Annotated in this window: 49 protein-coding genes (1 of these 49 cut by a window edge); 31 read left to right on the plus strand and 18 right to left on the minus strand. The window is 38.8% G+C overall.

Going from position 1 to position 57671, the window contains the following annotated elements; genetic code table 11:
* Positions 1-780 precede the first annotated feature (780 nt).
* Positions 781-1594, plus strand: a protein-coding gene (locus F955_RS16400) for an IS5 family transposase (protein WP_100222412.1) whose coding sequence is annotated in 2 segments (ribosomal slippage) — positions 781-1167 and positions 1169-1594 — 813 coding nt in all. Because the reading frame shifts where the segments join, the coding sequence is not laid out codon by codon here.
* A gap of 688 nt (positions 1595-2282) precedes the next feature.
* A complete protein-coding gene (locus F955_RS11300; protein WP_026056809.1) occupies positions 2283-3449 on the plus strand; it encodes an MFS transporter in 1167 nt (388 codons plus the stop codon).
* Positions 3450-3468: 19 nt separating this feature from the next.
* On the opposite strand, the gene F955_RS11305 is transcribed toward F955_RS11300, so the two are convergent.
* A complete protein-coding gene (locus F955_RS11305) occupies positions 3469-4959 on the minus strand; it encodes an amidase (protein ID WP_004894571.1) in 1491 nt (496 codons plus the stop codon).
* A gap of 36 nt (positions 4960-4995) precedes the next feature.
* Positions 4996-6423 carry a sensor domain-containing diguanylate cyclase gene (locus F955_RS11310; RefSeq protein ID WP_004894573.1) on the minus strand — a complete coding sequence of 476 codons (1428 nt, stop codon included), beginning with the start codon at positions 6421-6423 and terminating at the stop codon, positions 4996-4998.
* Between the two features lie 329 nt (positions 6424-6752).
* Between F955_RS11310 and F955_RS11315 the strand changes: the two genes are divergently transcribed.
* Positions 6753-7178 (plus strand): hypothetical protein, encoded by a 426-nt coding sequence (locus F955_RS11315; RefSeq protein ID WP_171056660.1) that lies wholly within the window; start codon positions 6753-6755, stop codon positions 7176-7178.
* Positions 7179-7246: 68 nt separating this feature from the next.
* On the opposite strand, the gene accC is transcribed toward F955_RS11315, so the two are convergent.
* From accC to aroQ, 3 genes are read right to left on the minus strand one after another with little or no spacing between them, the layout of a single operon-like run.
* Positions 7247-8611 carry an acetyl-CoA carboxylase biotin carboxylase subunit gene (gene accC / locus F955_RS11320; protein ID WP_004894576.1) on the minus strand — a complete coding sequence of 455 codons (1365 nt, stop codon included), beginning with the start codon at positions 8609-8611 and terminating at the stop codon, positions 7247-7249.
* A 21-nt stretch (positions 8612-8632) separates the two neighbouring features.
* Positions 8633-9049 carry an acetyl-CoA carboxylase biotin carboxyl carrier protein gene (gene accB, locus F955_RS11325; protein ID WP_004894578.1) on the minus strand — a complete coding sequence of 139 codons (417 nt, stop codon included), beginning with the start codon at positions 9047-9049 and terminating at the stop codon, positions 8633-8635.
* Between the two features lie 16 nt (positions 9050-9065).
* The gene (gene aroQ, locus F955_RS11330; RefSeq protein WP_004809215.1) at positions 9066-9521 is read right to left on the minus strand and encodes a type II 3-dehydroquinate dehydratase; all 456 of its coding nucleotides are present in this window, start codon (positions 9519-9521) and stop codon (positions 9066-9068) included.
* An 871-nt stretch (positions 9522-10392) separates the two neighbouring features.
* On the opposite strand from aroQ, the gene ybaK reads away from it, so the two are divergent.
* Entirely contained in the window at positions 10393-10860 is a 468-nt protein-coding gene (gene ybaK / locus F955_RS11335; RefSeq protein ID WP_004894581.1) for a Cys-tRNA(Pro) deacylase, read from the plus strand.
* A 273-nt stretch (positions 10861-11133) separates the two neighbouring features.
* Entirely contained in the window at positions 11134-11658 is a 525-nt protein-coding gene (locus F955_RS11340; RefSeq protein WP_004894583.1) for a hypothetical protein, read from the plus strand.
* 180 nt (positions 11659-11838) lie between these two features.
* On the opposite strand, the gene F955_RS11345 is transcribed toward F955_RS11340, so the two are convergent.
* From F955_RS11345 to tusD, 4 genes are read right to left on the minus strand one after another with little or no spacing between them, the layout of a single operon-like run.
* Positions 11839-12150, minus strand: coding sequence for a TusE/DsrC/DsvC family sulfur relay protein (locus F955_RS11345; RefSeq protein ID WP_004894586.1), 312 nt, complete (start codon positions 12148-12150; stop codon positions 11839-11841).
* A 16-nt stretch (positions 12151-12166) separates the two neighbouring features.
* The gene (locus F955_RS11350; RefSeq protein ID WP_004894589.1) at positions 12167-12451 is read right to left on the minus strand and encodes a hypothetical protein; all 285 of its coding nucleotides are present in this window, start codon (positions 12449-12451) and stop codon (positions 12167-12169) included.
* Positions 12452-12462: 11 nt separating this feature from the next.
* Positions 12463-12813: a hypothetical protein gene (locus F955_RS11355; RefSeq protein ID WP_004894591.1), complete on the minus strand. Its 351-nt coding sequence runs from the start codon at positions 12811-12813 to the stop codon at positions 12463-12465.
* A gap of 44 nt (positions 12814-12857) precedes the next feature.
* Positions 12858-13226, minus strand: a complete 369-nt coding sequence (gene tusD / locus F955_RS11360) for a sulfurtransferase complex subunit TusD (protein ID WP_004894594.1) — start codon at positions 13224-13226, stop codon at positions 12858-12860.
* Positions 13227-13293: 67 nt separating this feature from the next.
* Here tusD and F955_RS11365 point away from each other — a divergent pair, with 67 nt between their 5' ends.
* From F955_RS11365 to F955_RS11395, 7 genes are all read left to right on the plus strand, one after another.
* Entirely contained in the window at positions 13294-14301 is a 1008-nt protein-coding gene (locus tag F955_RS11365; protein ID WP_004894596.1) for an SDR family NAD(P)-dependent oxidoreductase, read from the plus strand.
* Positions 14302-14409: 108 nt separating this feature from the next.
* Complete coding sequence (gene fumC / locus F955_RS11370; protein WP_004894599.1) at positions 14410-15804, plus strand: class II fumarate hydratase; 1395 nt, start codon at positions 14410-14412, stop codon at positions 15802-15804.
* A 126-nt stretch (positions 15805-15930) separates the two neighbouring features.
* On the plus strand, positions 15931-16422 hold the full coding sequence (locus tag F955_RS11375; protein ID WP_004894600.1) for a hypothetical protein: 492 nt from the start codon (positions 15931-15933) through the stop codon (positions 16420-16422).
* A gap of 418 nt (positions 16423-16840) precedes the next feature.
* Positions 16841-17443 (plus strand): nitroreductase family protein, encoded by a 603-nt coding sequence (locus F955_RS11380; protein WP_004809233.1) that lies wholly within the window; start codon positions 16841-16843, stop codon positions 17441-17443.
* Positions 17444-17570: 127 nt separating this feature from the next.
* Positions 17571-17939: an immunity protein Imm33 domain-containing protein gene (locus F955_RS11385; protein ID WP_004894602.1), complete on the plus strand. Its 369-nt coding sequence runs from the start codon at positions 17571-17573 to the stop codon at positions 17937-17939.
* Positions 17936-18349: a hypothetical protein gene (locus tag F955_RS11390; protein WP_004894605.1), complete on the plus strand. Its 414-nt coding sequence runs from the start codon at positions 17936-17938 to the stop codon at positions 18347-18349. Before F955_RS11385 ends, F955_RS11390 begins: the two co-directional genes overlap by 4 nt.
* A gap of 529 nt (positions 18350-18878) precedes the next feature.
* Entirely contained in the window at positions 18879-19649 is a 771-nt protein-coding gene (locus tag F955_RS11395; RefSeq protein ID WP_004894607.1) for an alpha/beta fold hydrolase, read from the plus strand.
* A gap of 20 nt (positions 19650-19669) precedes the next feature.
* Here F955_RS11395 and F955_RS11400 read toward each other — a convergent pair whose 3' ends face one another.
* The 6 genes from F955_RS11400 to tssH are packed head-to-tail and all read right to left on the minus strand — an operon-like array spanning position 19670 to position 27300.
* A complete protein-coding gene (locus F955_RS11400) occupies positions 19670-20629 on the minus strand; it encodes a M15 family metallopeptidase (RefSeq protein WP_008304806.1) in 960 nt (319 codons plus the stop codon).
* Positions 20630-20632: 3 nt separating this feature from the next.
* The gene (locus F955_RS11405; RefSeq protein ID WP_004894610.1) at positions 20633-21280 is read right to left on the minus strand and encodes a hypothetical protein; all 648 of its coding nucleotides are present in this window, start codon (positions 21278-21280) and stop codon (positions 20633-20635) included.
* A gap of 14 nt (positions 21281-21294) precedes the next feature.
* On the minus strand, positions 21295-22104 hold the full coding sequence (gene icmH, locus F955_RS11410) for a type IVB secretion system protein IcmH/DotU (RefSeq protein WP_004894615.1): 810 nt from the start codon (positions 22102-22104) through the stop codon (positions 21295-21297).
* A gap of 5 nt (positions 22105-22109) precedes the next feature.
* Positions 22110-23474: a type VI secretion system baseplate subunit TssK gene (tssK, locus tag F955_RS11415; RefSeq protein ID WP_004894617.1), complete on the minus strand. Its 1365-nt coding sequence runs from the start codon at positions 23472-23474 to the stop codon at positions 22110-22112.
* A 6-nt stretch (positions 23475-23480) separates the two neighbouring features.
* Positions 23481-24587 carry a type VI secretion system protein TssA gene (tssA, locus tag F955_RS11420; protein ID WP_004894619.1) on the minus strand — a complete coding sequence of 369 codons (1107 nt, stop codon included), beginning with the start codon at positions 24585-24587 and terminating at the stop codon, positions 23481-23483.
* A gap of 46 nt (positions 24588-24633) precedes the next feature.
* Entirely contained in the window at positions 24634-27300 is a 2667-nt protein-coding gene (gene tssH / locus F955_RS11425; protein WP_004894622.1) for a type VI secretion system ATPase TssH, read from the minus strand.
* Between the two features lie 351 nt (positions 27301-27651).
* Between tssH and F955_RS11430 the strand changes: the two genes are divergently transcribed.
* From F955_RS11430 to F955_RS11500, 15 genes are all read left to right on the plus strand, one after another.
* Complete coding sequence (locus F955_RS11430; protein ID WP_228127685.1) at positions 27652-28317, plus strand: hypothetical protein; 666 nt, start codon at positions 27652-27654, stop codon at positions 28315-28317.
* Positions 28318-28345: 28 nt separating this feature from the next.
* Positions 28346-28849: a type VI secretion system contractile sheath small subunit gene (tssB, locus tag F955_RS11435; RefSeq protein ID WP_004894629.1), complete on the plus strand. Its 504-nt coding sequence runs from the start codon at positions 28346-28348 to the stop codon at positions 28847-28849.
* A complete protein-coding gene (gene tssC, locus F955_RS11440; RefSeq protein WP_004894632.1) occupies positions 28842-30323 on the plus strand; it encodes a type VI secretion system contractile sheath large subunit in 1482 nt (493 codons plus the stop codon). The genes tssB and tssC overlap by 8 nt, the downstream gene beginning before the upstream one ends.
* A 48-nt stretch (positions 30324-30371) precedes the next feature.
* Entirely contained in the window at positions 30372-30875 is a 504-nt protein-coding gene (locus tag F955_RS11445) for an Hcp family type VI secretion system effector (RefSeq protein ID WP_004894635.1), read from the plus strand.
* A 75-nt stretch (positions 30876-30950) separates the two neighbouring features.
* Complete coding sequence (tssE, locus tag F955_RS11450) at positions 30951-31427, plus strand: type VI secretion system baseplate subunit TssE (RefSeq protein ID WP_004894639.1); 477 nt, start codon at positions 30951-30953, stop codon at positions 31425-31427.
* Between the two features lie 5 nt (positions 31428-31432).
* Complete coding sequence (gene tssF, locus F955_RS11455; protein WP_004894641.1) at positions 31433-33247, plus strand: type VI secretion system baseplate subunit TssF; 1815 nt, start codon at positions 31433-31435, stop codon at positions 33245-33247.
* Positions 33211-34203: a type VI secretion system baseplate subunit TssG gene (gene tssG / locus F955_RS11460; protein WP_004894643.1), complete on the plus strand. Its 993-nt coding sequence runs from the start codon at positions 33211-33213 to the stop codon at positions 34201-34203. Before tssF ends, tssG begins: the two co-directional genes overlap by 37 nt.
* Positions 34200-35630 carry a hypothetical protein gene (locus tag F955_RS11465; protein WP_004894645.1) on the plus strand — a complete coding sequence of 477 codons (1431 nt, stop codon included), beginning with the start codon at positions 34200-34202 and terminating at the stop codon, positions 35628-35630. The genes tssG and F955_RS11465 overlap by 4 nt, the downstream gene beginning before the upstream one ends.
* Positions 35631-35677: 47 nt before the next feature.
* Positions 35678-39505, plus strand: a complete 3828-nt coding sequence (gene tssM / locus F955_RS11470) for a type VI secretion system membrane subunit TssM (RefSeq protein ID WP_004894646.1) — start codon at positions 35678-35680, stop codon at positions 39503-39505.
* A 42-nt stretch (positions 39506-39547) separates the two neighbouring features.
* On the plus strand, positions 39548-40507 hold the full coding sequence (tagF, locus tag F955_RS11475; protein WP_004894649.1) for a type VI secretion system-associated protein TagF: 960 nt from the start codon (positions 39548-39550) through the stop codon (positions 40505-40507).
* A 1-nt stretch (position 40508) separates the two neighbouring features.
* Positions 40509-41285, plus strand: coding sequence for an OmpA family protein (locus F955_RS11480; RefSeq protein ID WP_026056703.1), 777 nt, complete (start codon positions 40509-40511; stop codon positions 41283-41285).
* A 201-nt stretch (positions 41286-41486) separates the two neighbouring features.
* Positions 41487-42836 carry a site-specific integrase gene (locus tag F955_RS11485; protein WP_004894654.1) on the plus strand — a complete coding sequence of 450 codons (1350 nt, stop codon included), beginning with the start codon at positions 41487-41489 and terminating at the stop codon, positions 42834-42836.
* A gap of 7 nt (positions 42837-42843) precedes the next feature.
* Positions 42844-44424: a site-specific integrase gene (locus F955_RS11490; RefSeq protein WP_004894656.1), complete on the plus strand. Its 1581-nt coding sequence runs from the start codon at positions 42844-42846 to the stop codon at positions 44422-44424.
* Positions 44414-46738, plus strand: coding sequence for a hypothetical protein (locus tag F955_RS11495; protein ID WP_004894660.1), 2325 nt, complete (start codon positions 44414-44416; stop codon positions 46736-46738). The genes F955_RS11490 and F955_RS11495 overlap by 11 nt, the downstream gene beginning before the upstream one ends.
* A gap of 1 nt (position 46739) precedes the next feature.
* Entirely contained in the window at positions 46740-47177 is a 438-nt protein-coding gene (locus tag F955_RS11500; RefSeq protein WP_004894662.1) for a hypothetical protein, read from the plus strand.
* Here the strand turns inward: F955_RS11500 and F955_RS16405 are convergent.
* Positions 47166-47375, minus strand: a complete 210-nt coding sequence (locus tag F955_RS16405; RefSeq protein WP_004894668.1) for a helix-turn-helix domain-containing protein — start codon at positions 47373-47375, stop codon at positions 47166-47168. The two genes, F955_RS11500 and F955_RS16405, sit on opposite strands and share 12 nt — an antisense overlap.
* Before the next feature lie 186 nt (positions 47376-47561).
* Between F955_RS16405 and F955_RS11510 the strand changes: the two genes are divergently transcribed.
* The 4 genes from F955_RS11510 (at position 47562) to F955_RS11525 (ending at position 55984) form a co-directional block, all read left to right on the plus strand.
* Positions 47562-48637, plus strand: a protein-coding gene (locus F955_RS11510) for an IS3 family transposase (protein ID WP_087835735.1) whose coding sequence is annotated in 2 segments (ribosomal slippage) — positions 47562-47814 and positions 47814-48637 — 1077 coding nt in all. Because the reading frame shifts where the segments join, the coding sequence is not laid out codon by codon here.
* A 25-nt stretch (positions 48638-48662) separates the two neighbouring features.
* Positions 48663-49145 (plus strand): hypothetical protein, encoded by a 483-nt coding sequence (locus F955_RS11515; protein ID WP_004894671.1) that lies wholly within the window; start codon positions 48663-48665, stop codon positions 49143-49145.
* Between the two features lie 103 nt (positions 49146-49248).
* On the plus strand, positions 49249-53856 hold the full coding sequence (locus tag F955_RS11520) for an NACHT domain-containing protein (protein WP_004894678.1): 4608 nt from the start codon (positions 49249-49251) through the stop codon (positions 53854-53856).
* Positions 53840-55984, plus strand: coding sequence for a hypothetical protein (locus F955_RS11525; RefSeq protein ID WP_373853567.1), 2145 nt, complete (start codon positions 53840-53842; stop codon positions 55982-55984). Before F955_RS11520 ends, F955_RS11525 begins: the two co-directional genes overlap by 17 nt.
* Before the next feature lie 43 nt (positions 55985-56027).
* Here the strand turns inward: F955_RS11525 and F955_RS11530 are convergent.
* A protein-coding gene (locus tag F955_RS11530) for an IS3 family transposase (RefSeq protein ID WP_373853566.1) occupies positions 56028-57174 on the minus strand; the annotation gives its coding sequence in 2 pieces (ribosomal slippage) (positions 56028-56924 and positions 56926-57174; 1146 coding nt in all).
* 330 nt (positions 57175-57504) lie between these two features.
* On the minus strand, positions 57505-57671 hold the end of the coding sequence (locus F955_RS11540; protein WP_004994718.1) for an IS30-like element ISAba125 family transposase. Its footprint extends 859 nt past the window's final position; the window shows 167 of its 1026 coding nt (coding positions 860-1026); its start codon lies off the right edge, out of view — the gene reads right to left on this strand; its stop codon occupies positions 57505-57507.

Genomic DNA, 57671 nt, shown 5'->3' on the forward strand with positions numbered 1-57671 from the left:
TTACGGAATTAGGTCGCCCACTTACCCAAGTTACGCCTTAAATTTGGCTCAATTAGGGGCGCTTTGCATTTCAAATCTTTGTGCAACAAAGCCAAGGAAAAATAACAATCAAATGCAAATATTGGCTAAATTAATCCTTGGCCTTGTTTAACTGAAGAAACGACTAGGCTGAGTATTTGTTGATTTTGCAATTAGTAGCTTTCTAATTAATTTATATATTTATGAGAAGTCCTCAATTAGTTTAACAAGTACTTAAAGAAACATAAAACTAACGGGTAAGAACTATTAATATATATTTCCTATACTTACATAAATCTATTCATAAGTTATCTTTAAATAGTTTAAAGAGAAAATATTTGGCTAAGGACTATAAAATGGTAATTAGAGATTGATCGGTTTAATTTTTTATTAATTTTCTATTAATTTTCTATAGTTAGATGAGATGTTTAAATTCTAAGGATCATTCTCCTTATATCTTGAATAGGGGAACACTAAAGCAAGGAGATCGATATGTTCCAGTTCGTGCTTTGCTTATTTGGCCTACATAGTACCATTGAGTTTGAATGTACGGCTGATAGCGAAGAAATTAAGTTATGTCGCGATTGCTTGAAAGAAATTAAATAGGTTTAGTACAGTAGGGCTAGATACATTTGGATATAAAGTTACCCTGTTTCTTAAGGTGAAGTCAGGGCTGGTCTATTAGAAGCTAAAAAAATATTATTAAATATTCAATAGAAATTAGATCTCTTGCGAAAGTAAAAAATTGTTTATACTAGCCCCATGAAATATGAAAATTTAACTCGATTTAATGATGGGGAATTTAAACGACTCGTTGGAGTTCCTCGTCCATTATTCTTAAAAATGGTATCGGTGTTACAACACGCTGAACTTGCCAAGAAAAAATCTGGAAGACCTCATTCGTTGTGTTTAGAGGATCAATTGTTGTTAACTTTAAATTACTTACGCTGTTATAGAACTCAAATTGAGTTATCCGCTGACTATAACCTAGCTGAAAGCAATGTGAATCGTACTATTCATAAAGTTGAAAATGCTCTGATTCAATCACGGATTTTCGCATTGCCTAAAAGGAATCAAAAGTTTAGTGAGGGGGATTATGTGATCGTTGATGTCACTGAGTCACAGATTGAGCATCCCAAAAAAACAAAGAAAATTCTATAGTGGTAAAAAGAAGAAACATACGCTAAAAACACAGGTCATTTTTAACCCAAGACTAAAGCAAATTGTAAGTATACAGGTCGAAAGTGGCAGAAAACATGATCTGACGATTGCGCGTAAGTATTTTAAGGAGATGATCATTTATCCTTGTATTATGGCAGATTTAGCCTATAAAGGATTTCATCAGATTAAGAGTAAGTTACTCATTCCAATCAAGAAACCTAAGAATTTATCATTACCCAAAATAGCAAAACAGATCAACCAAGAAATCAGTCGGCGTAGGATCACAATTGAACATATCAACGGCAAACTTAAATATTTTCGGATATTAACAGAACGCTATAGAAATAGACGGAAACGATTTGGTCTAAGAATGAATTTAATTGCTGGAATGGTGAACTGGACGCTCTTAAATTAACTTTCGCAAGAGATCTATTAATAATGATAAATCTTTGTACGTGGTTCAATGATTTTGATGAAAATGATCATGGTGAATAATGAAAGTCAAATTTTTAAAGCCGTGTGTCGATTTAATAATAGAAAAGACAATTAACTTGAGTCATGAGATTTAATCTGAATTAATAAAGTGCAAATATTTTAAAATTTCTAGTAACCCTTTATATTTAGGATTGAATGTTAAGATAAGCTACAATATAAGCAACAAGAAGTCAGAGTGCACTTTAATGACTAAACTTGAAATATTGATAACTTTATTGGCTATCATAATTATTAGTACAGTGATCTACGTATTGGCCCATACTTTGTAATTAAACCTCCTTTGGGAGGTTTTTTTATGAAGTGTTATTTTTGGGTACTTGTTAATATAAAGCTGTAATGAACCAAAAGCTCATAAAAATATACCAAGGATCAAATGTTAATGAAATAGGATGAATATTCTTATTGATAATTAGAAGCTTCTGACATTATTCGAGGTATGACAATGATTTAATTAACAAAAAATTGGATAAAATTTTGGAAAAGTAATTTCGTAAAATTTACAAAAAATAAACTTTATAGATTGTTGAGTCGAGATGAAGACAAACGAATACAATGTGATTCATTCTTAAATCTTTTAAGTTTATAAATCATTAGGTAAGCCTATTTTAATGCTCAATCTTCCCATCCAGTCGCGACTTGGCGGATTCTATTTCTGTTATTACGCCATTGTAGGCGCATTCATGCCATTCTGGAGTTTGTATCTTGAAGATCAAGGTTTCAGCTATTCAGAGATCGGGATTCTATCTTCAATTGCCATTGTCACTCGCTTTTTTGCACCCCTCATTTGGGGCTGGATTGCTGACAAATCTGGCAAACGCATGTTGCTGGTGCGCATTGCTACTTGGATGGAAGCCTGTATCTGGTTCATGATTTTTATCGTTCCTAACAGCTTTCAGTCTGTGGCATTGCTGATGCTAATTTTTAGCTTTTTCCAAAATGCGATTCTGGCGCAATTTGAAGGTGTGACGCTTTTCTGGCTCGGAGAAAAACGTGCCGAGCTATATGGCAAAGTGCGTAAATGGGGATCGGTGGGTTTTATTGTTGGTGTTTTTGCTGTTGGAGCAATATTTGAAATTATCCCGGTCAGTATGCTGCCAGTATTATTACTGTGTATTTCATTTCTTGCTTTTATCTGGTCCTTTAGCATTAAGGAACCTTCGACGGCGCCATTTGCACAAAAACAGCTTGAACCGTTATGGCCAATCTTGAAACGGCCAGTGGTTTACAGTTTTTTCATCATTGAGCTGATTATGCTGTTTTCCCATGCGCCATTTTATAGCTTCTATAGCAATTTTCTCAGTCAGCATGGATATACTACCAGTCAGATTGGACTGCTATGGTCGGTTGGTGTGATTGCGGAAATCATCATGTTTGCTTATGCGACTTTATTTTTTAATCGCTGGTCGTGGCGAACACTGGTAATAATCTGTTTGTTGCTAACAGGATTGCGTTGGCTGATTGTAGGTCTGCTGCCTTCGTTATTTATAGTGCAGTTTATGGCACAATGTATTCATGCTTTTAGTTTTGGCCTGTTTCATATGATTGCGATGCGGGTGATTTTCCAGAATTTCTCGGCAGGACAGCAGGGGCGAGGTCAAGCACTCTATAGCACCATGTGGGGGATTGGCGTCGCTAGTGGCAGTATTCTTGCTGGTCAGTACTGGGATCAATTTGGCGGTGCGACTATCTTTATATATGCCGCTGTGGCTACGCTAATGGGTTTACTATTTTTATCTGGTTTACCCAATCAGGTGGAACCCACAAAGTCCACCTGAAATAATGATTCTTGAATTATTAGATCTGAATATCTTTATAACGATCGAACCATGGTTGCGCTTCTTCTAGTTGCGCAGCCAGTTGTAATAACAGATCTTCACGAGCAAACGGCGCGATAAATTGAGATCCTAATGGTAGATTCTGCTCGTTCCAGTATAGTGGTACTGACATGGCGGGTAGGCCAGTGATATTGGATAACTGGGTAAATGGCACCCATTTCAGGTTTTCCTTGACGATCTGATCAATCAGTTTACCCTGCGCCAATAGATGTGCCCTTCCCATACCCAGTAATGCTTTCATAATCGGTTTTTGCCAAGCGGGTGTTTTTACTTCACCATTGCGTGGAGCCACCGATGCCGTTGCTGGTGTCAGGTATAAATCATAGCAATCAAAGAAATGATTCATCTGGGAAACATAGACACCCCAGTTGTTCAGATTCTGGATGTATTCAATCGCCGTGGTCTTGGCACCAAAAGCACATAACACCAGAGAATCTAGCTCAAAATCAGTTGATTTAGACGGATATTGCCTACGGATTTCCTCAAGCATATAAGAGAACTGACTGAACCAGGTGGTAATAAAATCCTTAGCCAATTGCATCCCGTCAATCGCTGGATGATCTTCAATTACCTCATGACCTAATGATTCCAAAATTTTCACTGTCTGTTCGATGGCCTGAACTGCATCTTTGGAGATTTTGGTGCCAATAGGAGATTTGGTATTGAATGCAATTTTCAGTTTTTTCGGTGGTTGCTGAATAATATCTAGATAATGCGCATGTGGCCGTTCGATCTTGAACATGGAATGATGATCTTCACCATGCGTAGCATCCAGCATCGCAGCGCTGTCACGAACGGTTTTGGTCAGAACGTGCTGAATTGCTGCCCCATGCATGGCTTCACTCATTTGTGGTCCCCAAGGTGTACGTCCCCGGCTTGGTTTCAAACCAAACAGACCGCAATAAGAAGCAGGAATTCGAATCGAACCACCGCCATCTCCCGCACCCGCAATCGGCACGATCCCCCCGGCAACAGCAGAAGCAGAACCACCCGATGAACCGCCACTGTTATGGGCTAAGTTCCAGGGATTTTTACAGCTACCCCAGGCATCTGGCTCGGTAATGCCTTTGATTCCAAATTCAGGTGCATTGGTACGGCCAAAAGTTACAATGCCGGATTTTTCCCAGCGATTCACAATTTCCGCATTGGTATCCGGAATATAGCCAATACGTTTAAAGCCAGTACAGCCATAAGAAGTCGGATAACCGGCATACTCTTGAAACAGGTCTTTAACCAGGAAGGGCACACCTGCAAAAGGACCTGATAAATTTGTCTCAGTACGTTTTAAGGCATAATCATGCATCGGGATAACGATGGCATTTAATTCAGGATTGACCTGATTACTGCGTTCTAAAGCAATATTCAGCAACTCGGAAGCATGGATTTCTTTTTTTGCGACCAGCTCGGCCAGTCCCAGACCATCATAGCTAAGATATTCCTGATAATTCATGACATTCCCTGTTTGAATAAATAAAAGTTAAAAATTTTAAGATGCAAGTACGACCTGATTACGACCCATATGCTTGGCCTGATAAAGCGCCTGATCTGCAATATTGATCAGATCCTGCAATTCGGTCTGTTGTGGTGCTTCCTGATGGGTAATACCCAAACTTACCGTGATATGCACCGATTTGCCATGTTCCAGATAAATTGGTGTTTGCTGTACCAGCTCACGGATACGTTCAGCCACCCAATGCGCTTCATCGTGCTCTATATCCCACATTAAGACGACAAACTCTTCACCACCAATCCGGGCAAACAGATCGCAGCTACGCAGATTGGTACGCACCAATTCAGAGAATTGCTGTAAAACTGCATCACCAACATGATGGCCGTATTGATCATTTAAGCGTTTAAAGTAATCAATATCCAGCATAATAAGAGAGAACGACAATTTTCTAGACTGTTTCAGTAAACTTTCACCTTCTTTAAAGAAGTAATGGCGGTTCATGGTACGGGTTAAACTGTCATAATTGGCGAGATAAAGCACATGTTTATACAGCTCATTCCGGTTTTGGCTGATAATGCACAGAATCAGTGGTGCCAGTGCCAGCATAAACAGGCCGATGCGTAAGGACACAAAAGTCGTAGAATCTGCCAGGGTTTGATCAGCCAGATAGATCTGTGTCAGGCTGCTATAAGTGGTGATCAGAACCAGTGTATTAATAATCGAGATTGTAAAAATACGATAAGTGAGTGCTGCCCAGATTAAGGCGGCCAGAGGATAGATTAATGCGCCAGGCCCGGCAAAAATATGAGTTAAGACCACACAGACCGCGACAGTGATCATCGGAAAAAAATAACTGAAAGAATAAGATTTTTTCCTGCGATTTTTCGCAAAATAACGAATTTGCTTGGCCGTAGGGAATGCCAGTACCAAGGGCAGGATGATAATATAGTTAACCATTTCCCCAGTCCACCACAGGAAAAAGTCAATTTTCATGTTTTCCGGAGTGATAAAGGAACCGGGGATATTCACCAGAGTAATCACTGCAAATGCTGCGCTGGCAAGACATCCTGCGAAGGCACAGATACCGAATAGATGAATAAAGGTAAACCCGCTGTTGTAGTACTTATAATTAATTTTGAAATAGCGAATACAGAATAGGGAAACGATAGTGCTTAACAGATTTGAAAGTGTCAGAAAAAAGCTTTGTAGAAAAAAGTCACCTGTGAGCAGGTCTGCAAACATATAAGCACTGAACGCACCTAGCCAGCCACCTTTATTGTTGAGCTGTGGAAAGCGTAAAAAGAAGGCGAGTAGGGCTGCATTGGCTGGCCATAAAAATGCTAAATAGCCGGTTGGTCGCGTTGCAATGCCAATAAAGCTACAGATAAGAATTAACAGCGCAATAATGAGATATGCAGAGCTATCCGGATCCAGTTGTTTTTCTTTAAAATCAGCAAATCGCAAAATGAAGCTACCTTAGTATATTTACAATGAAAAATCACATGCTGTTTTTTTAGTTAAATAAGCTTTGAGATCTTTCTTTTTGTTTTTGATTGTTTGTAATTTAATCAATACTTAAAATCGCATAAGTACAAAATATAAACAAAATAATGTGGAAAAGAAATGGCTATTATGTATCTAGCTGATATTTTTATTTAAGTAGATGAAATGATTTTTCGCCATACTCCCCACTGTCAAAAATATGCTAAGTTAGGGACAATCCAAGGAATACTATTTTTAATATGAAAAAAACATGTCTAAGCCTTATGCTGCTTACCTTAACCACCTGGGCGATGGCTGCAGATATAAATAAAAATACCCAAACAGCAGCACAAGCTTCAGCTGTTGCCAATACCTTCCGTATCGTAACACGTCCTGAAATCATGGGCTTATGGGGAATGGAAATCCCGACTAACCGCAAGTGTGTTGAATATTATAATTTTAAAAGTGATAACAATGTGATTATTAAAAGTGGTGATGAATGGTCATCAGGCATCTATGACTATCAGTTGCCGCAAGATACCACCGCTCAGGTTCCGGCCTTAATTCTTCAGGTGAAATATGACAATAACCAGAAAGACTGTTCTGGCAATCAAGAAGATCAGTCCGGTGAAGTCTCACAGTATTTTGTGAAATGGCAGAATCCACATACGATTAATTTCTGTGCCACTGAAAAGGCAGAGCAGTGTTTTGCAACTTTAAGACGTATTCTTCCTTAGGGTCGTATTACAGACAATAAAAAACCGCTGAATGATCAGCGGTTTTTTTTAAGGATACTGAAAGAGGATTAAGCCTTTTCTTCAGCACCTTCAAGTTGTTTAAGCAGATGTTTTTCGAGATAGTGAATATCCATTGCCTGCTCACAGAAGTTCACATCCTGAAGGATCAGATCTTTATGCAGCGGGATATTGGTCTTGATGCCAGTCAGAATCATTTCATCAAGTGCCTGCTTCATACGGGCAATGGCTGTTTCACGATCTTTACCATGTGCAATCAGCTTGGCAATCATTGAGTCATAATATGGTGGAATGCTATAACCTGGGTAGATATGCGAATCTAAACGGATACCTGCGCCACCTGGGGTGTAAAATGTCTCAATCATGCCCGGAGACGGCATAAAGGTAGATGGATCTTCCGCATTAATACGGCATTCGATCGCATGACCTTTAACAACGACATCTTCTTGCTGAATATCCAGACCCAGACCGGCTGCGACACGAAGCTGTTGTTCAATGATGTCAACACCAGTTACCATTTCAGTGACAGGATGTTCTACCTGAACACGGGTATTCATTTCAATAAAGAAGAATTCGCCGTCTTCAAACAGGAATTCAAATGTACCCGCACCGCGGTATTGCATTAACTTACATGCATTCACGCAAGCTTCCAGAATGTCAGCACGTGCCTGTTCAGGCAGATTTGGTGCAGGAGCTTCTTCTAGTACTTTCTGGTGACGGCGCTGTAAAGAACAGTCACGGTCATACAAATGGATCGCATGGCCATTACCATCGCCCAAGATCTGTACTTCAACATGACGTGGCTTTTGCAGGAAGCGTTCCATATAAACCGTATCATCGCCGAACCACATTTCTGCATCACGTTGTGCCGCTTGTACAGACTCAAGCAGGGTATCCACGCGTTCAACGATACGCATACCACGTCCGCCACCACCCGCAGCAGCTTTTACGATCAGCGGGAAGCCGATTTCTTTGGCTTCAGCAAGGGCATTGTGGATGGTTACTGCATGATCACAGCCTGGTACTGTTGGTACGCCGGCTTTTTTCATGGCAATAATGGCAGAAACCTTATTACCCATCAGGCGAATGTGTTCAGGACGTGGGCCAATAAAAATAAAGCCAGAACTTTCAATAATTTCAGCAAATTCAGCATTTTCAGACAGGAAACCATAACCTGGGTGGATCGCATCCGCACCAGTAATCTCAGCTGCTGTGATAATTGCTGGAATATTTAGGTAACTGTCACTGCTTGCGCCAGGACCGATACATACTGCTTCATCGCAGAAACGTAGATGCATCAAGTCCTTGTCAGCATCTGAATAGACACCGACAGTTTTAATTCCTAAAGTTTTGCAAGCTCGGGTGATGCGCAGGGCAATTTCACCACGGTTTGCAATTAAAACTTTTTGCAACATTATTATGAATCCCCGAGGTGATTAAGCGCGGTAACGGAAAAGTGGCTGACCGAACTGAATCACTTCACCATTTTTCACCAGAATTTCTTCAATCACACCGCTTTGAGTTGCTTCAATCGGGTTCATGATTTTCATGGCTTCAATAATGCCAAGTGTTTCACCCGCAGAGACAGTTTGACCCACTTTCACAAATGGTGCTTCGCCTGGACTTGGTGCTGCATAGAACACACCAACCATCGGAGATTTTTCCACAGCACCACGTGGAGATTTTGCAGCAGATACATCAGCTGCAGGTGCAGGCATTGCAGGAACAGCTGCTGCAACCACTGGATTGCGACGAGTCAGGGCAATGGATTGATCTCCTTCCTTAACTTCGATCGCCTGTAAGTCAGACTCAATCATCAGGTCGATGAGTTTCTTGATTTTACGGATATCCATGAGACAGTATTCCTAATTAAGATTGCTTAGAAGATTGAATTTTTTCAATGATGTAATCGAGGGCAGCGGCATAGCCTTTTGCACCCAGACCACAGATCACGCCGATCGCCTTATCGGACAGATATGAATGATGTCGAAATGCCTCACGTGCATGAACGTTAGACAAATGGACTTCAATAAATGGAATGGCAACGCCAAGAAGTGCATCACGCACTGCAACAGAGGTATGCGTTAAAGCTGCAGGATTAATAATGATGTATTGCACGCCGTCTTGTTGTGCTTGATGAATTCGGTCGACAATGGCACCTTCCCAGTTGCTTTGGAAAGAGTCTAATTCTAAAGTGGCATTTTTAGCCTGAGCGCTGAGCTGCTGATTGATGTCATCAAGAGTCAAGTGACCATATACTTCTGGTTCACGCTTTCCCAGCAAATTAAGATTCGGTCCATGAATGACCAAAATGGTCGAACTCATTCAGCTTGCTCCAATTCAAAAGTTTCAAAAGAAGTTTGCAAGATGTCAGCAAACTTCCTTCATTATGGCATGAAATTCTACATTTTATAAAAATTTTGTCTGAATTGGTGTAGAAATTGCCTGCCTAATAGTGGGCTATATAATGAGAACTTTGCAAGGAATTGGCAATGTTAAAAAATGACATTTATGGGAGTTATGTCGGATTCTTACATTGTAAGCCTAATTGGCTAAAACAGTTAATAATGTTTATATAACATTGCCGACAGATAATAAAGAAGTCAACTATTTTTGATCAGATCCTACTAGATGTTTGCAGTATTTAAGGTTTAAAGCTTATTCATCTTAAATTTTAGTGACAAAAAAGTCTGTTTAAAAAGTGCCCATGAATGGTTTTTATATAATAATTCTAATTATATGAGATTTTATTAAATAAGTTATTGAATTTAATTTATTTTAAATTAAAAAATCTATCAGTTAGCTATTATTTTAAGGTCCCTTAGAGTTGTGAGTATGCATAGAAAAAGAGGCAACTCCTGAGCTTAACAGTGGAATCAGGTAGTGAGTTAAACTTACTGATTCGCCCTATTTTTAATTCCTGTATCGCAAAATGGTGAGATTGACTGAAATGTTCATAGAATTGTATTCAATGCTGAATATTCAGCCAAAAGATAAAGCATTTAAATTGGCAAAAGGTCGTCTACTAAGTCGGTGAATGGTCGTAGGAGGTCAACTCAACGATACTCACCCTCTTGCAATAAGGCTTTTCGTAGAAACTTTATCGAATAATATGGTTTATAAATAGTCTAGACATGTTCGAGAAAGGTGTGAATTTTATATAATGCAGCTATCTAAAACAAAATAGTCAAATATCATGACTCCAGCTTGCAAACTTTTAAAAGCCAATAAAATCGAATATAGCATTCACGAATATGAACATGATGCCAATGCTAAAAGCTTTGGTTTAGAAGCAGCAGAGAAACTGGGCCTAGCTGTTGAAGAGGTTTTTAAAACGCTATTAGTCACGGATGAAAAGCAATATTTTGTGGCAGTATTACCTGTTCATCATCAGCTTAATCTTAAAAAAGTAGCTGCTACATTCGGTTGTAAAAAATTGCAGATGGCAGATCCTAAACAGGCAGAACGATTAACCGGATATCTGGTGGGTGGAATCAGCCCAGTGGGACAAAAGAAACGCCTGAAAACTGTGATTGATGTATCAGCAGAAAGGCTGAATAAAATTTATGTCAGTGGTGGCAAGCGTGGTTTGGACATTGGTCTAAACCCAGCAGATTTAGCCAAGGTTTTAAATGCACCTTTTATTGATATAGTTGATGAATAATTTAATGTATTAAAAAGACATTAATTAGTATTTTAATTAAACCCGGAGAGTAAAATTCGGGTTTTCTTTTGGTCGGAAAACGCTACACATTTTTTTTGCATTTGTATATTGTTTTAATGCAAAAGCAACCATGGGTTGCTTACAACAATAAGAAATTAAAAGAAAAATAAATTGGAGCATTGCTCATGAAGATCGTTATTTGGCTTAACGCTGTTTGTCTATTTTTGTCACTTGGGGAATCACTTCTGCACGGTTTTAACCGGGAGGTGGCATATGAATGAAAAAGGCGTTTACCTGCTTAGTACTGTGGCTCTATTTTTAATCTTATGGTTGATTGGTTATCAGGTCCATAATGAAATCCATCGGGAAGAATTGGGATTGAACCGCACCAGCAGTTTAGCATTTTATGGGATGAATACCCATACGCCGTTTCTAGACCGTCAGGCAGAAAGTTTGAATCAGGCTGTACAGCGTCAGGGAGTGGTGCGGAATCAATCTCAGCCTTTGAACCAACAGCGCGCTCAGTTTGTTTCAGATTTTGCCAGTATGCTATTTGCAATGCAGGATGGACATAAGCCTGAATATTTGCAGCTGAGAATATTTCTAAACAGGCAACAAACATTATTGGAAAATAAGGCGCTTAAACAGGAGGAGGCACTCGCCAATATTAATTTGCTACAGACATTCTTGCCTGAGTACCAACATGAACTGACACGAGCATCGGCAAAATTGAAAACGCGTTATTCTTATTATGAAACACATATAATTTCTGATGAGATGAGTTTAAGCACGGTATGATCTAGAGGCGAACAATATCAGTGTGATGTATTAAAGTGGTTCTTCAGAATTAAGCTGAGAGATGAAGGTCTGCATGATTGTAAACTTTATACTCTAGCTACAGGATATAAAAATCATCTCATGCAAGTTAAGTAAACTGTATCGTTTTTAAACTTGCATGAGTAGTAATTATATATCTGCTTAAAGGCAATTCGCCGGTTTAGGAATGCCTGCCAAACGACTAAGGTGGCGTGCCACCAAGCCTGTATTAAATTTTTCTTGAAGTACAGCATTGTTGATTTCAGGCCCTACAGTTTTCATCAGGAATTTGATGAGAGGACGTGTCGCTGGAGAATGACCAAACTGTTGATAAAACTGACGTACAGCCTGTAAGATTTCAAAATGCCAAGGGGTCAGTTTTAACTCTAAGCTCTCGGCAAGCACCTGTGCGACGTCTTCATTCCAGATGGTATAGTCCACTAAATGACCATCTTGGTCTAACTCTAAATTCATGATAGATCCGTATGTGTTACTTCATAGAAATACAGCGACTAAAGCCCAAGCATAGTTCTGCAAATTCGGTATAATTAATAATTTTCAAATTTTTTACTTCTGGTTGAGGCAATAACTCAGCCTCATTTTCCAGAATATAAATCTCTTTCAGCTGCTGAATAAATGGATGCTCAACTGACAAGGCTGCATCGCCCATCAGAATTACCTGATCATTTTCGCTATAGAGTTGGGACAGTTGTTCGATAATCTGTGCTGTAGCCGCATGGCTGGCTTGAATCATATAAAGAGTTTTATCAGACATGGTGAGCAACCTTACCAGTACAATACATGGTTAAAGCCTTGCATAAAGGCTGGGTTTAATTCGACAAATTCAATTTCTTGCTCTGTATTTTGTATAAAAGGCGAGTTTTGATTTTTACTTTCCACCAGAATTGGGGTCAGATCATAAAATTCAAAACTGTCGACCATGTTGGAAGCAATTTTGAACGCATGTTTAAGCTGTTCAAATTGCAGATCTGAACGTAATAGGCTTAAAGCTGCACCTTGTAATAAGACTTTCACGTCTGAACCAAAGGTCGCAAGTACCATGGTCGCAGAAAGACTTTCATGAACCTGCAAGGAATTCAGATTCGATTGAGTTAATATAACGAGTACAGATTTCACACAATATACCTTTTAAAAGCAACATATCCCAAAAAATAGACCGATTAGAATTGAAGCAGACGATGTGCAGACTGAACAGCATCAGCGAGTTCGCCCAATCCGACCAATTCAAACTGATCTGCAAGATTATGCTGTTGAATATTGTGACGTTGAGCATTCTCCTGATCTGTGATACCACGCGCTAACGCCGCACTTACACATACGGGCAGACGTAGTTGCAAGGACTGCCACTCACGGGTCAGGTGACGCTGGTCATCCGGTACCCATTGCAGAGCATTAGCAACAGACACACCGTCCTGGTAAAAGAAAACCCGAAAGTCTTCCTGTTTTTGCTTTAATGCTTTGGCAAGTCCCAAGGCATGCCAGGCATGTATCGACGTCGGGGCGGAGGTAATAAGAATTAAGGTGCTCATGAAATTCACTACAGGCTTGATCAACTAAGCAGTTGATCTGGGCTACATAATAAAAAGGTAGTATACAATGATTTTAGTGACCGGTGGTTTAGGCTTTATAGGCTCTCATATTGCTTTAAGTCTGCTCGCACAAGGGCAACAGGTCATTGTGGTCGATAATCTGGCCAATGCTAGTCTGCAGACGCTAGAGCGTCTTGAATTCATTTCCGGCATGTATGTGCCTTTTGTTAAAATTGATATCCGCAATACGCCTGCTTTAAACAAAGTCTTTGAACAGAATTCCATTGACGCCGTGGTACATACTGCAAGCTTTAAATCATTAGAAGAATCGGTACTAAAACCGCTGGAATATTACAATGATAATGTCAGTTGTATTATGAGTCTCTTACGTGCCATGCAACGGACGGGTGTTCGTAATCTTGTGCATTTGTCCAGCCTTGCTGTTTATGGGCAATCCAGTCCTGATCTGACTGAAGAAACACCATTTAATTTCAGTTATCCAAACCCTTATATCAAGTCTCAACAGATGGTAGAAGAAATTATCCGTGATACTGCACGTACTGATAATGAATGGAAAATTGCGATCCTCAGACTATGCAATATTTCGGGTGCCTTTGAACATGGGGTACTGGGTGAAGTGGTACCGCCGCTACCAAAAAATATCGTGCCTTTGGCCATGCAGGTTGGGGCCTTACAGCGGGAAAGTATTGAACTGCGAAAACAGGCCAATACTGAAGATAAAACTGTAGAACGCAGTTTTTTGCATGTATTAGATTGTTGTGATGCAGTCATTAAGAGTCTGCAATGGCTCAGTACACAAAGTTTTGCCTGTGAAGCCTTTGATATAGCGGGCGAATTGATTTCGATTCAGAAATTGCTCGATGAAATTGGTGAAGTGACGCAAATCAATATCAAGACGGAAGAGGCGCTATATTACACTAATCCGGAACTAGATCAGGTTGGTTCTAAGGCGGAAAAGGCCAGGAACACTTTAAACTGGCAGCCTCAGCGTTCGATTCGGCAAATGCTTGAAGACGAGTGGCGTTTTTATCAGAACACGTTACGTGGGCAATAATACCGATTAACGCTATCCCAATTATTGATAATAATTATCATTTACATGCTGTTCTATTTTGCCTAAGATGGAACAAGGAAATACTAAAACTTTATAAAGAGGTTAAATATGCAAACACGTATTGAACATGACACCATGGGCGAAGTTGCTGTACCCAGTGAAGCACTGTGGGGAGCACAAACTCAGCGTAGTTTGCAGAACTTTAAAATTGGTAATGAACGTCTGCCACGGCCTATGATTCGTGCCATGGGTCTGGTTAAAAAGGCGGCAGCCTTGATGAATGCCGAATTAAATCAGATTCCGCATGAACTTTCAGGTTATATTGTTTCAGCAGCAGAAGAAGTGATTGCAGGGCAATGGGATAGTCAATTTCCGTTAGTGGTGTGGCAGACAGGTTCTGGTACGCAGAGCAATATGAACTGTAATGAAGTGATTGCCAATATCGCTAACCAGAATCTGGGAAATCCTTTAGGTTCTCAAAAACCGGTTCATCCGAATGATCATGTTAATCGTGCTCAATCAACGAATGACTCTTTCCCAACAGCAATTCATGTTGCTGCAAGTCTGCAAATTAATGAATTACTGATTCCAGCAGTAAAAAAATTGCGTGATACCTTGCATGCCAAATCTCAGGAATTCTCAGACATCGTCAAAATTGGCCGTACTCACTTACAGGATGCTACGCCGTTGACACTGGGTCAGGAATTTAGTGGTTATGTGTCTCAGCTAGATCACGGTTTATTGCGTCTGGAACAGGCACTGCATGGTTTATATGAATTGCCTTTAGGGGGGACAGCAGTAGGTACAGGCTTGAATGCCCATCCTGACTATGCAGTAAAAGCAGCACAAACTCTGGCAAAACTGACTGGACTGCCATTCGTTACTGCACCAAACAAATTTGAAGCTTTGGCAGGTCGTGATGCGGCAGTCTTTGCTTCCGGTGCATTAAAAACTTTAGCGGCGAGTCTGAATAAAATCGCTAATGACATTCGCTGGTTGGCCAGCGGGCCACGTTGCGGCTTTGGGGAACTCCGTATTCCTGAAAATGAACCCGGCTCAAGCATCATGCCGGGTAAGGTCAATCCGACTCAAAGCGAAGCGATGACCATGGTTGTGGCGCAAGTGCTTGGAAATGACACCACCATTAATGTGGCAGGTGCATCGGGTAATTTTGAGCTGAATGTATTTATGCCTGTAATCGCGTATAACTTGTTGCAATCCATTCAGCTGCTCGGTGATGCCTGTAATAGTTTCAATGATCACTGCGCCGTTGGTATTGAGCCGAACCGTGACAAGATTGAGCATTTCTTGCATGATTCATTAATGCTGGTTACTGCATTGAACCCGGTGATTGGTTATGAGAATGCAGCCAAAGTTGCCAAGACTGCTTATAAAGAAGGTAAAACTCTAAAACAAGTTGCGGTAGAACTTGATTTAGTCACAGCTGAACAGTTTGATGAAGTCGTCCGTCCTGAGAAAATGGTTTCAGCGAATGCGAAATAAAGCTTGTAACGCTTTTATTTTCAATCTTTAAGCCTGTTTTATCATGGAATAGTCAGCAGTGGTTTTTATCTCAGGCAGAGTTGCGTACAATAGCACTAGATGAGATTAACCACTGATGATTGTTTTATGCTTGATATTTATTTAACAGATGTTCAAAGAAAGGTGCAATTCAAGGATTATCCAGGTGAGCATCCTGTTAAATTTATTCTGAATTTTAAAAAGATTTTTCCAAGTATTATGGAACTTCTTTTACCTGTACTTCCCGATAATGAAAATCTGGATGAAATGTCATGGGAATCAACGACCAATGATTTTGAAATTTTCCAGATGTTTTTAGCTGGTTGGGGGATTATTGAACTGCGTTTAAATGCGATTACTCAGTTCAAAGATAAAACCTTTGCAGATCAGCTTGTTAAACAAGCACAGCAGAAGCGTAAGGAATATCAAAAAAAGCATATGAAGCTCACGACTGTAGAGCTGGATTATCTATTTATGCATGATATCCATGCGCTGATTGATGCTGAGCTGGTTGATCTGGGTGAGAAGTTTTATCTGCCAGTATTACGTGAACTTTGGAAAAATAAAGTCTCTGCTCAAGTCCTTAATGCCAAATTCTAAGTAAATTTAAACTGATTAATTTAATATCATCCTCCATATTTGGGGGATGAATTTTAATAGGTTCCAAAAAACTATTTGATGAGTTCAATTCTCACAAATAGCCTAAGCAACTCTTTCTATTTTTCATTCAAAAAAATTCTGCTGCATCATTGAACATGATGACTTATTTTAAAACAGAAATTGGTTCATAAAAGGGCATTTATTTTATCTTTTGATAAAAAATAAATTAATAAGCCATTATTTATCATGAGAATATATAAGGATATTACTTTAATAATATAGCTATTCTAAGCATATTTTCTTAAGCTATAAGTACTAATGAGTAAATGAATCATAGAATTCTTATTTATTAGATTTCCTTCATAAAAATAAGTGAAGGTTCCAGTTTTTCCGAAGATATATCAAAGGATTTTCAATAATGTCGAATCAGTTTTTAGATTTAATTACAAAACGCCGTACGATCTACGCGATTGGCAAGAATGTCACACAATCTCCTGAATTTTTAACTGATTTGATTCAAAACGCTATTAAACAAAGTCCCTCATCATTTAACTCACAATCTTCCCGTGCCGTGATTCTGTTTAATGGTGAACATGAGAAATTCTGGGGCTTTGTCGCAGAAAAATTAAAAAGTTATGCCAAAGATGAAGAAAGTGCTGCAAAAACCGCAGCGAAAATGGGAACCTTTGCGGCAGGCTTAGGTACGGTTTTATTTTTTGAAGACCTAGATGTCGTGAAAGGCCTACAAGATCAGTTTCCATCTTATGCAGATAACTTCCCGATCTGGGCAGAACATTCTACTGCGATCGCGCAATTTGCGACCTGGACAGCACTGCATACTGAAGGCTTGGGTGCATCTCTACAGCATTACAACCCGATCGTAGATGAAAAAGTTCATGCAGAATGGGACGTTCCAGCAAACTGGAAACTGAGAGCACAGCTGGTGTTTGGTTCAGTTGAAGGTGAAGCACGTGCCAAAGACTTTATGCCGGATCAAGACCGTTTCAAAGTATTCCAATAATTTGAAAAAACCGGCATCTGTCTAAATTCTTATAGGCAGATGCCATGCAATAGGCGATAAAAGCATATTCAGAATCATAAAAACTAAGCTACACTTAGGGCGCATTAAATCTAAGAGAAATGGCGCCATGTCAAAGAACACCCAGAAACTTTCACCGCTTCAAGAGCTTATTGCTGAACAGAAATTGTTGTGCGAAGAAGTCGGTTCTGCCTATGTAGAGGTGAGTGGGGATAACGTCATTGCAGTAGCAGTCCATACCCTGAATCAGGACCCCATTGTTGGTATTCGCAAGGCAGTAGATACAGCAACAAAAGTGAGCTGGTATATCTATGGTGGTGAACAAGTATCCACCGATGCTGACTTTGAAATTATGACTGTACGTGAATTACAGGATATTGCCCCAGAAGTTCTTCCTTATCTGGCGCTGGATCAAGGCTTTCGTTTCATGATTGATGCTGATGATTATGAAGATGTATGGAAAGAAGGTCAGGAATGAACCGCTTAGCTTTTGCTATCTTGCTGGGATTCAACGGTGTACTCATCACGAATTACGCCGTAGCCGAGACGATGACCCAGGAGCAATTTGATCAGTATATTGCTGAGCAAACGCGTGTGGTCAATGAAAGCAAAGCCATTCTGGATGAACCGCATACAGCGTTAGACAGACCAAACATCAGCACTGAACGTCAGGTATTATGTGATCGCATTCAGGCTTATCAGAATATTTTGAAAGCTTCTCAGGAAAATAGTCAGTTGAATATGGCTTCCATGATGGCGATGGTGGCGAAAAATTATCTGGATCGTCAAAACCAGAGCATGAATAGCTCTGGCATGACTACAGGTGTTTTTTGTAAGAGCAGGGCAGAACAGCCTGTTGAAGAAGATAAAGCAAAGCCTTTGATTTAGGTTAATTTTCTGATATTTAATTTATTAAAACTACATAAAAATAAGATTAATGCGAATTTTCCCGGGGAAATACCAATAACAATGAATTATTAGTTAAAATTATTAAACATTAAAAATCGATGGAAGAGATCACCTTATCTTTCTCACTCTTTATTATTAAAAAATAGCCTAAGCAATTTTATCTGGTAAATATAATCATAAAAGGGAAGAGATAGTTTTAAATCCATTGATGTCTTACTGAAAAATTAAGACTATATTTCCAAAATTAGCCATCAATCATATCCATTTATAGCTCGTACTCATTCAGCTTAATTTATTAAGCTTATTTCCTGATGATTTATCCAAAGCTTGAGGATTTAAACAGCACCTTCAGCACACTTTAAAAATACATTTGACAAATAGCCTAAGCAAAACTTTATATCTAATAAATAGCCTAAGCAAAATTTATAATTTTAAGAATTAGCAATTGATTAATTTTCAATAAAATTCCAATATCAACAACTAAACTATGAAATCACGGAACTCTCAAATGATCCTCAACTACCAAATTGCCACTCATGATGACTCAACACTTGTACCAATGGTCTTCATTCATGGTTTATTCGGCAGCTTGAGTAATTTAGGAATGCTGGCGCGACATTTTGCAAGTCAACGTACAGTCATTCAGTTAGATCTGCGCAATCACGGTTTATCAGGACATACGGATCAGCATGATTACCATCTCATGTCAAAGGATGTAATTGAAACCATGAATAGTCTGAAAATCACAAAATTTGTTGTGGTGGGGCATTCTATGGGTGGCAAGGTTGCCATGAAGCTGGCTGATATTGCACGAGATCGGGTAGAGCAGCTTGTGGTTCTTGATATCACCCCAATCCAATATCATGAAAATCATCATGCAAAAATTTTTGAAGCTTTATTAGCTGTAGAACGTGCCAACGTGAATTCACGATCGGATGCGACAAAAATCATGCGTGAATATTTACAAGAAGAAATGGTGATTCAGTTCCTGCTGAAATCCTTTAATAAAGGCAAGTGGCTGTTTAATGTGCAGGCGCTATATAAGCATTATCAAGATATTCTATATTGGGAAGATCTGACACCAGTTGATATACCAGCACTTTTCTTAAGAGGCGGCAACTCATTTTATATTTCCAAACCAGAGCAATTCGCTGCGATTGAACGTCAATTTACTCATGCCAATGTTGAACTCATTGAAGGTGCAGGTCATTGGCTGCATGGTGAAAAGCCTGCGCAGGTGCTGGAACACATGCAAGCCTTTCTGGATGAAAACCAATAAAATCTGGTAGAAGTTGAAGGTCAGTATGCAGCTGCTTGTAGCTGACCTTCATTAATCAGCTGGGCCGCCATTTCAGCAGTTTTTTTCAGACCCGGCATACGATATTCGGTATGACCATAATCCTTGATTGATTTCCAGCGACCGCCCCAGGTGAGTCCGACAGATTCTGCCACTTGGCCATAGAGTTCATAACCACGCATCGCCCATGGATCCCGCTCGCTGATCACGACTTTGCCATTCCGTTTAAAGGCAATATCCGCGGCCAGACCAAACTGATGATAACTTTGATAGCCTTTGGCGCGTGTGGTATTTGGATTCGCTGAAAGTGAATTTTGGCGCTCTGGACTACGATAACCTTCTAATAAAACCAGTTCATAGCCATGCTGTTCACGCATAATTTTAAATACCATCAACAAACGCTGTTTATAACGTGGATTAATTTTGTCCCATTTCCGGTTGGCTGTATTGAGATCGTTATGATGATGACTGTTTGGCAGATGTACATTTCCAGCAGGATTGGGTGAAGGAGTAATCACTTGCGCAGAAACGACGTTGGCATAGTAATTTGCTTCTTCCTGCAAGGCTGTTTCAATCAGATGTTCATCTACTTCTGGAGGAGGTGCGAGCACCTGACCATCCAGTAAGCTATAGATTTGCGGATCGACTTCGCGGAGATAATTGGCTTCAAAAGTACTGGCAGTAATCGGACGGGTTAAGCTAAAAATGACGATGCTGCTGAATAATGCCAATGCGGCCAGTAAAATCCACCATTGCTGAATATGCCAATGTGACTGGATTTTCGCTGACGAAGCTGCCTGATTAAATTCCCAAGCCAGCTGTTTGACAGCCAAAATACGGTTCTTGCCATAGGGTAAAATTTGCGTGAATAAGCTTATCAAACGGATTCTGAAATCATAAGAAACCAACACTAACATGCCGAGGCTAAGTAAAATAAAACTGGATAATATGAGGTAGATCATGCTTTATGACTGTGCGACTTCAGGATTTTCTTTTGGAGTCTTCGCAGGTGACTGTTCCTGAGTAGACGTACTTGCTGTTTTTAGCTCAACAGTTTTTTCTAATTGTTTTGGTTTTGTGGGTTGAGTAACAAGCCTTACATTTATAGGATTTTTTTCAGATTGTTGGATGTCTTTAGTGGATGTAGTTGAAGATCGAATAGTTTGAGGTTGGGATGTAAGCGGCTTAATTTTATCATTGGTCTGAGGTAAAGGCTTTTGCGCTTGAACACCAAATGCAGATTCAAAAGGTGAACCAGGATTTTCGGTTTTAGTTGTACTTTCTGGCTTTGCCACCTTAAACATATTGTCAATATTTTGATCAAAACCATCTTCCGGATTAGGGATATTTTCCTGATCCGACGGCGCACCGGCTGTTTGGATAAGCTGCTCACTATCTAACGTATGGCTTGAGTCTGCGCCTTGATCGCTTTCTACTGTTAATTGTGCAGCAGTAATGTCTTTATGATCCTGATAATAATGATAACCGAGCAAAGCTGAACCTACTGATAACACCCCAAGTATAAATCCGCTCAAGAAGTAAAATTGAGGAGAATAAGACAGAGCCTTTACAGGCTGTAAGATAGGAATATGTTTATTATTTTTGTATGCCATAGTCGGTGCAATATTTATGGTAAATGGATGGTGATATAAGCCTGTTCTGCAGGAACACTAATCACATTTTGATATTGGGCAAATGCTGCATGGCGGTCTTTAGACAATACATAGTGCAAACCCACAAAGCTTGCCAGCGCAAACAGCAGCCAGAAAATCAAAATCCAGAAAAATGGTAATTCGCGGTGAATGATATGTTTAATCTGATCCGGAATGGCCGAAAAAGGAGAAAAGGCTTTTTTCCCTTTGAGATAATCAATCTCATCGCCGACCCGACTAATCAGACTATTCAGCTGACTCATCGATTCAATCCGGTATTTTCCATGAAAGCCTAACAATAAACAGTAATGATAGACTTCAAGAACGGCGAGGCGTTCTTTGTCTTTATTGCGGATTTCTTCCATGTATTCAAAGAAACGATAACCTGCCAGTTGTGATCCAAACAGACTTAGTTGGAGTGGACTCATCATCCAGAAATTTTGCAGATCAAAAAAATGCGGAGCTTGCTGGGTCACGATGGTTTCATCGAGTAATGCGCAATAGGCATATTTTGCATCATGAATATCTTTAGCAGAAAATTGCAGTTTTCTCGCCTGAGTCTCAAAACGTGATAGCATATCCAGTACTTTCTGGCGGAAGGATTCCAAATCGGAAGGTACATACTGATTACGAATCAGAAATACCACATAGAATCCATCATGTAACAGATCGACTAGACTGGCAGTCGCTGAGTGTGGATGTGTATCTGTATTTGTTATAGCTGTAAAACCGGTGCCAATTTGTCCGTCGTCAAATAGTGAAGGGGCATTATTTAGACTATTCATTATTTTTATCCATTTACTACAGCAATCAGCTCAATTGAAATGTCCTGGAACCCACTCGGGATATAGACACAAATGGTCTCGGACTCAATCATGTGCTGATACAGTTCATTATTCGGTTCTATCTCAAAATAGCTCACACCTGAACGTACCGGAATCGCGGTCGGCACCTGAATCAGATGCTGAACTGGCACTGCGGGTAAAGCGGCAATGACCCGCTGTTCAACATCAACCGTACTGCCTACTTTGAAGCGTATCGGTACATAGGCAATCAGGTCATGGCTTGGCATTACACTACTGGATACCGCGAGATACAAACGGGTATCCCGGGAAATTTTGTCTGTTTCAAGACTCCCCACCCAATAAGATGGGCGGGTTTCTTTCAGGGTAATACTGATATAGCGGTTTGAAATAATCGTATCCAGCAGCTCACGTAAAATGACATCCAGCTGGCCAAAACTGTCCTGTAAATGATGATGCTGATATTGCGGTAACTGGTCGACAGCATACGTGGTTGAAAAAGTCAGTAATGATCCAATCAGACGCAATAATTCGGAATAGAGACGTTCTGGATGAATGCGTGGATATTGCAGGATGTGATTTAGAGTGGCATGGGCAGTATTGAGTGCATTCACCAACCAGAAAGACACAATATCGCCAGAACGGAATTCAATCAGTTTTTGTTCATTTTCACGGTTGTTGTTCTGAATAGTTTTTATTTTGGCGCGAATAATATTCAAAGTCCGCTTCAGATTATTCAGTAGATTTTCTGAGGCTTCGATATGCAGAATCGGTGGAATAAATTTATGATCCAGCACAAAATGCCCTGAGCTTTGGCGTTTCATTGTTGCAATCGGCATATAAAAATAACCATCGAGGGCCTGTTCAGGTTCCTGGCTGATTTCAAAAATCTTGAATTCCGCACGACGGCGTAACAGGGTAATTTCAGCTGTAGCGGCATTGGTAAATAGATCATGAGTCGAGCTTAAATGGGAATGATAACGGCTGGACTGTGAACTATCTTCATGATTAAGATTTTGTTTACTTGCCTGAACCATCGGTAAAGCAAGATAAATAGCCATTTCTGTACGCAGATTCAGGCTTTCTAGTTGCACGGGCTCAGGTAATAGATCCTGTGAAGGTGCACGATAAATTTCCCCATCTTGCCAGACCATTTCAATCCGGCTGAGTGCCATGATATTCATGCTGAATTGGGCTTCATCAAATTCAATCACTTGAATTCCATAGGCAAAAGGAAAGGTTGCCTGAATCATCTGGTTCAGACGTTGTTCATGATAGGCATCTTGTAACTGAAAATGCTGAGGTCGTAAAAATAAACCTTCCCCCCAAAGAACTTTTTCTGCTTTAAACATTCAGTCTTACCACTCACTATTCGAATTATTCATATCGGGTACACCTAGTAACTCTTGCACCTGTTCCAGGGGATTCTCATTTTTAATCACGTGTGCCAGCCATTCGTGTAGCGGCATCTGGCTCCAGCGAATGGTTTTCTGCAGCATATAACTCACCGGGCTGTGCGGTTCATGTATCTGGAAATAATTAGCAATTTCATTTAAGACTTTCAGCGCCTGTTCCCGGTTGGCCAGATGATTTTGTGGCTGTAATCTGAATTGAGTCTGCGCAACAGCAGAGACTGTATCCGTATAACCTGGCTGAATTGCTGATTCTTTCGGCTGTAATAAGTTTTCATTATTTTGATGTACGATCTGTTCCACTTTATACAGGCGTTTAATCAGGGCAATAATGGAATCAACCTGTTCATCTATTCCAGAAAAACTCGGTGCATCCAGACCCAATAAATCATCTAGGTTTTTTTTGAGTTGCTGCCAGTGCTGATGAATATCCAAAACCTGCTGGTAGTTTTGGATTTGTACAGAACGGGAGGTTGCCTGTAGCAATTGCTCGAAGTTGTGAAGTTCATCATTGCCAGTTAGAGATTCATGACCTTCATCCTGCTGACTTTGACGCAGCCGGATATTTTGTTGATGTAAAAATGCCTCATAATTTCCCAAATGATAAAACGGTGCCTGACTGACCACGGGAACCTGTTTCATTAATGCCGGAATCTGGCTGATTAAGCCTTGCAGTAAACCCAGGCGCTGATCTAAATCATCTTCCTCAATTAAAGGATGTAAATCCGGCCAATATTGCTGAATACTTCGATGGCTCAGTTCCAGGCCACGGGAAATTCCTTCAAATCCGTGAGTTCTTGCCCAAGCTTCAGCTAACCAGGTGTAAAGTCGCAGGTCTTTGGTTTTATCACTTAACAGCTCAACCGATTTATTCAGTACAAACTGCCAGTCTGCCTGACGTGGCTCAGAGATCCAGTCACCTTGATCTAGCAAAGGATCATCTTGAGTTCTGGCCTTTTTAATGGCATGAAAGTCATTTGAAAATGAGCAATCCTCCCCACATGGCCGATGATCAGAGATGGGGGCAAGCAGTTGTTCAATATCTAGGGTCATTCTTCACCTGAAACTTATTCTTTTTCTTTAATTTTTAAATCTGGCTTTATACGGCATCCGTTTTCTTTTTTCGGGTGCGTTTGGTTTTCGCTTTGGGTTGCTGTTGATCTAAAAGATAAGTAATCTCATCATTTTCAACCTCAATCTGAATTTTCTCAGGCACTTTTTCTTCACTGAGTGCCATTAAAATTTCGGTGGCTAAAGCAGGCAATACACTGGTATTAAGAATATGGTCAACATTACGTGCACCGCTATCCACTTCTGTACAACGGCTTAAAATCAGTTCTAACAGATCGCCGCTATAAGTGACTTCGGTTTTATATTGCATTTGAACACGCTGAATAATTTTACCGAGTTTATGTTTAATAATTTTGAGTAGCAGATCATCATGTAACGGGAAGTACGGTACGATCTGCATACGTCCCAAGAACGCCGGTTTAAACTGCTGATATAAAATAGGTTTAAGCTGTTCGATCAGCTCCTTTGCACTTGGCCAGTGTTCAGGTTGATGGTTCAGACAGGCCTGCATGATGGCAGATGAACCAACATTGGAGGTCAGTAAAATTATGGTATTTTTAAAATCAATCAGCCGTCCTTCACCATCTTCTAGCATACCTTTGTCAAAGACCTGATAGAATAATTCCTGTACATCACGATGCGCTTTTTCAATTTCATCCAGCAACACCACGCTATATGGATTGCGGCGAACAGCTTCAGTCAGCACGCCACCTTGACCATAACCGACATAGCCTGGAGGCGCACCTTTTAATGAAGAAACAGTATGGGCTTCCTGATATTCTGACATACTGATAGTAATCAGATGTGATTCACCACCATACAATTCATTTGCCAGGGCGAGGGCAGTTTCAGTTTTTCCAACACCACTTGGACCAATCAGTAGGAACACACCTTGGGGTTTATTCGGATCTTCCAGTCTGGCTTTAGAAGTTTTAATGCCTTGTACCAGTTGCTGCAGGGCATAATCTTGCCCCATCACACGCTGTGCCAGACGGTTTTCAAGCTCTAATACCTGCCTGATTTCATCATTAACCATTTTACCCACTGGAATACCCGTCCAATCCGAAATGATTTCATGAATGATGCTGACATTGACGCGTTCAAAGACCAGTGGATTTTTTTGCTGTACTTCAACTAGTTCTGCACGTAACGCCGCAATTTTTTGACTGGATTTTTCATCCTGGTCTTGTGCCTGAAACTGCCGGATCTGCTGAACAAGGTGCAATTCATGTTGCCATTGATCTTCCAGACATTGGATGCTGTGCTGAAGCACTACAATTTTTACTGAAAGATCATTAAGTCGTTCATGATGAATGGGCAGGTTCTGGTTTTCTTGAGTGAGTAATTTATGCTCCAGTTCCAGATTATGCAATTGTGCCTGCAGTTGATCGAGTTGTGCCGGTTGAGTATTCTGAGTCAGTGCAACGCGTGCGGCGGCAGTGTCTAAGACACTAATTGCTTTATCGGGTAACTGACGTCCACTAATATAGCGATGCGACGCATGTACCGCAGCAATAATCGCTTCATCATCAATCTGCAAATTAAAATGCTGAACCATTACTGGAATCATGCCGCGCAGCATATCAATCGCGACTGCTTCTGTCGGCTCCTCAACTTTGACGACCTGAAAACGGCGGCTGAGCGCTGCATCTTTTTCAAAATACTGTTTGTATTCCGTCCACGTGGTTGCAGCAATAGTACGTAATTCACCTCGTGCAAGTGCTGGCTTGAGTAAATTCGCAGCATCATTCTGACCGGCCTGGCCACCCGCACCAATCAGGGTATGCGCTTCATCAATAAACAGGATGATTGGATAGGCAACACTTTGTACTTCCTGAATTACTTGTTTCAGTCGGTTCTCAAATTCACCTTTGACACTGGCGCCTGCCTGTAACAGCCCCATGTCCAGCACATGTAATTGCACATTTTTCAGGGCATCAGGGACCTGTTGCTGGGCAATTTTGAGAGCCAATCCTTCCACTACAGCCGTCTTGCCGACTCCCGGCTCACCTGTCAAAATCGGATTGTTCTGACGACGGCGCATCAAAATATCCAGCATCAGACGAATTTCAAATTCACGCCCAATGACTGGATCAATTTTTCCTTGAATAGCTTTCTGCGTCAGATTGATGGTGTATTGATCCAGCGCAGGAGTTTTCTTTGCAGTCGTTTTAGCATTTTGATGAGCTACTGGCTGAGACGTTACTAATTGAGCTGACACATTTTCAATACTGTCCTGGCACAAATCCAGGAACTGATGCTTCATTGTATCAATTGGAATCAGCTCAAAAATTGCGGATGAACGCATCGCAATTTGAGACAGTTCAGACGCAGTCAGTAAAGCCACAAGCAGATGACCACTACGAATGACGGGTTCTTTTTCAGCGGAGGCCAGCAGCCATGCCTGCTCAAGTAAGCGGATAATTGACGTGGCAAAAATAGGGGTGCGCGAATTGCCTTTGTTAAGCTGAAATAAACTTTTATTTAGATCATCTAGCAGAGCTTCTTTAGAAAGTTTATAGTTTTTAAGCAATAACTGGACATCATTTAGCTGGTTATGCGAGAGTAATTCGAGAAAAAAATGTTCAATTTCGATTTCGTAATTTTGCTGATGAATACAGGTGTTGGCAGATTTCTCAAGACATAAACGTGCATGATCAGATAATTTAGTAATTAAAATTTTCAGATTATTCATGTATTTCTCATTATTTATTCTTACAAGGCACAATCTTTTTAAGGTTTGAAAGATAGGATTGTGCTGTTGTTGTTATTTATTTGCATGACTGCAATTGAATCAGTTCTTCTGATCAATTTTACCCTAATATTTATATGTTTTTAAAAGAATAAAAGTCATATAATCTTTAACATTTTTTAGAGACTGTTAAAAAATATTTTACAAAAGTCAATTTTTGTTGTTGACTTAGTGTGATCATTTTTTGTTAAATTCGCAAGATGATTTTTAAATAATAAATACAGAAAAGTCATTTCAAGTAAAAAATTAAACAACCAGAAAAAGAAAAGTTTGAGGCTAATTTTGAAAAAAAATATGAGTTACATACTCGTGCTGATGCTGGCTGTCTGCACGATGAGTCTGATGCAGACGCATGCTGCAACCCTAAAAAAATCATGTCTTAAAGTTCATCCACTGGCCGAAGGAGATACTGATCCAGAAATCCTGCAACAGTATGAACAGCTTTGTGCCAAAGCCACTCGGAAAGATTTTAATTTACAGCATAAAATCAAAGCCGATATTGCTCAACTTTATCTGGATCGTGGTCTGCATCTGAAAGCACTTCAAGCAGTAGATCAGTTAAGTCGTGAAAATTACATTACACGTCAACTAACAGATATTAGCTTCCTTGCTGGTGTTGCGATTTCTAATCATGCCCTGAACTATATGCGCACTACAGAAATCCGTCCGCTGAATGAAGAAACCTACGCTATTACCAAAGTTTTTAATGACAATGTACGTTTATCCCAACCCGTCACGGTTATGCCTCTACGTGCAGAGAAGGATTCAGGCAACAAGAAAAAAACGGTGACCACGGCAAATAAAAAAAACAGCTCGGCTAAAACACGTATAAATGCTCCTGTACGGAGTCAAACAAAAGAAACGTCGAGCAGGAATATTGTCGCCAAAAAAACAGAGCCGGTCGTCCTCCCTAATGTCCAGTCTAGCTCCAATCCATTTGGTGCACTTCGAAATAACTAATAAAAAATAATTCATAGGAATCAGCAATATGGCTAAGCGTGAAAGTGTACAGAAGAAATTACAGCGGATTCGTCCACCGCGTGTGCAATTGACTTACGATGTGGAAGTTGGGGATGCCCGCGAAGTCAAGGAGTTGCCCTTTGTGGTCGGCGTGCTGGGAGATTTTTCAGCAGCATCTGAAATGGAAAAAACCAAGCTAAAAGACAAGAAATTTATCAATGTAGATTTAGACAATATTGATGAAGTGATGGAGTCACTGGCGCCACGGGCCAATTTTCAGGTTGAAAATACCCTGACCGAAGAGGGCAGCAAGATGTCTGTGGATCTGACCTTTAATTCCATGGATAACTTTAAGCCAGAACAGGTCGTGCAGCAGGTTGATCCATTGCGACGACTGGTTGAAGCACGTGAACGTTTAACAGATTTACGTAATAAAATTTCCAATAATGAACGTTTGGAAGATCTCTTGGATGAAGTCCTAAAAAGTACTGATCAGATCCGCAAGATGAGTGTGGAGGCGGAGCATGAGTAATTTAAATGCAGCAACTGCTGAACACCTGAATGTTGAAGAATACTCATTACTTGACTCTATCGTCGAACGTAGCCGTATCGCGCGTACGGATGAAGAGCATGACCGTGCCAAAAGTCTGATTGGTGAACTGGCACGTGAAGTCATGGCAGGAACAATTACTGTATCCGATAACATGACCCTTGCACTGGACAAGCGTATTGCTGAAATCGATGCCCTGATTTCAACCCAGCTGAGCAAGATCATGCATCATGAAGCATTCCAGAAGATTGAATCAACCTGGCGTGGCTTATATTATTTCTGTCAGGAAACTCCATCCAACTCTTTGATTAAAATCCGGATGTTGAATACTACCAAAAAGGAATTGATTAAGGATTTCCAAAGTGCCACTGATTTTGATCAAAGCACCTTATTCAAGAAAATCTATGAAGAAGAATATGGCTCTTTTGGTGGAGCACCTTATGCTACCTTGATTGGTGATTTCGAGTTTGATCGGACGCCATCAGACATGTATTTGCTGGAACAGATTTCACATGTGGCAGCAGCAGCGCATGCACCATTTATTTCTGCAGCCAGCTCAAGCATGTTCGGGCTGGAATCATTTACCGATATCGATCGTCCACGTGATGTGTCCAAGATTTTTGAAACTGCTGAATATGTACAGTGGCGTTCATTCCGTGAAAGTGATGATGCACGCTATGTTGCATTGACCATGCCACGTGTATTAGGACGTCTGCCATATCATCCGAAAGAAGGAACAGCGACCGAAGGTTTTAACTATGTAGAAGAAGTATCGGGTGAAGATCATCACGAATATCTGTGGATGAATGCAGCTTATGCTTTTGCTACCCGCTTAACCAATGCTTTTGATATGCATGGCTGGTGTGCTGCGATTCGTGGTGTCGAAGGCGGCGGCCTGGTTGAAGGACTTCCTGTACATACCTTTAAAACGCATGACGGTGACGTGGTATTCAAATGTCCAACCGAAATTGCGATTACGGACCGACGCGAGAAAGAGCTGAGTGATCTTGGTTTTATACCACTAGTGCATTGCAAAAATACCGATTATGCCGCGTTTTTTGGTGCTCAATCGACTCAGAAGCCGAAAAAATATGACAATGATGCCGCGAATGCCAATTCTGCTTTATCGATCCAGATTCAGTACATCATGGCAGTTTCACGTATCGCACATTATTTAAAAGCGATGATGCGTGACAAGGTGGGAAGTTTTGCTTCTGCAGGCAATGTTGAAGCCTTCCTGAATGACTGGTTATCTCAATATGTATTACTGGATGACGGCGCTTCTCAGGAATCAAAGGCGCAATATCCTTTGCGTGAAGCGTCAATCAAGGTTGTAGAAAATCCAGCTGAACCTGGTCACTACAAATCAGTGGTCTTCTTAAGACCACATTTTCAGCTTGATGAGTTATCAGTATCCCTGCGACTTGTCACTGAACTGCCGCAATCGAGCAATTAGGTCGGTTGCATTTTCTATTATTGATTATAAAACAGGATAAAAATAACAATGAAAGACATATACGTCCAATTTCGCGGCAAATATAAAGTCGATGGTGAATCACGCGATTCTGAACATAAAAGTTGGCTTGAAGTAAACTCTTGGTCCCATAATATTCGCCAGCCTAAATCTGCGACGTCTTCAAGTGTGGGTGGTCATACCGCCGAGCGTGTAGAACATTCTGACATGATTTTTGTCAAAGATCTGGATGCTACCAGCCCGAAACTTTGGGAAGCATGTTCTGCGGGTTATACCTTTGATGAAGTTCAGATTGACTTCTACCGTGCCAACGGCGACAAGCGTATCAAGTACTTACAGATCAAACTGAAACACGTTCTGATTTCTCAAGTCATGCCAAGCGTGAATGCAGAAGGCGTACCGACTGAAGCGTTTGGCCTGAAATATGCTGCGGTTGAGTGGACTTATAACCAGCAAGATATCAACGGTACACAGAAAGGTGCTGTAACCAAGAAATGGTCATTATCCAATAATACGGCATCTTACGCTGCTTAATGCTTCTGAATTTAGAGGCTTGCACCTGCAGGCCTCTATCTGAATGAATAAATATCAAATGGATGATGGAAACACATGAATCTGGATCAGCTTTATACTTATGGATTTCGTTCGACCTTGTTTGATCGACTGCTGCCACAAGATGAAACCCGTGCACAGGGCATGTCGATTCAGCAGTTACGTGAAGCCGTTGCGGCAGATCTGGAAGATCTGTTGAACAGCCGTATGGTCATGCTGAACCATGTGATTGATGATTATGTGCTGGTCAAAAAGTCCATTTTGCAATTTGGGATTATTGATTTTGTGGGCTTATCGACTGCAAATCCGATGGATCGTGACAAGATTTGTCGCTCGATTGAAGCTTCTATTTCAGCACATGAACCACGGCTTAAGCATGTCCGGGTGGAAATGTTGCTAGATGAAAACAATATGGGTAGCCTGTGCTTAAGTATTCAGGCCTATTTAAATATCCATCCTTTATACGAGCCTGTAGTTTTTGATGCTTTATTAAAACCGACCACACAACAATATGTTATTTTGCCAAGATCATAATAAGAATGAGCGCGATTGAAGAATTATTACCTTATTACGAAAAACAGCTGCAGGAATTTAGCCAGCAGTCCCGTGAATTTGCCAATAAATATCCAAAAATTGCCCAACGTCTGTCTTTAAATCAGGAACAGATTGACGACCCGCATATTGAGCGCCTGATTCAGGCATTTTCATTGATCTCGGCACGGATTGATAAAAAGCTATATGACAGCTATGAAATATTTACCCGTTCGATTTTTGCGGTGATGTTTCCCCAGTATCTAAAGCCGTTTCCAGCCTGTTCGATGGTCAGTTTTGGAGATGCGAATAAAATCAAACAACTGACTGATGTACGTTTGATCCCGAAACATACTTCACTTAAATCCAAAAGTGTGCGTGGTGTGCAGTGTGAATACCGGACGGTGCAGGAGGTGGCTTTACTGCCAATTGCATTGAAATCAGTCCATTTTAAAACCCATCCTTCGGCGCACATTCATCTGAACCGTAATGCGACGCTCGTGTTGGGCTTTGAAATTTTTAATCATCAGTTGAACTTACTACAAAAGCATAAGCTACCGATTTATCTGGATGCGATTTCCAGTTTCCCTTTACAGATGCTGGATCAGGTTTTTAAGACAGAAACCCAGTTTTCGTTAAAGGTAAATGGCCAGGAAATCAAGATTTCAAATCCCTTCGAGCTATCAGGCTTTAGCGAGGAGGAGAGTATATTGCCAGTTGATCAGCACACCCATCAAGCCTATCGACTATTACTGGAATATTTCTGCTTTCCGGACAAGTTCAGTTTCCTGAACCTGAATCTGGATTTTCTCCATCAGATCGAAGCAGATACCTCGAATTTTGAGTTGCATATTCACTTTAAAATGAACCTGAATGATCAGGCTGCGATTCGCAATTATTCAGAACTGAATCTCGCCAATTTCAAGCTGTTCGTGACGCCAGTGGTTAACCTGTTTGAGAAACAGGCCGAACCGCAGAAAATCAATCATCAGCGACTGGAATATCCACTCATTTCAGATGCGCATCATCCTGAATATTATCAGGTGTATGCGGTCTCCGAGATGAACCTGATTCGTGAAAACAGTGATAAAGAACAGGTTGCCCATCAGGTTTTACCGTTTTTTGCCATGAGTCATTACCGGCATGACGGCGCACAATTTTATTATCATCTGCAACCAGAAATTGCCAGTACGCAAAAGAATGACCTGAAATTTTCTGTGGTTTCTCGAAGTCTGGAACCGCAGAATACTTCCTCTGATTTTATCAGTACCCAGTTGCTATGCTGTAACCGCGATCTGCCTTATGAAAGCTATAATAAGGATCAGAATGCGCTCAGCTTAAATGACAATCAGCTGGCTCGACGCGGACTATTGTTAAAGCGCCCATCTTTACCTTATCGATTCAAGCAGAGCCAGAAAGAACAATGGCGCATCATTTCCCATCTTTCCTTGAATAATCTGTCCTTGATGAAAGGCGATGCAATCACACATCTGAAGGAATTGCTGGAGCTGTATAACCTGCCGGCTTCCAAGGAAAACCAGCAGATCATTGCCGCAATTCAATCGATTGATTTTTCACTTAGTCAGAAATTACTAGAACACAAACCATTTCCTTTGTTTGTTCGTGGGGTTCGTGCGCAGGTCAAAATCGAGAGTGAAGCATTCCGAGGCTCGAGTCTGTATATCTTTGCCCAATTGCTCAATCATATTTTTAATCTGAAAGTGCAAATGAACAGTTATGTGGAAATGATTGTGATTGATGCAGCAACAGAACAGGAGGTATACCAATGCGTGCAGAACGTTGGTGGCAAAAAGCTTCTGTAGTAGAACAGCTGTATCAGCAGTCCACCCGCTTTGAACTGGTGCAGGCAACACGTCTGCTGCGTCATTATCCGGAGCAGCAACACTCACAAGACTGGAGCAAGAGTTTTAGTTTTGCTAGCTCGCTGAATCTGAATTTCCCCAAATCCGAAATTGAGTCTCTGCAATGGACAGATCAGAAAATTCAGCTGACCAGTCCGATGATTGGTCTGACCGGGACACAGGGAGTATTGCCTTATACCTATACCTACCGTATCAAGCAAAGCCCGCGTCAGCAGCGCGAGGAAACCCTGCATTTTCTCGGTTTATTTAACCATAAACTGACCGCGCAATATATCGAAGCCTCGATTCACTATCATCTGCCAGTACGTTATGAAATTGAGCAGGAAAATCATTATCTGGAGATTCTGCATGCGCTCAATGGCTATGTGCGTAAACAACATCAGCAACAGCATCTGGATGATTATTTTGCTGAATTTTCCGGTCTGATGCAGGGGCAAAATAATAGTGCTTATGTGCTGAAAACCATGCTGGGTTGCATGTTCAAGCATCAGGTTCAGATCCGGGAGTATTTACCAGAACAGTTTAAACTGGATGCTTCGCAAAAAGCTTCACTGGGCGGATCAAATCCTGCATTACTGGGAATCAATACTTTCTGTGGCGAAGTGCTGACCCAGATTGATGAAAAAATTGAAATCGTGATTGGTCCTTTGAATCGTCAGGACTATCTGGATTTTCTGCCGCAGCAAAAATATAGTGAAAAACTCAAGCAGATGATTTCAACCTGGTGCAGCCCAACCTTGATGGTGGATCTGCGTCTGGTATTAAGCAAGGCTGAAATCTGCCCAATTCGGCTCGGTGATCAAAGTGCCGGGCTGGGACAAGGTGCTTTTCTGATGCCAAAAGCCGCTGCAGATAATCAGGAAACCTGTTATAGCCTGATGGGGAGAGCAGCTTGATCAAGACCATTGTTGCAACCATTCTGGCACTCATCCTGCTGACAAGCGCTTTGGTGATCTACTACTGGCGCGATGTGCAGTATGATCCGACGGCTATGGAGATGCTGCAGTTTTTTATTCTGCTGCCGGTTTTTTCCGGCTTGTTATTGCTTTCCCCATGGTTGATTTATACATCGCTGAAAGCTTATCAGACAGCTAAAGCAGAAAAGTTAGAAGCCGCTGAAAATCAAGAAAAACAGCTACAACAGCAAAGTGAACTGGAGAAAAATAAAGATAAACCGGTTGAAGAGCAGACTTTAAAAATTTATTCATCCGCAGCAATCCATAGCTTTGGTGAAAATCATGAAATTATTGACCCAATGCAGGCATTCAAAAGCCCGAAACTGGATGAAACTTTGGTCAATCACTATGGACTGCCGATCCTGTCTTATCGCATTCGACATCTGGACGAGTTGTTAGCCGAAGTAGAAGAGGATGAGACTCTGCACAGCATGCGGCTGCAACGAATCAATTTACTGATTCAGCAGCAGATGGAGCAACATGCTGAAAGTCTGCATCACATTGCGACACATCTGAGAAAGTCAGCGATGTTCTATGATGCAGAAACCGCTTATGAATACCGTATGCATCCGGGCTGGATCAATGAACAGTTTGATGAAGAGAATGAAATAGAACCCTCATTTGAGCAGGTGGCACGATTAAATAAGTTGAATCTGCATATTCTGCTGCCAGCAGCATTGATCCATATCTGGCCAGATCAAGCACAACAGGCGCTGATTGAACAGCTAGAACAGCAATATGAAATTGTGCAGCGCCAGATTCATGTCGAGTTCCATTATGTCGATCATCACAATACTTATGCACTCTGGATCAATCTGCTCAATGATATTCAGCAGCAACATGAACAGGTCAGTCTGGTGATTGCAGTACAGTCTGAAATTGATCAGGAGTGGCTGGAACAGCAGTTATGGCAGTCGGAACAATATCTGCCGGGAGAATATGCCGCGAGTATATGCCTGTCTGCTCCACAGTTAAACATTGAAGATTTAATGGAAATTAAATCAATTAAAACCTTAAAGCATGTCAAAAATATTAGTGAATATTTACAGCAACAATCTCCAAATTTTGCTGAACAGTTGCAGCAGGAAGCCGCATTTGTACTATTGCTGGATGATCCATTACAGATCAATACCTCTAAAAAAATTCAGCAGTATTTAGGTACAGCTGGGATAGAACTGCATCACGGCCTGTATTGCCATTCTTATCTGGGCAGTACGGTAGAGATGAAAGCCTTGTTTGGGATATTTTTGTGCATGCAAATGAATGATGATGTCATTACATTGGCCTATACGGTGCAGCATCCTCAGACATTTTTTGTCTGTCAACCTGTCAATATGGTTGAGGAACTAGAACAGAATGCGGCCTGAAAAATTTTAAAAACCTGAAAGACAATAAAGAAATATAAGAGATTACAGTGAATACATTATTTTATACGATCTTGGGATATGTCTGGCAGTATGTGACCAATCCAAAAGTGATGATGGCATTGTCATTTTTCGTGGTGATTATTTCCATGAAAAACACTGTATCGGACCGTGTGTTCTGGATGCTGGTGGCGGTTTATAGTCTGATCCTGGTAGTCTGGGGGATTTATACACTGATCCAGCATTATCAGCATGCCAAAAAAGGCGAGGAACTTTCCGAGGCTATTGCCAGTACAACCGAAACTGAACAGAACAAACATAAGAATAAAGAAGAACTGCAGTTGATCCAGCAGCAGATGAAGGAGTCAATTCAACTGATCCGCAAGTCCAGACTTGGAGATCGTAAGGGGAATATGGCACTGTATGAACTGCCTTGGTATATGGTGATTGGCAATCCTGCTGCTGGAAAAAGCTCGGCCATTTACCATTCCGGTTTACGTTTTCCATTTGAAGAACATCATCAACAGATGGTGTCTTCCGGCTTAAGCGGGACCCGTAACTGTGACTGGTTTTTCTCAACCGAAGGAGTCTTACTAGATACGGCAGGGCGTTATTCGGTCTATGCTGAGGACCATTCCGAATGGCTCGGTTTTCTGAATATTCTCAAGAAAAATCGTTCAAAGGCGCCCGTGAATGGTCTGATTGTCCTTGTCAGTATTGCCGAGCTGGTCAGCCAGAGTCCGGAAAAATCCATTAAATTAGCCAAAAATCTGCGTGCCCGTATTCAGGATCTAACTGAACGTCTAGAAGTCTTTGCTCCCGTGTATCTGGTCTTTTCCAAAATGGACCTGATTGCCGGATTTACCGAATTTTTTGACTGTTATGATGCGCAGGAATTTGATCAGGTTTGGGGCGCGACTTTACCGTATACGGCAAATTCCAGCGAGCAGGCGCTGGAGCTGTTTGAGAAGCATTACAATATTTTATACGATGGTCTGAAAAGTGTCAGTACAACGCATTTGAGCCGTCGGCATTCACAGCACATTTCTCCAAGTGTCATGACTTTTCCACTGGAATTTAAGAGCCTAAAACCGGTTTTAAAAACCTTTATTTCTACACTGTTCCAGGAAAATCCATACCAGTTTAAACCTATTTTCCGTGGTTTTTACTTTACCAGTGCCTTGCAGGATGGCGTAATTGAAAGCCCAATGACGGAACAGATCGCGGATGATTTTCATTTGATCCACAGTGATGACAGTGACATTGGTCTGCCGAAACAGTCAGTTTCCCAGAACCACGGTTATTTCCTGAAAGGCCTGTTTTCCAATGTGATCCTGAAAGACAAGCATCTGGTACGTCAGCATATTAACCCGACAAAAAAACGTCAGCGTTTTATGGCCTTTACCTGTGCAATTCTTGGGTTATCGATTGTCCTCAGTTTATGGTTATGGTCATATCGCAATAACCAACAGCTCATTGCTGAAGTTCAGGCCGACCTGAATAAAGTGGTGCAGATACAGGCACAAGCCAACCGTTCACTGAGCCATCAACTGGATGCCTTAATGATTTTACAGGGGCATCTGCAGCAACTGGATCAGTTTGATCAGGACCGTCCACTGAAATACAGCTTTGGTTTATATCAGGGTAACCAGATTCGAGAAAAACTGGAAACTGAATACCTTAAGGGTATTGAACAGCTAGTGCTTCAGCCTACCCAGCAGCAGATTGCACAGTATCTGCAACGTGTTAAGGCAAATGAAGCGGTGCTAAAAGAAAATTATATTCAGGTGAAAATGAATCATGTGGCGCAAGGCCGCCAGATTGCTTCTGAACCTTCAGACCAGAATCCTCAGGATGCTTATAATGCCTTAAAAACCTATCTGATGCTGAGCAATCGCCAGTATATGGATTCCAGTCATTTAAGTGATCAGCTGACACGTTTCTGGCGCACATGGCTGGAACAAAACCGCGGTGAAATACCGCGGGGTGAAATGCTCCAGAAAGCCGAGCAGATTCTGGGTTATGCCATTACATTGTCAGGACGAAACAGTTTCCCTCAGTTGAATTCTGATGCAGTATTGGTGGATCAGACCCGTCAGATATTGACAGCGATTACCACCGGTATTTCTGCACGTGACCGTGTCTATAATGAAATCAAGAGTCGTGCGGCCGTGCGTTTCCCCGCAATGACAGTCAAACAGATTCTGGGTGAAACCAACCAGAATGCCATGTTGGGAAGCTATGCTTTGCCGGGAATTTATACCTATCCGGCATGGAAAGGTTATGTACAGGAAGCCATCGAGCAGGCAGCGAGCAGCACAACCGATAGTCGGGACTGGGTGCTGAATACCACGCAATCTGATGATCTCAGCTTTAGTGGTAGTCCTGAGCAGATCCGTCGTCAACTGACTGAGCTCTATAAGAAAGAATATATTGCAGAATGGCGTAAATTCCTGAACGCGATTCATTATGCCAAAGCAGGCGATTTCAATCAGCAGATCAAGCAGATGGATCTCTTGGGCGAACCGGAACATTCTCCAATCCGTATCTTGATCCAACGTGTGGCCCAAGAGACCAGCTGGGATAATCCGATGGTTCAGGCAGAACTGGCAGTGCCGCAAAAAGGCTTTATTGCCTGGTTTAAGCGCAAAGTGCTGAATCGTGATGAAGCGAAGCAAGTGCAACAGGCCAATAGCCCGTTAGGGCATGGTGTGATTGCACGTGAGTTCCAGATGTTCTATCAGATGGTACGTCAGCGCGATGATCTGCAGAATCAATCGCTTCTGGATGGTTACATGCAGTCAATGGCAAAAATCCGCAGCCAGTTCAATGATCTAAAAAGCTCAGGTGATATTGGTCCTGCCAGTATGGCTCTGGTCAAACAGACCATTCATGAACAGAACTCCATTTTTAACACCAGCCAAAAATTTGTGGCAGAGAAAATGGCGGCGGGGACGACAGAGCTGGATCAGCAACTGTTACAAAAACTTCTGGTTGCACCATTAACCCAATCCTTTGAGGGACTGCTGGTTCCTGCACAAGCTGAAATAAACAAGCTCTGGACCATGCAATCTTATCAGCCATTTAGCCAGAATCTGGCTCAAAAATATCCTTTTAGCAGTCAGGCAACCTTACAGGCCACTTCCAATGAAATTAACCAGATTTTTGGTGAAAGTGGCAGTATTGCACGCTTTGTGAAAGAACATCTGGATCCACTGGTGATCCGACGTGGCTATACCTTGACCTCCAAAACCTGGCAGGATCTGGGAATCAGTCTGAACCCGGCTTTTGTAGCAAATTTTCAGACTTATGTCGCACCTGCTCATGGGGTTGCAACAGGCGAACTAAAACAGGGGCAGGGTAAAGCTCCTGCTGCAAGCCAGTCCAATTTCCAGTTCTATCCATTGGAAAATCCTCAGCTTTTAGCTTATACCTTTGATATCGATGGGCAACGCATGCTGTTTGAAAATGGCATACAGCAATGGGTGAACTTTGTCTGGCCAAATCCGGGCGCGATTCCAGGCGCACGCATTACCCTAGTGGATCTTGAAGGGAAAACGCATACCATTTTTGATGAACCGGGCGAATATGGCATTAACCGTCTGATTGAAAGTGCACAACGTACCCAGAAAGGCAGCAACTTTGAGATGGTCTGGAAGAGCAAGGAAGACCCGGAACTCCTGGTAAAAGTAAACTTCCGTCTGGTCAGTGGCCAGAATGCCAGTTCTATCGGCGGACAGCCAAACTATGCCAACCTGCAACTGATGGATCAGGTCGTTTCCAATAAATCGGTACGTGTCGTGGCTGCGCAAAGTGTTCCTGTATCGGTACACAATCCGGCCACGGCATTAGCTAATACGGGAGCAGCTGTACCATGATGAGGATTCATTTCAAGTTAAAGAAAATGGTGGAGGTGAGTAATGCATGAGTTAAAAACCACACCACTTTATTATGGTAAATGTCCAGCACGTGGCGATTTTCTCAAGTCACGTGGACAATATCAGCTCATTCAACTGATTGATCAGTGGATTACGGAAGCATTGGAGTTTGCCATGCAGAAGGCAGATTTCAAGCAGACCTATGCGCAATTACCCGCGCTGGATTTCTTTATTGCCAATCCCAAAGAAAAACTATTTTTGCTGGCTAACTTAATTGCCAGTGAAGACAGTTCAGGGCGGCAGTTTCCAATGATGCTCAGTCATCTGATTGAGCATGAACAGCCATTTGAAAATATCATGTATTCGCCATTGCGCTACAAATCGGCTCTGGTTGAGCTTTATCAATGTAACCGGGTAATGCGTTCCATTCGTGATACTGATATTTTGCTGGATAAACTGAGTAAGCTGAGCAACCAGATTATGGTGCCCAGCCAAGAAGAAGCGCAGGAATTTTATCAACATCATACAATTCATTCATTTGCTAAGCTGATGAATCTGAGTGCCTATCAGCTGGCACAGAGCCTGATTGGATTGGGTTTGTTACTGCAACCAATTATCCAGCAAGGTACCGGTCGTCTGAATAAAGTACTGATTTTACCTATTCATAATATGAGTTATTGCTATGAAATTGCAGCATTTTGGGTCAGCCTGATTATCCAGTTTGTACAACATCATCATACAGAACTGTTGATTGGTATATTACATAAAGAACAGCCTATTTTATTATTTGGTTTTAAAGGTGCAGATATACTGGCTTTAAGTGATATTTTTACCGAAAACTTAGATAGTCAACACTGGGTATCCTTGATCCATGCAGCCTGGATTGATCAGTATCTAGAAAATAATGCAGGTTTGGCAGCCTTGGAAAAGTCCTTAAGTGAGCGTCAGATGAGTCTGGCTCAAGGAATCAAGTTATTTAAACAAACATTTGTAGAAGCATAAAATGAAAATAAAAAACAAATACTTAAAATTAAAAAAAATATATAAAATCAATCTCTTAATATCTTTTTTGTTGAGTTTTTCAGTGTGTGCGCAACCGATCATTATTGAAGGTGCTGTACCCACTGAGATTACCAAACAGGAAATACTGAATAAATTATATACAACTTATGGGCAGAAAAATGTGGTGGACCGCATCCAGATCCGTCAGGTCACCGCACCAGCAGACTGGTCAAATACAGTCAGTACAGTAATTCATGAAGACCTGAAAAAGGTCAAAAACGGTAAATTAACAGTAAAAGGTACTGATATTCAGCTCACAGGTAAATTATCAAATCCCCATGAAATTCAGGAAACTACAGCAAAATTTCAGGGATTAACGCCAGCAAGTTACCGCTTAAATACCCAGCTTTCAGTCAATCAGGCTGAACAGCAGATCATTGATGCAGCATTAAAGAATCGAATCATTGAGTTTGAATCTGGTAGTGCGGTATTAGCATTTTCAGGTGCACAGATCCTGGATGAAATGGTCATTGCTTTAAACAAGGTGGGTGCTAAAAAAATACGGATTATTGGACATACGGATAGTTCAGGCAATGCTCATCAAAATCTGCAATTGAGTCAGCAACGTGCAGAAGCAGTAAAGACTTATTTAATCAAAAAAAATATTCCAGCACATTTGCTCAGTACTGATGGTTTAGGTGCAAGTAAACCTGTAGCGGAAAATACCACAGCTGAAGGTCGAAAGAAAAACCGTCGGATTGAGTTTGAAGTACTTTAAAAATATAAGTTGCTTGAGCAACAACATAGATAATCGTATTATTAATAGTATTGCGTATAATGTATATTATGTTAAATCCGATACACCTAACAATAACTTCATATCCTTCTTTCTTAAACCAAAATTCAATAACTTAAGTGATTTCTATTTCACTTATAAAATATGATATGTTGACCTTAAGGATACTTCATAAACTTTACTATGTTTGCTTTAAAAACAATTAATTTAGAAAAGAAAGTCTCAAACGAAAATCAAATTATTCTTTTATTTGATCTGGATTCATCTTGTCCATGTTTGTACCCCATGCTGTACACAATGAAGTTCCTTAGATTTCAAAGCATATCCACGCAGCATGCAGATTTGATAGCATTAAAATTTTGGTATGAATTTTGGCATGAAAAGTTTTCGACATCCTTTTGTGAGTCGTTCTACTCGACATCCTACAATTTTGAGATCATTCAAGGTGAAATTGATAATTTCATTGTTTATTTAGAAAATAATAAAAAAATTGAAAGCAATCTTATTCGGCTAAGAAATACAGACCAAACTAATTACACGACAATTGGTCATAGAATTAGATCCTTTTTAAAGTTTTACAGTTTTTTGATTGATGAATACCTAAGCATCCAATCACAGCCACAACTTACTTTAAAGGAGATTCAAAAAATTAAAGAAAACTTTAATAAATACATGATGATAAAGAAAAAAATTATAAATAATTTTTCAAAAGCTAATAAAACAATTAAAAGTGAGATAAATCACAATTTTAAAAGTATGAATCAGGAAATGATTAAAGGATTGTATTCAGTTATTTCACCAAGTAATTCTAAAAAATACAATGAATTAAATCCTTTTAGATCTAAAAGCGTACAACTCAGAAACTTTCTGATCATACATCTCATGCTTAACTATGGTCTTAGAATTGGTGAACTCATGCTACTAACAACTAATTCCATTAAAAAATCAATTCAGAAACATAACTTTAGTTTAATTATTACAAATACAGATGATGAGTTCGATGATCGATCAAAAAAGCCAAAAATCAAAAATGAATATTCGTACCGAGTAATTCAACTACAGGAGCGAGACTATAGAATTCTTCAAATTTATATAAATGAAATCCGAAAAGAAATTCCATCACAAATCTTATTTACATCTTTAAAGCCTCCCTACTCTGCTTTAAGTTATGCCAGTGTTAAAAAAATATTTGATCAGGTAGATTTATCATTAAAAGCATCGTTACCTGAGTGCTTTGATACTTCAGCTTATGATTCAATAGAACGTTTAACTCCACATGTATGTAGGCATTCTTGGGCTTATATGATGTTAAGCTTTTCTTTTGAGAAGTATAAGAAAGAAAATCTTAGCCACTCGGATCTCAAACAAAGTGTAAATGATGCTCTTCTAAAAGCACAGGATGATCTAAGAGCCTTAGGTGGTTGGTCACCTACAAGTACAATGCCTAAATATTATGGTAAACGCTTTATTGTAGAACGTGCTAATTTTATGAACTTGGCTCGGATAATAGATTCCAGTATTAAATTTGATTGATAAAAATATGTCCCAACTTAGTCTAGATTTTGAAAAAATTAATAATAGTCATAGTGAATTTATTATTTTCTACGATGCTGATCTTAGGCTTATAGAATCTTTACACTTACCGACAATCATTCGATTTCATAGAGCTGATAAATTTGATAGCAAGTTCGTTCAAACATCTAACGATGTTTGGAATTTTTCTTATTCAGGGAAAAAGCTTCACTTAAACTTCTCTAACTTCAGCACGTCAGAGAAAAAATTGGCTAAATTTTTTCTAGCTAATTACATTCAAGTTAATACACCATCTTCACTTGAAGCTAAATTACAGGCTTACACTTTTACAATTAAGTCGCTAAAAACTAGAAACTTAAAGCTTGATTATCAGAATGCAAAATCTGTATTGGTTGATTTAGCAAAAGCCGATAATTCTACATACTATTATCATTTTAAGTTTTTGGTGAAGCTACTATTTCTCGAGAACTTTTCATGCTTTGATCTTGACCACGAATATGAGTTGGAATTTCTTGAACGTCCTCAAGCATTTAATTCAAAATTATATTACCAACAATACGAAGATTCTATTGATTACCCTCTTATTTCAATGATTCAACAAGGTTTTATCAAGTTAAACCAAGTTATCAAGGATGATTTTCAAGGTATTGATAATCAAGAACTACTTTACTCATCAATACTTGGTTTAGTGTATGTAACTGGTCTTAGACCTGTGCAATTAGCTAAGTTATCTGCTGAAGATATAAAAATAGATACCACACGTACGATAGATCAATTCCATCGTTATAGCATACTAATTCCTTATGCAAAACAAGCACGTTATGTACATGAGAAGATAGCTGTAAAACTTCCAGAAGAAGTTGCTGAAATCATCATTGCTTATATCGAAAGATTTAACTTAAGTCCAAAAGATAAGTTATTTGATTTAGGTGAAAATTCTGCACGCTTTTGCTCAAAAGCGATTAATACACAATTATTTGATTTTGCTCCAGAAGAGTACAAAGAAGCTGTTCTTGCAGATGAAATGATAAAGCAAAAGTACTCATTTTCTGATTTTAGGCATCATGTTGGCTATAGTTTGGCAATGGCAGGGTCTTCTGCTGAGGAAATTGCATATATCTTAGGTCATTCTTCTGTAGTGACAGCTAGACATTATATTTTCTCTACCCCTGAACTTGCTCAAATTAGAGCACAGGCACTTGGGAAAAACTCCTTATATCGACAAATGATCGCTATGCTTCTCACTGGAAGGTTAATTTATAAAAAAGATTGGAATCAGAAAAAAGTTCTTGGAAATATTGGTAGCAGAATTCATTACGATATTGGTGGATGCTCCTACGAAGATAAGTGTTTATTTCAACCTGTACGTAACTGCTATGGTTGTATGTACTTTCATCCTTTTATTGATGCTAATCATAGTAATGTTCTAGAAAGTATACAAAGTGAAATCAATGAACTCATTAAGCTATCAGATGGTATTGGTATTTCTAGAAATCCTTTAATTAGAGTTCATGAATCTACTAAATTCGAAATTGAATCTGTAATTGCTCGTTGTGCTATGCATAAGGAAGATCACAATGAATCTTGAAAAATATAACGCATTCATTAACGAACAAAAAGAATACTTTAATCAAAATCTTCAGGCGAACTTCAAATGGAGCTGGAGTGACTCATCTTGGTATGGTGGTACAATTGGATCAGGATGGTTGTTATCTAGAAGTGGTAAAACACATTTCACTTTTGGCGCTATTAAAAAATTGAAAGGTATCGAAAACAATACCATTGATCCTATTTTTCAAGAATTTATTAAATCAGTATTAATACTTAGCTATCGAAAATCTAACTCTAAAGCATCACCCCAAAAACTATATGCAGAATTTTTAATACTAAAACGTTGGTTCAGCGCCCTATATATTGAAAACATTGAGAATGTGCATCCTTGTCAATTGTCTACACTAATCTTAAATAAGTCATTTGAGATTTTGATAGAAAACTCAAGTAAAACAAATCTTCCTGATCATGCTGGTACATACCTTAGATTACAGGAGATATTAAATAACTACGGCTTTACTGAACAACCTTTAGAATTTTCACAAAAATATCTATATATTGGTCGTCAAAATAGAACACCAAATGCTAAGAAAACTAAAGCGTTAATAGATCAGTTAGAACTAAATGAGGATGATCTTGATAAAGAGAAACTGATTTCTGTTCGTACTTTTATAAATATTGTTTCACTCATCAGTTTGTGTGAGACGAATGGTGAAAAGATTGTTTTGAATCTTTTACTACTACTCATCGTTACTGGTTTACGTTCAACGGAAGCAATCCTTTTAAAAACAGATGCATTGATTAAGCAACCTATACTTGATCCAGTAACAAAAGAGCATCTAACTTTGGATGGTATCAAGCAATACACTTTGGGAATTCAATATCATGGTGCAAAAGGTGCTGGATTTAGAATACATTGGATTGAGCCCTTGTCTGCAAATTTGGTTGAGACAATAATTCAAACTGTGTTAGAACTCACAAAAGAATATAGAGAACATCTTCATTATATTAGGTCAAAAAATTGTTCAGATTTTTTACCAAAATCTATCGATGATATTGCTCAGGATTATGTGGAAATAGATGACCTGATTGGAACTATTTTTGGAGTTAAAGATACCTATAGAGGTCGAGCTGGACAGCGTGAAGTTATTATTAAAACTCTTAAAAATGTACCTATTTTCAAGGAGATTAAATCTGGTCAAAGAATTGAAAGATATTATTTAAAGCATGATATCAATAATTTCATCAAAGGATTGGCAAATTATGACTCTGAATACCCTATAGATCATGTTTTTAATTATGAAGGAAAAACTGAAAAAATTGCTTATGAAGAATTGCTTTTTATTCATGAGTTTAGATCTGCAACTCTACAAAGAGCTTTCATCAATAAAACAAACATCATTCCTCTAAATGGAATGTTAATAAATAGTTTTTTCGGAAATTCTTTAAGTAAGTCTGTTTTTGAAAAATATAATTTACTTGAGAATGAAAAAGAGCATTCAAAACTTACAAGTCATATTCCACGTCATAACATTAATACTTTTCTCGCTCTCAGTGGTTTAGCTGAACATCTGCAAGCAATGCTAATGGGGCGTGTAGACATTAAGCAAAATCAATATTATCAACACTTAGCATTAAAACAACGTAAAGTCACTGCTAGCTTGTTAGAAAAGCATGAATTGGCACTTTACGAAAATGATAAACAAGAACTAAAGCCAGACTACCCAATTGATTCTATCAAAAATGATGGATTAATGTACTTTTCAGACCAATTGGATTTAGAAAATAACCTAAAGATGAACTTACAAACCTTTGATTCAAAGAATGAAGTAGCGAGTTATGTAAAGGAATCTTTCTTTGATGAATATTTTCAAGATATCGCAGAATCATTTAATGAATTGGTTGAAGGAGATCAATCATTAGCCAATTCTTTAGTACAACGCCATGCTTGTTTACACCCCTTACCTTTTGGTGGATGTATGCGTGAAGTGGCAGTCCACGATTGCCCTAAACGGCTTGCATGCCAATCAGGTGGTCAATGTGGAAACTTTGCTTTAACTGGTCGTAAAGGCGAATTAGAAGCTCTACAACATACTTTGAATAAGTTGCTGGATGAGTTTGCACACATAGAGAAAATCGTAGTCCCTGATTTATCTTATAGAGAAATGCTAGAGGACTTACGTCAAAAAATACTTTATTTAAGTGACTTAAAAACAAAAGCACTTAATAGACAAAATAGTTTAACTCCTGTTCCCGTTTTCCCTTATGGAGATGCGATCGCTAAATTACCAACAACCTTAAGTGAACTGTTCGCTATAGAACAGCAAAAAATTGAGACTAAGGAAGCCTGATATGTTACGTGGTAAACAATTAGATGAAGTCATCGAACAAGAATTGCAAATGATGTTGATTGAAGGTTTTGAAAAGTCCCCTATTTCGCACAAAGCTCTTCATAGCCGTCTAACAGCTAAGGGCTATATATCAGGTGGGCTAAGTACTTTGAGTTCTACTGAACGGAAGAAGCTTATATCTCTGTATGTATCTGAGCAGATTTCACCACTAAACCTAAAGACCAAGGAACAACAACTTTATGTAAATAAAAAGACAAGGCAGGCTCTAACGGATACCAATAAAAATCTACGTACACAAATTGATGATTTAGAATCACAACTTCATCAGAATACCGAAACACTTATAGATATTATAGAAGAGGTAAAGTTAAGAACTAATTTGAAGATCGACCATTTACTAGCTCCCCATCTTCTCAAAAAATATTTATCACGGGAGTAATATTTTAGGGTCAACATTGAGTGTTTGTGAGATTTGGTAGAGTTTTTCAACAGTAATGCTGACTTCTCCCCTTTCAATTCGCCCCAAATAGCTACGATCAATCGTTGTTAATAAGGCTAATTGTTCTTGACTAATAGATTTAGTTTTTCGAGTTTCCCTTATGTTAGAGCCAATCGACAGAGCTAGTTCTTGATTCATAGGTGACAACCGTAAATACAAGAACTATCAGGAATTGAAGGGTTTTAATCCACGGACTATAATCCTCATTATTTGAGCGATGAATATGGAAATTCAAAATTTACCAATGTTTAAAGGTAATCCCCCCTAAAAATAAAAGGATCTAAAAGTAGAATTTTCTCTTAAGATACGAGCAGGAGATTCTGCATGAAAACATCTAAATTTACTGACAGCCAGATCATGTCCATTTTAAAACAGGCGGAGTCTGGCACACCTGTAGCCACCCTTTGTCGTGAACATGGCATGAGTAATGCCACGTTTTATAAATGGCGTGCCAAATATGGCGGTATGGATACCTCATTGATGGCTCGACTGAAAGAGCTGGAAGCAGAAAATACCAGACTAAAAAAAATGTATGCTGAAGAGCGATTAAAGGCAGAGATTGTTCAGGAAGCAATGTCAAAAAAGTGGTGAAGCCATCTTGCCGACGTCAGATGGCTCAACAAGCCGTTGCCCTGCATGCGGTTAGTATCCGTTTAGCTTGCTCTGCATTTGGCATTAGTGAAACCTGCTACCGTTATCAGGCTAAACTTTGCGATGACAATGCATTAATTGCTAAACAGCTCATTGAACTCACTGAGGAAAATTCCGATTGGGGATTTGGTCTGTGCTTCTCATATTTACGACATGTTGAGAATCACTGCTGGAATCACAAGCGGGTTTACCGCATTTACTGTGAGTTGGCACTAAATCTGCGTATTAAACCGAGAAGAAGACTAAAACGGCACGCGCCTGAACCATTGAAAGAACCAATCCGAGAAAATCAGGTCTGGTCATTAGATTTTATGCATGATCAGCTGATCGATGGTCGAAAGTTCCGATTATTAAATGTGATTGATGACTACCGTCGAGAAGGCTTAGCGATTGAAGCAGGATTCTCATTACCTACAATCCGAGTTATTCGTACGTTGAATCAGTTGCTGGAGTGGCGAGAAAAGCCGTTAGTTATTCGGTGTGACAATGGCCCGGAGTTTATCAGTCATGAATTTGTACGCTGGGCAACTGAACAAGGTATTCGTATTGAATATATTCAACCAGGTAAGCCACAGCAGAATGCGTATATTGAACGTTATAATCGGACTATACGTTATAGCTGGCTAAGCAAGCATCTATTTGACACACTGGAAGAAGTACAAGATTATGCAACGAGTTGGCTGTGGCATTACAACTATGAAAGACCACACCAAGCAAACAAAGGAAAGCCACCTCTCATGGCTGCTTAACCTCTACTTTTAACTTCGGTTATTTATGGGAGGATTACCTAAAGAACTTTCACGAGTATTCTGTAGCTACAATATTGAATCATGGCAAACTGTAGATTTTTGGGATAAAGTTAAACTTTTGAAAGTAGTGGATAGTAATGTTAACTATCAAAGTGTTTATCGGCTAATACTTCGATTAGTTAAAGATGGCTATTTAACGGTTGATGTTGCAAAAAGTAGATATGGACAAACAACCTATACTGAAGCTGAAAATTTGCATGATCTACGATCACAGTTTTGCATTGAGTCAACATCTACCCTTCAAGAACTAAATTTGAAAAAAGAAGAGTTTGAGAGTGAAAATAAGTTACTTGAGGAAGAAGTTAAAGCTTTGGAAGATTTAAAAAATCAATTTCCTGATATTCAATTTAAAATTGAACAACTTAGACAAACGAAAATCCAAGATTACGAATTGTTAAAAATAAAAATCAGAGCAATAAGTTCATTAATAGATTATTTATGCACTTAGCCAATTTTAAAATATTAAATAAATTATGAAGTTAATTATTGGAAAATAGGGGGAAAATATATAAATTATCAAGATAATTAGGCTTTTAAAATTGAGGTTTTTTGTGTCTTTAGAACCTGGTGGTATGGCTGAGAAAATTGGGAATCGTTATGAATCCTCTTGGATCACATACCAATTATTAAAATTATTAGATGAAAAAATTTTGTATGTTCAAGTTGAACCATTAGGTGAGGATGAGGATGCTGTAGATGTCATTGTTGGTAATCTTGATGGTTCGAGAGAACTTCATCAGTGCAAAATAGGAAATGTATCTGATAATGCATGGTCTATTGCTACTTTGCAATCTAAAGAACTTTTAGCAAAAGGTTTTCAACATATATTATCTGGTTCAAAATGTTATAAAGTAGTTTCAAGAATTGGATTTAGACTGCTAGAGGATATTTGTGAAAGTGCTCGAAATAGTACGGAATCGAGTTCCGACTTCTTCGAATATCAAATTCAAGAAATTAGTGAGGAACGACGTAAATTATTCAGTGATTTATGTACAAGATTAGGATTAAACGCATCAGAGCCTGATGATCTAGACAAAGCTTTTCAATTTTTTAAAGCCTTTGAAATAACGCAATTCAATGAAAATGATATAGATAATGAACTATTTACATTAATGGCTGAAAAATTGATTTATCAGCCTTCTATCCAACTCATTCATTTTCTCCAAACCTACCCTGCAAAGTGTGAAAAACTTAGAACACTAATCACGTCTCATAGCCTTAAGACAGATTTAGAAGCTCACCAATTTTCATTCAAGACTTATCCGAGCGATCCGAATATATCTTCTGTAATAGCAGCACTAAATGATGAGTTTGATCACTCAATCGAGCCTTATTTAATATCACAACAAAATATTCAACGTCCTGAATTCAGTACTACACTTGATACCGTTAATAATAGCCCTATCACAATAATTAAAGCAGATGCAGGGGTTGGGAAAAGTGCATTTTTATTGGATTTGAAAAAGCATTATGTTCGCTCTGGAACTATTGTTCTTCCTATTCGACTAGATAGGCGAGTTCCTGAAAAAAATCTAGATCAATTTGGAAAAGATTTAGGATTTCCATATTCTCCTATTGCTTGCTTAGAAAAATATGGAAAAGGTCAAGAAATTATCATCTTGCTCGATCAATTAGATGCACTTCGTTGGACTGCCCTTCACTCATCAAATGCATTAGATATATGCATCAAAATGGTTAAGGAAATTCTTTTACTACGTCAACATACTAATGCCAATATAAAAATTATTATGGCAACAAGAAACTTTGAGTTCGAGGATGATGTACGTCTAAAAAATTGGATTAGTGGACTCAACAGTGATGTCAAACAGATAGAACTAAAGCTCTTTGAATCAGATCAGATTAAGCCATATGTTAGCCAATTTGAAGACTATGATCATTTGAATAATGAGCAAAAAAATATTTTAAGAATCCCTTTATGGTTAGGTATTTACATCAATTTAGCCAATGATTTAGGGTGCGCTCCTAAATTTACAAGCAAATTGGATTTAATCAAAGGTTTCCTCGATAATCGCTTTGAACAGCTCAATGAGAGTTATGGAATTTTCACAGCGGATAGTGAAGATTTATTCAATGAAATTATAGATTTGATGAATCACTCCAACAAATTAAGTATTTCGTCAACTCAATTATCAAATGGTTCATCAAAAATTAAGAGAACTATGATTTCTGTTGGATTGCTTTCCGAGCAAAATAGAGAAATTAGCTTTAGGCATCAAGCGATTTATGATTATGCGATAGGTAGAAAGCTATACCTACTTGGTCGTACTTCTACTGAAAATTTCATAAATGAACTAGGTACAAGAAATCAGCAAACATTATTGAAACGAGAACATCTCAGATATGCCTTAGCAATGTTATATGAAGAAAATGAAAACACTTTCTGCAATTGCATTGACGCAGTTCTTTACCATCCTGAAATTCGATTTCATTTGAAATCATTAGTATTTAGCGTATTACGCCATATAGAAAACTTTAAATTTCCTCTTAAAAAGCTGATTAATAAAATTATTGATGATGCTGAACTCGCCCCTAATTTTATAAGATTAAGTTGCAGTGGTACTCCTGCTCTCGTTCAATATCTATCAGAAAATCATTATCTAAGTGATTGGTTAGAAGAGAATGACGACACGCAATCTAAAGCTCTAGAGCTTTTAAGCTCAGTTTCAGATAAAGCTCCAAACTTGTTAATCAATGAATTATCTAAGTTCATGAATCAATCACCTGAGTGGAATCAAAAGATATACAACTGTTTATGTTGGAATATGAAGAATGATTCTGATGAACTCTTTGATTTTCGTATGCAACTTATTAAAGTTGGCACTAACAGTCACTATATTTTTTGGGATGATTTAACCAAAGAATATCCGTTAAGAGCGTTACATCTCTTAGAACTCATGTGTAATGAAGAATTTCATGCAAGCCTTAATTCAAGAGAAGAATGGTCTGATTACGATACAGAATGTGTTGAGAAGCTTGCTGAAAGCCATTCATTAGATGTATTAAAAGTCTTTTTACCCTTTTTAGATCAGTACTTTTCTGAACCTATAAATGAAGATTTTGATACTTACAAATGGTCTAATGAATATGGCACAAGAGAACCACTTGAAACTTTCATCTATAAAGCCTTATTTATCCTTATCATTAAGGCTTCCCAGAATATGGCTTTACAATCCACTGAACTTTTCCAATTATTAAGTCCATTTAAAAAAAATCAAAATCTAATATTTAATCGTATATTTGCGAATGCTCTTCTAAACATTGATATCAGCTATGCTGATGAAGCTATAGAGTGGCTGTTAGATAATCCAAATTATAAGTTTAAATTAGGTAATGATTTTGAAGAGCCAGTCTGGAAGTTAGCAGGCAAACTTATTGAAAAATATTCCCCGCATTGTAGTCTAAATAACTTTGAACATCTTCAAGATAAGATTTACAACTCCCCCTCTGACTATGATTTAGATCAGATCAAATGGCGATTAGAAGCAACTCGTAAGAATTACTACTCTCCTTATTGGGGAAAAACTCAATACTATTTATTACCTAAATTAGATCTTTCACGAATTTCTATTCAAACTTTCCGATTGATTGGCGTACTCAATCGAAAATTTGAAAAATATACTGATGATGATTTGTGTAGTAAAGTTAATAGTTGGGGAGGTTTTGTTACTTCGCCTATTAAAACGCATATATCAGATAAAGCTTGGAAAAAACTTATTATTTCAGATCCAAATAAATTTAATGCTAATAGATTTAAAAAAGATTGCACAGAAGCAAGTATTCATCAATTTTCAAACACCTTTAGAAGTGCCGTAAACGCTGAACCTAAACGGTTTGCAGAATTCTCTTTAACCTTACCCACTCATATTCATCAGGATTACGTTGATGCTTTATTTTCGGGGTTAAGTGAAAATAATATTGACCAAGTTCCAGAACATCTAAAAGAACACTGGACACCATGTCCTATTGAGTTAATAGAGCAAGTTATCGATCATTTTACAACAACTGATTATTCCCGAGAACTTGAAAGTTTGCTCTCTTCAAGAGTCCAGCTATTTTCGCCAAAATATATAGCATTATTAGAAGATATTGCAAAACATTCAAATGATCCAAAATCAAATAAATTGAATATTTATAGAACAGGTCACTCAGATCAATTGGATGAACTTTCAAGTAAGGATTTGTTTGGAAATACTATTAATTGTACTAGAGGGCGTGCTTATAGAAGCATAGCTCAAAAATTCTGGGAAGATCAAGAGTATGCTGTTTCACATAAATATATTATAGAAAATGCTTTAAAAGATGAACATGCAGCTGTGCGAATGGCTACAGCTAATTTACTGCTTCCTATGTATAATTATGATCGTAACTATGCTTTTCAAAAATTTATAGAATTATGTCAAAAAGACATTAGAAATACTTTAAGTCATGGCTATCACTACTATTTCAATAATGCTTTTAGTAGCGAATTTAAAGAGCTATTCATCTCTCTTGTTCAAACAATGCTGAATTCTCATTTTGAAGATGTGAGAAAAGAAGGTCACAAACAGGTCATCGCTCGATGGCTATTTAATGATTTATTTGAAGTGGAACTCCAACAAGGACTTGAATCAAAAAATACAGAAAACCTTTTAGGATATGCTTCCGTCATAAACCAACTATTGGGAGATAATACCAAAGGTTATGACCATACAAGGTTAAAATCTGTCTTTGAAATATTAGTCAGCGCAGACAATGAAGATGTTCTGAAAAAAATGGGGAGCTTCTTCAACCAAAAGTTTTGGTCAAAACAATATGCTAAAGAGTTTTTTGGAATATACGTTCACTCAAAAGCCTTAAATCACAACGTTTATAATGTTTTACATTCAATAGAAGAAAGCTCTATAGGTATGGCTCAATTTAGTGATCTCATCATTATCATGATTCAAAATATTCTTAAGTTAAAAACTCAAGAGCTAATGAATAATTTAGATACAAATGCTATCACGAGAGTCATCCAGCAATTATATGATCAAGCAGAAAATGATGACGATGATGAAACACTTGGCTATTGTCTTGACATGTGGGATGAGCTTTTGGCTAGTAATCACTCATTCATAAGAAATATGACTGAAAAATTGGATGGTGGGTTGCTTGTATAAGTTATTTAAAGTAAGTTTTGCAACAAATATTTATACAATTAATCCTAAAGTAGACAATCCTATGTTTTCAATAAATGAAGTATTTAATGATGATAAAAATTCTTTTATCAATAAAATTCGAGATAATAAAATTTTATCACCTATTCGTCCAGATTTTAAGATAGAAGAATGGCATAACGCAAAGAAAAATACTGCATTGGAACAGGAAGTTTATGAAGCTGGGGTATTTATATATGAATTATTATCTACTATTAGAAAAATTTTGAAAGAAATGAATGACTATAATAGCTCAATATCTAGAACTGAATTTTTAAAACTTTTTTCAGGATTAGCAAATCGAACTAATGTAACTATGGTTAACATGACTAATTCATTTTTTAAAAACTTAAATATTAATAAAAACTATACTGATTTAGGAATACTTTCTCAAAAATTTAACAACAATCCACTAGAAATTGAATTTTCAGTACATGAAATAATAATAGGTACTATTGATGGAATGTTTTATAATGTCCTAGGTCACTTAAATGATGATGAACATGAAATATTACATTGTTTTGATGATAACCATGTTATTGAATCAATAAAAATGGAGAATCAGCTTTCTCAGCTCTATTATAATTTTGAACAGTATTGGAATTGTATTCTTTATGGACAAATGTCTTTCACAAGAGTTAATGATGAGGTTAAATTAAAGAGTGTCCCTGAACTAATAATTCCATATGTAATTTCGGATAATCGTAAATCAAAATTACATATTTCAAATACACTTCTTCTCGAAAATACTATATTAAATTCAATTAAGGATAAAATTTTTCTTACTTTTAAAAATAAATCTATTTCATATGATAAATTTAGCAACTTAAATGAAAAAAATAAACAAAATATTATATTGAATTATATATCATTTATGGATAAAAGCCTAAGATTTTTACCTAATGAACTACCTAACAAAAGTTTTACTATTGATGATGTTATTCGAGTATTTGTTCAACTAAGTTCTTTATGTAATGATCTGCTAAATGTGTTTCCAAAAAATGATGAAATTAAAAAAAATGGTGTTATTAAGCTAAAAAAATATAGTCCAACCATAAAAACTCAACAGCTAACAAATAAACTATCAAAAGTTCTCAATATTAGTATATCTAAAACATCAGAAATTTTAGATTTCTTAACTTTCAATGGTGAGTTTAAAAAAAATACTCCTAGAGCTGATTTTTGGAGAAACCCTCTAATCAAACTAAATGAAAATGAGTTTCTAATAATAATTGAGCCTATTTTACATCCAGTTGGTGTTAGATGTTTTGAGGGATGGCTTCTTAGAGCAGGTGTAAGTGTTGACGTAAAAGGAAAAGAGTTTGAGAGTTTTATTAAAAGCTGTATAAAAGAAAATATCTCTAAAAATCCATTAAAATTGTCATATGATATTATGGAGTTAGAAACAAAGAATAAAGATACCTTGAGTATCAATGGTGAAGAGGAAGAAATTGATCTGTTATTTCGTGTTGAGAATTTAATCATTCTAGCTGAAGCTAAATGTGTTACAACAAGTGATAGCCCTATTTCATATTGGTACACTCTTAAAGCAATCAAAAAAGGTAGTGAGCAAGCTGAAAGAAAGTTAAGTTTTGTCCAAAGAAATTTTGGTGATATATGTAAAAAGCTCAATTGGGAATTTGATTCTAAATGCGAATATCAATTCCAATCTTTAGTTATTGTTAGTAGCGGGGTTGGAGCAGGTTTTGATATATTCGGAACGCCTATCATCGATACTGTAATCTTTAATAATTATTTGAAATCACCAACGTTCCCTCTTATTTCACTTGACCATAATAAACATTTAGCACACTTAAACTTATATGAGAGCAAAAGTGATTTCGTATCTAATTTTAAGACATACATTTCGCATCCACCTGCTATAGAAACAATAAAATATTGTGTAGATTTTCTGCCATCAATTCCTATTGTTGATCCTAAAGATATGAACGCAAATGAAAATTGGTCTTTTGAAAGAATTGGACTAGGGCAAGTAGATCCGAATGTGCTTCTTAAGCATAATTTTCATTTCCCTATATCTTTTAGCGATGACTTTGGTGAATATAACTTAAGTGAAATGGTCACAATGTAATTATTTACTGGACTGCTCCCAGTATCCTAGACACAAGACGGCCTCATTTTGAAGCTGCCTCAAAGGCTTCTGGACTCATCCCATCGAGATGCGAATGACGCCTGATTCGATTGTAAAACATCTCGATATAATCAAATACATCTGCACGCGCCATTTCTCGTGTTTTATAGATCCTCTTTTTAATTCTTTCCTTCTTTAAGCTGCTAAAAAAGGATTCAGCAACAGCATTGTCCCAACAGTTTCCACGACGACTCATACTCGGAACTAAATTATGCTTCTGACAGAATTTCTGCCAGTCTCCGCTACTGTATTGTGAGCCTTGGTCTGAGTGTATGATCACAGGTTCATTGGGTCTGCGTCGCCATACCGCCATTAAAAGGGCATCCAAAACGATATCCTTGGCAAGCGTAGGTTTCATTGACCAACCGATGACTTTCCTTGAATATAAATCGAGAACCACAGCCAGATATAACCAGCCTTGCCAAGTGCGGATGTAGGTAATATCAGTCACCCACGAGGTATCAGGTGTGTTTACAACAAATTCTCGATTTAAATGGTTAGGTGGCACAATCTGAGGACGACCACGACCATAGCTTTTATGCTTCTTATATCCTCGAACAGCGGCAATGCCATTGTTCTTCATGATCTTCATCACACGATTCGGTCCACAGCTTTCACCTAGCTCTTTAAGATCCAGCGTGATGCGACGATAACCATAGATACCATAACTGGCATCATAAGAAGAACGGATCAGTTGTAATAACCGTTTGTCTTCAATTGTTCTGCCTGATTCGGGTTCATGTAGCCAGGCATAATAGCCAGCACGAGCAATCTTAAGAACCCGACACATCGTCTTAATCTTAAATTGATGGCTGTACTCAAGGATAAACTGATACTTTACTCGGGCAGGCTTGCAAAGCGGCGTGAAAGCAGTGCTTTCACTTTAAGATATCCCGCTCTTCTTCAGTTTGCTTAAGCTGACTTTTAAGACGAAGGATCTCTTTCTTTGCTTCGAGTAGTTCATGTTCATCAGGGTTGTTGCGTAAAGGCTGTACGGCCTTTAGCCATTTATAAATGCTATGCTGTGATACACCTAAACGTTCTGCCACATCAGTGACAGAATATCCACGTTCAGTAATCAATTTAACAGCTTCTTCTTTAAATTCTGGGGTGTATCGTTGTCCACTCATAATGTTCTCTCCTATGCAAAAAGAATAGACGAAATTTGTCTAGGAGAGTGGTGGCAGTCCATAATATCCATCAGATTTTGAAGTTTCTTCAATGTTATTTGAACCACATCGAATACAGATTGGTACAGCAAGCGTTCTATCATTATTTGTGTTACCCTCACCATCTTCTAATTTATATTGAAGAAACATGCCTAATAAACGCTGTAATTCATCATTGTAAAAGGTACGATCAATTGGATTTAAAAAGATTGCACCTTTATTATGAGCATAATATTCTTCATTTCCTAAAATATCGATTTCCCCTAGAAAACTCCGTGTTCCCCGGCGAATTCAAACATGAGGTGCGACAGTTTCAAAAGCCATATGATAATCAACAAGCTGAGCAAATTTCTCTAATGGTGTAAGCCAATCTAACGCCTTTCTAGGACGAGTATTCAGTGACATGGCAACTTGATTTAAATAATGCTGATCTGCCTGATTTAAATCAATCCCTTTAG

Origin of the sequence: Acinetobacter schindleri CIP 107287, assembly GCF_000368625.1 — a bacterium.
In the GTDB taxonomy this organism is placed as follows: domain Bacteria; phylum Pseudomonadota; class Gammaproteobacteria; order Pseudomonadales; family Moraxellaceae; genus Acinetobacter; species Acinetobacter schindleri.

Bases quoted from the DNA above. Each gene is read 5' to 3' on its own strand.
- F955_RS11300 (WP_026056809.1), top strand. From the start codon at position 2,283: ATGCTCAATCTTCCCATCCAGTCGCGACTTGGCGGATTCTATTTCTGT.
- F955_RS11305 (WP_004894571.1), bottom strand. From the start codon at position 4,959: ATGAATTATCAGGAATATCTTAGCTATGATGGTCTGGGACTGGCCGAG.
- F955_RS11315 (WP_171056660.1), top strand. From the start codon at position 6,753: ATGGCTGCAGATATAAATAAAAATACCCAAACAGCAGCACAAGCTTCA.
- accC (WP_004894576.1), bottom strand. From the start codon at position 8,611: ATGTTGCAAAAAGTTTTAATTGCAAACCGTGGTGAAATTGCCCTGCGC.
- accB (WP_004894578.1), bottom strand. From the start codon at position 9,049: ATGGATATCCGTAAAATCAAGAAACTCATCGACCTGATGATTGAGTCT.
- aroQ (WP_004809215.1), bottom strand. From the start codon at position 9,521: ATGAGTTCGACCATTTTGGTCATTCATGGACCGAATCTTAATTTGCTG.
- ybaK (WP_004894581.1), top strand. From the start codon at position 10,393: ATGACTCCAGCTTGCAAACTTTTAAAAGCCAATAAAATCGAATATAGC.
- F955_RS11340 (WP_004894583.1), top strand. From the start codon at position 11,134: ATGAATGAAAAAGGCGTTTACCTGCTTAGTACTGTGGCTCTATTTTTA.
- F955_RS11345 (WP_004894586.1), bottom strand. From the start codon at position 12,150: ATGAATTTAGAGTTAGACCAAGATGGTCATTTAGTGGACTATACCATC.
- F955_RS11350 (WP_004894589.1), bottom strand. From the start codon at position 12,451: ATGTCTGATAAAACTCTTTATATGATTCAAGCCAGCCATGCGGCTACA.
- tusD (WP_004894594.1), bottom strand. From the start codon at position 13,226: ATGAGCACCTTAATTCTTATTACCTCCGCCCCGACGTCGATACATGCC.
- F955_RS11365 (WP_004894596.1), top strand. From the start codon at position 13,294: ATGATTTTAGTGACCGGTGGTTTAGGCTTTATAGGCTCTCATATTGCT.
- fumC (WP_004894599.1), top strand. From the start codon at position 14,410: ATGCAAACACGTATTGAACATGACACCATGGGCGAAGTTGCTGTACCC.
- F955_RS11375 (WP_004894600.1), top strand. From the start codon at position 15,931: ATGCTTGATATTTATTTAACAGATGTTCAAAGAAAGGTGCAATTCAAG.
- F955_RS11380 (WP_004809233.1), top strand. From the start codon at position 16,841: ATGTCGAATCAGTTTTTAGATTTAATTACAAAACGCCGTACGATCTAC.
- F955_RS11385 (WP_004894602.1), top strand. From the start codon at position 17,571: ATGTCAAAGAACACCCAGAAACTTTCACCGCTTCAAGAGCTTATTGCT.
- F955_RS11390 (WP_004894605.1), top strand. From the start codon at position 17,936: ATGAACCGCTTAGCTTTTGCTATCTTGCTGGGATTCAACGGTGTACTC.
- F955_RS11395 (WP_004894607.1), top strand. From the start codon at position 18,879: ATGATCCTCAACTACCAAATTGCCACTCATGATGACTCAACACTTGTA.
- F955_RS11400 (WP_008304806.1), bottom strand. From the start codon at position 20,629: ATGATCTACCTCATATTATCCAGTTTTATTTTACTTAGCCTCGGCATG.
- F955_RS11405 (WP_004894610.1), bottom strand. From the start codon at position 21,280: ATGGCATACAAAAATAATAAACATATTCCTATCTTACAGCCTGTAAAG.
- icmH (WP_004894615.1), bottom strand. From the start codon at position 22,104: ATGAATAGTCTAAATAATGCCCCTTCACTATTTGACGACGGACAAATT.
- tssK (WP_004894617.1), bottom strand. From the start codon at position 23,474: ATGTTTAAAGCAGAAAAAGTTCTTTGGGGGGAAGGTTTATTTTTACGA.
- tssA (WP_004894619.1), bottom strand. From the start codon at position 24,587: ATGACCCTAGATATTGAACAACTGCTTGCCCCCATCTCTGATCATCGG.
- tssH (WP_004894622.1), bottom strand. From the start codon at position 27,300: ATGAATAATCTGAAAATTTTAATTACTAAATTATCTGATCATGCACGT.
- F955_RS11430 (WP_228127685.1), top strand. From the start codon at position 27,652: ATGAGTTACATACTCGTGCTGATGCTGGCTGTCTGCACGATGAGTCTG.
- tssB (WP_004894629.1), top strand. From the start codon at position 28,346: ATGGCTAAGCGTGAAAGTGTACAGAAGAAATTACAGCGGATTCGTCCA.
- tssC (WP_004894632.1), top strand. From the start codon at position 28,842: ATGAGTAATTTAAATGCAGCAACTGCTGAACACCTGAATGTTGAAGAA.
- F955_RS11445 (WP_004894635.1), top strand. From the start codon at position 30,372: ATGAAAGACATATACGTCCAATTTCGCGGCAAATATAAAGTCGATGGT.
- tssE (WP_004894639.1), top strand. From the start codon at position 30,951: ATGAATCTGGATCAGCTTTATACTTATGGATTTCGTTCGACCTTGTTT.
- tssF (WP_004894641.1), top strand. From the start codon at position 31,433: ATGAGCGCGATTGAAGAATTATTACCTTATTACGAAAAACAGCTGCAG.
- tssG (WP_004894643.1), top strand. From the start codon at position 33,211: ATGCGTGCAGAACGTTGGTGGCAAAAAGCTTCTGTAGTAGAACAGCTG.
- tagF (WP_004894649.1), top strand. From the start codon at position 39,548: ATGCATGAGTTAAAAACCACACCACTTTATTATGGTAAATGTCCAGCA.
- F955_RS11480 (WP_026056703.1), top strand. From the start codon at position 40,509: ATGAAAATAAAAAACAAATACTTAAAATTAAAAAAAATATATAAAATC.
- F955_RS11485 (WP_004894654.1), top strand. From the start codon at position 41,487: ATGTTTGCTTTAAAAACAATTAATTTAGAAAAGAAAGTCTCAAACGAA.
- F955_RS11490 (WP_004894656.1), top strand. From the start codon at position 42,844: ATGTCCCAACTTAGTCTAGATTTTGAAAAAATTAATAATAGTCATAGT.
- F955_RS11495 (WP_004894660.1), top strand. From the start codon at position 44,414: ATGAATCTTGAAAAATATAACGCATTCATTAACGAACAAAAAGAATAC.
- F955_RS11500 (WP_004894662.1), top strand. From the start codon at position 46,740: ATGTTACGTGGTAAACAATTAGATGAAGTCATCGAACAAGAATTGCAA.
- F955_RS16405 (WP_004894668.1), bottom strand. From the start codon at position 47,375: ATGAATCAAGAACTAGCTCTGTCGATTGGCTCTAACATAAGGGAAACT.
- F955_RS11515 (WP_004894671.1), top strand. From the start codon at position 48,663: ATGGGAGGATTACCTAAAGAACTTTCACGAGTATTCTGTAGCTACAAT.